The 44,764-nt window shown below is 58.7% G+C and carries 44 protein-coding genes, 1 tRNA gene and 2 pseudogenes; 4 read left to right on the forward strand and 43 right to left on the reverse strand.

Annotated features, from left to right (window positions below; genetic code table 11):
* Window positions 1-118: 118 nt before the first annotated feature.
* From ENGE1_RS21785 to sdhC, 20 genes are all read right to left on the reverse strand, one after another.
* Window positions 119-194: transfer RNA gene (locus ENGE1_RS21785), tRNA-Lys, on the reverse strand.
* A gap of 165 nt (window positions 195-359) precedes the next feature.
* Entirely contained in the window at window positions 360-1,145 is a 786-nt protein-coding gene (cpoB, locus tag ENGE1_RS21790; protein WP_043085120.1) for a cell division protein CpoB, read from the reverse strand.
* 9 nt (window positions 1,146-1,154) lie between these two features.
* Window positions 1,155-1,676 carry a peptidoglycan-associated lipoprotein Pal gene (gene pal, locus ENGE1_RS21795; protein WP_043085121.1) on the reverse strand — a complete coding sequence of 174 codons (522 nt, stop codon included), beginning with the start codon at window positions 1,674-1,676 and terminating at the stop codon, window positions 1,155-1,157.
* 34 nt (window positions 1,677-1,710) lie between these two features.
* The gene (gene tolB, locus ENGE1_RS21800) at window positions 1,711-3,003 is read right to left on the reverse strand and encodes a Tol-Pal system beta propeller repeat protein TolB (protein ID WP_048253060.1); all 1,293 of its coding nucleotides are present in this window, start codon (window positions 3,001-3,003) and stop codon (window positions 1,711-1,713) included.
* A gap of 130 nt (window positions 3,004-3,133) precedes the next feature.
* Window positions 3,134-4,519 (reverse strand): cell envelope integrity protein TolA, encoded by a 1,386-nt coding sequence (gene tolA / locus ENGE1_RS21805; RefSeq protein WP_048253059.1) that lies wholly within the window; start codon window positions 4,517-4,519, stop codon window positions 3,134-3,136.
* A 36-nt stretch (window positions 4,520-4,555) separates the two neighbouring features.
* Window positions 4,556-4,984 carry a colicin uptake protein TolR gene (tolR, locus tag ENGE1_RS21810; RefSeq protein WP_043085127.1) on the reverse strand — a complete coding sequence of 143 codons (429 nt, stop codon included), beginning with the start codon at window positions 4,982-4,984 and terminating at the stop codon, window positions 4,556-4,558.
* Window positions 4,985-4,987: 3 nt separating this feature from the next.
* Complete coding sequence (tolQ, locus tag ENGE1_RS21815; RefSeq protein WP_086499427.1) at window positions 4,988-5,680, reverse strand: Tol-Pal system protein TolQ; 693 nt, start codon at window positions 5,678-5,680, stop codon at window positions 4,988-4,990.
* Window positions 5,677-6,081, reverse strand: coding sequence for a tol-pal system-associated acyl-CoA thioesterase (gene ybgC / locus ENGE1_RS21820; RefSeq protein ID WP_043085131.1), 405 nt, complete (start codon window positions 6,079-6,081; stop codon window positions 5,677-5,679). The genes tolQ and ybgC overlap by 4 nt, the downstream gene beginning before the upstream one ends.
* Window positions 6,082-6,230: 149 nt before the next feature.
* Window positions 6,231-6,524: a cyd operon protein YbgE gene (gene ybgE, locus ENGE1_RS21825; protein WP_043085133.1), complete on the reverse strand. Its 294-nt coding sequence runs from the start codon at window positions 6,522-6,524 to the stop codon at window positions 6,231-6,233.
* Entirely contained in the window at window positions 6,524-6,631 is a 108-nt protein-coding gene (gene cydX, locus ENGE1_RS21830) for a cytochrome bd-I oxidase subunit CydX (protein ID WP_064360761.1), read from the reverse strand. Before cydX ends, ybgE begins: the two co-directional genes overlap by 1 nt.
* Window positions 6,632-6,645: 14 nt before the next feature.
* Window positions 6,646-7,785, reverse strand: coding sequence for a cytochrome d ubiquinol oxidase subunit II (gene cydB, locus ENGE1_RS21835; RefSeq protein ID WP_043085135.1), 1,140 nt, complete (start codon window positions 7,783-7,785; stop codon window positions 6,646-6,648).
* Between the two features lie 15 nt (window positions 7,786-7,800).
* Window positions 7,801-9,366, reverse strand: coding sequence for a cytochrome ubiquinol oxidase subunit I (gene cydA / locus ENGE1_RS21840; RefSeq protein WP_043085137.1), 1,566 nt, complete (start codon window positions 9,364-9,366; stop codon window positions 7,801-7,803).
* A 764-nt stretch (window positions 9,367-10,130) separates the two neighbouring features.
* Entirely contained in the window at window positions 10,131-11,000 is an 870-nt protein-coding gene (gene sucD, locus ENGE1_RS21845) for a succinate--CoA ligase subunit alpha (RefSeq protein WP_014169173.1), read from the reverse strand.
* A complete protein-coding gene (gene sucC / locus ENGE1_RS21850) occupies window positions 11,000-12,166 on the reverse strand; it encodes an ADP-forming succinate--CoA ligase subunit beta (protein WP_043085139.1) in 1,167 nt (388 codons plus the stop codon). Before sucC ends, sucD begins: the two co-directional genes overlap by 1 nt.
* A gap of 82 nt (window positions 12,167-12,248) precedes the next feature.
* On the reverse strand, window positions 12,249-13,463 hold the full coding sequence (odhB, locus tag ENGE1_RS21855; protein WP_043085140.1) for a 2-oxoglutarate dehydrogenase complex dihydrolipoyllysine-residue succinyltransferase: 1,215 nt from the start codon (window positions 13,461-13,463) through the stop codon (window positions 12,249-12,251).
* A 14-nt stretch (window positions 13,464-13,477) separates the two neighbouring features.
* Complete coding sequence (sucA, locus tag ENGE1_RS21860) at window positions 13,478-16,285, reverse strand: 2-oxoglutarate dehydrogenase E1 component (RefSeq protein WP_043085141.1); 2,808 nt, start codon at window positions 16,283-16,285, stop codon at window positions 13,478-13,480.
* A gap of 277 nt (window positions 16,286-16,562) precedes the next feature.
* Window positions 16,563-17,279, reverse strand: a complete 717-nt coding sequence (gene sdhB / locus ENGE1_RS21865; RefSeq protein WP_043085142.1) for a succinate dehydrogenase iron-sulfur subunit SdhB — start codon at window positions 17,277-17,279, stop codon at window positions 16,563-16,565.
* Between the two features lie 16 nt (window positions 17,280-17,295).
* Window positions 17,296-19,062: a succinate dehydrogenase flavoprotein subunit gene (sdhA, locus tag ENGE1_RS21870; RefSeq protein ID WP_043085143.1), complete on the reverse strand. Its 1,767-nt coding sequence runs from the start codon at window positions 19,060-19,062 to the stop codon at window positions 17,296-17,298.
* Complete coding sequence (gene sdhD / locus ENGE1_RS21875; RefSeq protein ID WP_043085144.1) at window positions 19,062-19,409, reverse strand: succinate dehydrogenase membrane anchor subunit; 348 nt, start codon at window positions 19,407-19,409, stop codon at window positions 19,062-19,064. The genes sdhA and sdhD overlap by 1 nt, the downstream gene beginning before the upstream one ends.
* Window positions 19,403-19,807, reverse strand: a complete 405-nt coding sequence (sdhC, locus tag ENGE1_RS21880; protein ID WP_045288638.1) for a succinate dehydrogenase cytochrome b556 subunit — start codon at window positions 19,805-19,807, stop codon at window positions 19,403-19,405. The genes sdhD and sdhC overlap by 7 nt, the downstream gene beginning before the upstream one ends.
* A gap of 326 nt (window positions 19,808-20,133) precedes the next feature.
* Here sdhC and ENGE1_RS29580 point away from each other — a divergent pair, with 326 nt between their 5' ends.
* Both ENGE1_RS29580 and ENGE1_RS21885 read left to right on the forward strand, forming a co-directional pair.
* Window positions 20,134-20,241, forward strand: a complete 108-nt coding sequence (locus tag ENGE1_RS29580; protein ID WP_420030081.1) for a hypothetical protein — start codon at window positions 20,134-20,136, stop codon at window positions 20,239-20,241.
* Between the two features lie 205 nt (window positions 20,242-20,446).
* Window positions 20,447-21,730 (forward strand): citrate synthase, encoded by a 1,284-nt coding sequence (locus tag ENGE1_RS21885; protein ID WP_043085146.1) that lies wholly within the window; start codon window positions 20,447-20,449, stop codon window positions 21,728-21,730.
* A gap of 667 nt (window positions 21,731-22,397) precedes the next feature.
* Here ENGE1_RS21885 and nei read toward each other — a convergent pair.
* From nei to ENGE1_RS21950, 13 genes are all read right to left on the reverse strand, one after another.
* Window positions 22,398-23,189 carry an endonuclease VIII gene (nei, locus tag ENGE1_RS21890; RefSeq protein ID WP_048253057.1) on the reverse strand — a complete coding sequence of 264 codons (792 nt, stop codon included), beginning with the start codon at window positions 23,187-23,189 and terminating at the stop codon, window positions 22,398-22,400.
* 9 nt (window positions 23,190-23,198) lie between these two features.
* On the reverse strand, window positions 23,199-24,131 hold the full coding sequence (gene pxpC / locus ENGE1_RS21895) for a 5-oxoprolinase subunit PxpC (RefSeq protein ID WP_048253056.1): 933 nt from the start codon (window positions 24,129-24,131) through the stop codon (window positions 23,199-23,201).
* On the reverse strand, window positions 24,125-24,781 hold the full coding sequence (pxpB, locus tag ENGE1_RS21900; protein ID WP_048253055.1) for a 5-oxoprolinase subunit PxpB: 657 nt from the start codon (window positions 24,779-24,781) through the stop codon (window positions 24,125-24,127). The genes pxpC and pxpB overlap by 7 nt, the downstream gene beginning before the upstream one ends.
* 15 nt (window positions 24,782-24,796) lie before the next feature.
* Window positions 24,797-25,540, reverse strand: a complete 744-nt coding sequence (locus tag ENGE1_RS21905) for a type 2 GTP cyclohydrolase I (protein ID WP_043085154.1) — start codon at window positions 25,538-25,540, stop codon at window positions 24,797-24,799.
* A 78-nt stretch (window positions 25,541-25,618) separates the two neighbouring features.
* Window positions 25,619-27,037 carry a deoxyribodipyrimidine photo-lyase gene (gene phrB, locus ENGE1_RS21910; RefSeq protein WP_048253054.1) on the reverse strand — a complete coding sequence of 473 codons (1,419 nt, stop codon included), beginning with the start codon at window positions 27,035-27,037 and terminating at the stop codon, window positions 25,619-25,621.
* Between the two features lie 20 nt (window positions 27,038-27,057).
* Window positions 27,058-28,014, reverse strand: coding sequence for a YbgA family protein (locus ENGE1_RS21915; RefSeq protein ID WP_043085158.1), 957 nt, complete (start codon window positions 28,012-28,014; stop codon window positions 27,058-27,060).
* Between the two features lie 94 nt (window positions 28,015-28,108).
* Entirely contained in the window at window positions 28,109-29,482 is a 1,374-nt protein-coding gene (locus tag ENGE1_RS21920; RefSeq protein ID WP_043085160.1) for an aspartate aminotransferase family protein, read from the reverse strand.
* A gap of 35 nt (window positions 29,483-29,517) precedes the next feature.
* Window positions 29,518-30,942, reverse strand: a complete 1,425-nt coding sequence (locus tag ENGE1_RS21925) for an APC family permease (protein WP_048253138.1) — start codon at window positions 30,940-30,942, stop codon at window positions 29,518-29,520.
* Between the two features lie 352 nt (window positions 30,943-31,294).
* Entirely contained in the window at window positions 31,295-32,443 is a 1,149-nt protein-coding gene (gene argE, locus ENGE1_RS21930; protein ID WP_048253053.1) for an acetylornithine deacetylase, read from the reverse strand.
* Window positions 32,436-33,110: a DUF1028 domain-containing protein gene (locus ENGE1_RS21935; RefSeq protein ID WP_048253052.1), complete on the reverse strand. Its 675-nt coding sequence runs from the start codon at window positions 33,108-33,110 to the stop codon at window positions 32,436-32,438. Before ENGE1_RS21935 ends, argE begins: the two co-directional genes overlap by 8 nt.
* 13 nt (window positions 33,111-33,123) lie before the next feature.
* Complete coding sequence (locus ENGE1_RS21940; RefSeq protein ID WP_043085167.1) at window positions 33,124-33,546, reverse strand: RidA family protein; 423 nt, start codon at window positions 33,544-33,546, stop codon at window positions 33,124-33,126.
* 31 nt (window positions 33,547-33,577) lie between these two features.
* Entirely contained in the window at window positions 33,578-34,852 is a 1,275-nt protein-coding gene (locus tag ENGE1_RS21945; RefSeq protein WP_048253051.1) for a flavin-containing monooxygenase, read from the reverse strand.
* A gap of 206 nt (window positions 34,853-35,058) precedes the next feature.
* The gene (locus tag ENGE1_RS21950; protein WP_045288649.1) at window positions 35,059-35,976 is read right to left on the reverse strand and encodes a LysR substrate-binding domain-containing protein; all 918 of its coding nucleotides are present in this window, start codon (window positions 35,974-35,976) and stop codon (window positions 35,059-35,061) included.
* 346 nt (window positions 35,977-36,322) lie between these two features.
* On the opposite strand from ENGE1_RS21950, the gene ENGE1_RS21955 reads away from it, so the two are divergent.
* Window positions 36,323-37,813 carry an aldehyde dehydrogenase gene (locus ENGE1_RS21955; RefSeq protein ID WP_048253050.1) on the forward strand — a complete coding sequence of 497 codons (1,491 nt, stop codon included), beginning with the start codon at window positions 36,323-36,325 and terminating at the stop codon, window positions 37,811-37,813.
* 38 nt (window positions 37,814-37,851) lie between these two features.
* Here the strand turns inward: ENGE1_RS21955 and ENGE1_RS21960 are convergent, their stop codons facing one another.
* The 7 genes and pseudogenes from ENGE1_RS21960 to ENGE1_RS29520 all read right to left on the reverse strand — a co-directional run bounded on the left by ENGE1_RS21960 (window position 37,852) and on the right by ENGE1_RS29520 (window position 40,895).
* Complete coding sequence (locus ENGE1_RS21960) at window positions 37,852-38,139, reverse strand: DUF2623 family protein (protein ID WP_043085174.1); 288 nt, start codon at window positions 38,137-38,139, stop codon at window positions 37,852-37,854.
* A 63-nt stretch (window positions 38,140-38,202) separates the two neighbouring features.
* Window positions 38,203-38,877 carry an MOSC domain-containing protein gene (locus tag ENGE1_RS21965; protein WP_048253049.1) on the reverse strand — a complete coding sequence of 225 codons (675 nt, stop codon included), beginning with the start codon at window positions 38,875-38,877 and terminating at the stop codon, window positions 38,203-38,205.
* Between the two features lie 34 nt (window positions 38,878-38,911).
* Window positions 38,912-39,154 (reverse strand): annotated as a pseudogene (locus ENGE1_RS27270) (hypothetical protein); the annotation flags it as partial.
* 13 nt (window positions 39,155-39,167) lie between these two features.
* Window positions 39,168-39,344 (reverse strand): annotated as a pseudogene (locus tag ENGE1_RS27275) (ModD protein); the annotation flags it as partial.
* Complete coding sequence (locus tag ENGE1_RS21970) at window positions 39,341-40,138, reverse strand: class I SAM-dependent methyltransferase (RefSeq protein WP_048253048.1); 798 nt, start codon at window positions 40,136-40,138, stop codon at window positions 39,341-39,343. The gene ENGE1_RS21970 and the pseudogene ENGE1_RS27275, both read right to left, overlap by 4 nt.
* 8 nt (window positions 40,139-40,146) lie before the next feature.
* Window positions 40,147-40,452 carry an ATP-binding cassette domain-containing protein gene (locus ENGE1_RS21975; RefSeq protein ID WP_048253047.1) on the reverse strand — a complete coding sequence of 102 codons (306 nt, stop codon included), beginning with the start codon at window positions 40,450-40,452 and terminating at the stop codon, window positions 40,147-40,149.
* Complete coding sequence (locus tag ENGE1_RS29520; RefSeq protein ID WP_080964495.1) at window positions 40,449-40,895, reverse strand: iron chelate uptake ABC transporter family permease subunit; 447 nt, start codon at window positions 40,893-40,895, stop codon at window positions 40,449-40,451. Before ENGE1_RS29520 ends, ENGE1_RS21975 begins: the two co-directional genes overlap by 4 nt.
* Window positions 40,896-41,060: 165 nt before the next feature.
* On the opposite strand from ENGE1_RS29520, the gene ENGE1_RS21985 reads away from it, so the two are divergent.
* Window positions 41,061-41,564 (forward strand): DUF1543 domain-containing protein, encoded by a 504-nt coding sequence (locus tag ENGE1_RS21985; RefSeq protein ID WP_048253046.1) that lies wholly within the window; start codon window positions 41,061-41,063, stop codon window positions 41,562-41,564.
* Window positions 41,565-41,606: 42 nt separating this feature from the next.
* On the opposite strand, the gene ENGE1_RS21990 is transcribed toward ENGE1_RS21985, so the two are convergent.
* From ENGE1_RS21990 to ENGE1_RS22000, 3 genes are all read right to left on the reverse strand, one after another.
* A complete protein-coding gene (locus ENGE1_RS21990; RefSeq protein ID WP_048253045.1) occupies window positions 41,607-43,700 on the reverse strand; it encodes a TonB-dependent receptor domain-containing protein in 2,094 nt (697 codons plus the stop codon).
* Between the two features lie 91 nt (window positions 43,701-43,791).
* Complete coding sequence (locus ENGE1_RS27280; protein ID WP_043085184.1) at window positions 43,792-44,238, reverse strand: DUF2946 domain-containing protein; 447 nt, start codon at window positions 44,236-44,238, stop codon at window positions 43,792-43,794.
* Window positions 44,239-44,356: 118 nt separating this feature from the next.
* Window positions 44,357-44,557, reverse strand: coding sequence for a YbfA family protein (locus ENGE1_RS22000; protein WP_043085186.1), 201 nt, complete (start codon window positions 44,555-44,557; stop codon window positions 44,357-44,359).
* Window positions 44,558-44,764: the final 207 nt, after the last annotated feature.

Raw genomic sequence — 44,764 nt, forward strand, 5'->3', positions numbered from 1 at the left:
GATACTGCGCTGGTTAGTGGTGGGTCGTGCAGGATGACTTGGCTTCGCCTCGCCCTACGGGCCGTTGCTTACGCAACGTTATCCTTCACGTTTTTACAATCGCCACACACTTTGCGATTGGTGGGTCGTGCAGGATTCGAACCTGCGACCAATTGATTAAAAGTCAACTGCTCTACCAACTGAGCTAACGACCCACTATTTTCGCCGCTTTCAGGATGTTTGATATCCCTTGGCAACGGCGGCATATATTACTGATTTCAGATTTCAGCGCAACACATATTTTTGCAAAGAGAGTTCAACTGCTTAGGAATCATGCGGCATGACCAGAATTAATGCGATTTCGGGTCATGCCGTAAGCATCAGAGGCCATTCAGGCGTTTTTGTGCCTGTTTTGCACCGTCGGTGCCGGGATATTTACTGACAACCTGCTGATAAACCGCTTTGGCTTTCGCAGTATCGCCCTTCTCCTGCATGATAACGCCGACTTTAAACATCGCATCGGCCGCTTTAGGCGATTTCGGGTAGTTTTTTACTACTGAAGCGAAATAGTAGGCCGCATCATCTTTTTTACCCTTATTGTAATTCAGCTGCCCGAGCCAGTAGTTGGCGTTCGGCAGGTAGGTTGAATCAGGGTAGCGTTTGATGAAGCTCTGGAACGCCGCAATAGCATCGTCCTGACGCGAACTGTCCTTCACCAGCGCGATAGCGGCATTATAGTCGGTATTGGCGTCTCCGCTCTGTACCGGCGCGCCAGAAGAGGCCGCGGCGCTGGCAGCCGGCGCTGAGGCAGTGCTCTGATCGCCGGCACCGCTCTGGGCCTGCGCTGCGCTGCTGCCGCTGCTCATACCGTCAAGCTGGGACTGGATCTGCTTCTGGCGCTCTACCGCCTGATTGAGCTGATACTGATTTTCCTGGATTTGACCGCGCAGCGAGTCAATATCGGTCTGGTTATCCTGGAGCTGCTGCTGAAGCTGGGTTAAAAGCTGGCTGTGCGCGTTGGAGATGCGCTCGAGTTGAGTGACGCGGTCTTCGACCGAGCCTGAGCCTACACTACTGATTGGCGCCTGAGCAAAAGCGGCCCAGGGGGCCGCTATGCCAACCAGTAACGACAGACTCAACAGATGATGTCTGAAGTTACTGCTCATGCAATTCTCTTAGTATACCAGTACGGCGCGACGGTTCTTGGCGTAAGCCGCTTCGTCGTGGCCCAGTACTGCAGGTTTTTCTTTACCGTAGGAAACGATGGAGATCTGGTCAGCAGATACGCCTTTACCCTGCAGGTACATTTTAACGGCGTTGGCACGACGCTCGCCCAGGGCGATGTTGTACTCCGGCGTACCGCGTTCGTCAGCGTGACCTTCTACGGTGACTTTGTAGGACGGGTTGCTGCGCAGGAAGTTTGCGTGCGCGTCCAGCATCGCGGCGAATTCGGAGCTTACATCGTACTTGTCGAGACCGAAGTAAACGATGTTGTTCTGCTGCAGCTGCTGCATCTGCAGACGCGCCTGCTCTTCAGAAGAGGCGTTGCCGCTGCCGTTAGCATCCATACCGGTGCCGGCACCCATCATTCCTTCACCGCTCTGGTCGTTGCTGGCGTTCTTGTTGGAAGAACACGCGGCGATGGCCATAACCGGCAGAACGATCATCAGTCCTTTCAGCACTTTGTTCAGTTGCATTTCTTTGATTCCTATAATATTCGATTATTTATTATCACAGATACGGTGACCAGGCAGGCGATTTAACCTGTCCATCAGTCGCCGGAAGACGCGCTTTGAAACGCCCATCTGTAGAAACCAGATTCAGCACGGATCCCATCCCCTGAGAAGAGCTGTAGATTACCATGGTGCCGTTAGGTGCCAGACTTGGCGTTTCATCCAGGAACGTTGACGACAGAACCTGTACGCCACCCGCTGCCAGATCTTGTTTGGCAATGTGCTGCTGGCCGTTCGCCGAGCTGACCATTACCATTATTTTACCGTCGGAGCTCACATCAGCATCCTGGTTCTGAGAGCCTTCCCAGGTGATGCGCTGCGGCGTACCGCCGTTGATGTTGACTTTGTATACCTGCGGACGACCAGCCTGATCGGAAGTAAAGGCCAGGTTCTGGCTGTCCGGGAACCAGCTCGGTTCAGTGTTGTTGCTGCGGCCATCGGTCACCTGACGAATCTGGCCGGAAGCGAGATCCATCACGTACAGGTTGAGGCTGCCGGTTTTCGACAGGGCAAATGCCAGCTTAGTACCGTCAGGTGAGAACGACGGTGCGCCGTTGTGGCGCGGGAAAGAGGCAATCTGACGCACCGCGCCGTTAGCCAGCGTCTGCACCACCAGCGCAGAACGACCGCTTTCGAAGCTGACGTAGGCAAGCTTGGAGCCATCCGGCGACCAGGCCGGAGACATTAGCGGCTGCGCCGAGCGGTGGACAACGAACTGGTTGTAGCCGTCGTAGTCAGAGACGCGCAGCTCGTACGGGAACTGGCCGCCGTTGGTCTGGACCACGTAGGCGATGCGGGTACGGAAAGCGCCCTTGATGCCGGTCAGCTTCTGGAACACTTCGTCGCTGGCGGTGTGGCCGGCATAGCGCAGCCACTGCTTGTTCACCTTATAGGAGTTCTGCGCCAGCACGGTGCCCGGCGCCCCGCCGGTATCGACCAGCTGATAGGCGACGGTGTAAGAGCCGTCCGGGTTCGGCGTGACCTGGCCTACGACGACAGCATCAATACCGAGCGCCGACCAGGCCGCAGGCTGAACTTCCTGCGCAGTGGAAGGCTGCTGCGGCAGGCGAGAGGCGTCCAGCGGGTTAAACTTGCCGCTGTTGCGCAGGTCGGCAGCAACGATGCCGCCAATCTCCGCAGGCGCAGCGCCCTGCCCGGCCCACTTAAAGGGAACCACGCCAATCGGGCGCGCCGAGTCCACGCCCTGGGTGATTTCAATACGAACTTCTGCGTGCAGCGCCGCCGCCCACAGGATGAAAAAACCTAAAAATACGCGTAATGCCTGCTTCATCTTATCTCCCTTATCCAGGCAGTAAACCTGCGATAATTTAGCAGAATATTAACAAACTCAACTATAGACGACTATCTAACTCTACGGCCTGACTGGTGCGCCACTCTCCTTTATCCGTTAAGAAGATAACTTACGGCTTGAAATCAAGCGGTGCGTTTTTAAACACCTCATACACGGCCTGTGAAGGCGGCTTCGGAAAACGCGCCTGTCTTGCCGCAGCCAGCGCAGCAGTACAAAGAGCCGGATCGCCGCCTTCAGACTGAATATTAGCCAGCGTGCCGTCCGGATTCAGTTTAATGCGTAAGGTGCATACTTTCCCGGTGTACGACGACGCATCGTAAAAGCGGCTTTCGATGGCTGACTTAATCTGTCCTGCATAGTTACTGATATCAGCGCCAGAAGCACCGTTGTTTTTAGTGTTACCGCTTCCGGCAGCAGATGCATTGTTTCCTTTTGCTCCGCCTCCGGATTTCGGCGCATTCTTACCGGAACTGAGATCGCCCAACAGATCATCCACCCCGGCGGCATCTTTCGCTTCGGCAGCCTTTTTAGCGGCAGCGGCCTTCGCGGCGGCGGCTTTCTCAGCGGCAGCCTTTTTGGCAGCCGCTTTTGCCGCAGCGGCCTTCTCGGCGGCGGCGGCTTTTTCTGCCGCCGCTTTCTCTGCCGCAGCCTTTTCAGCGGCCGCTTTTTTAGCTGCGGCTTTTTCGGCGGCCGCCTTTTCGGCTGCCTCGGCGGCAGCGGCTTTCTTCGCGGCGTCAGCGGCGGCCTTCTTCTCGGCCTCCTGCTGGGCCTTCTTCGCGGCTACGGCCTCGGCTTTTTTCTCGGCCTCAGCGGCAGCCTTCGCCGCCTCGGCTTCCGCTTTCTTCTTCGCATCAGCGGCGGCTTTCGCGGCCTCGGCCTGCGCTTTTTTCTGCGCATCTGCCGCGGCTTTTGCGGCATCCGCCTGGGCCTTTTTCTGCGCGTCGGCGGCGGCTTTCTTCGCCGCCTCTGCCGCAGCCTCGGCTTTGGCATCGGCTTCGGCTTTCGCTTTCGCCTCAGCTTTTGCTTCTGCCTGCGCCTGCGCTTTAGCATCGGCCTCTGCTTTCGCCTTTGCTTCGGCGGCCTCTTTCGCCGCGGCTTCCTGCGCCTGCTTCTGCTGCTCCTGCGCTTCTTTTGCCGCTTCTTTCGCCTCTTCCTGCGCCTTAAGCCGCTCCTGCTCCATCTGCTTCAGGCGCTCCTGCTCGGCGGCCTGCTTCTCACGCATCTCTTTCGCCTGCTGCTGGGCCTGCTTTTCACGCTGCTCTTCGGCGCGCTTCGCGCTGGCCTGCTGATTCTGCTGGCGATTATAATTTTCGACAACGGCGCCGGGATCGACCATCACGGCGTCGATGGATGAACCACCGCCGCCGCCGGCCGATGCATCAATGTGCTCGTCAAACGAACTCCAGATCAGTAGCACAATCAGAATGATGTGCAGTACGACTGAAATGATGATCGCGCGTTTCAGCTTGTCGTTTTGTTCGGTTGCCTTTGACACTCTCGGTTCCCAAAAACTGGTTGCCTGTCAGCCGGGTTAGATCGGTTTGGTCATCAGACCAACGGATTTCACGCCCGCGCTGTGTAACAGGTTCAGCGCTTTAATGATTTCATCGTAAGGCACGTCTTTCGCGCCGCCGATCAAAAAGACCGCTTTCGGATTGGCCTGCAGGCGGCGCTGGGCCTCAGCGACCACCTGCTCAGGCGGCAGCTGCGGCATCTTTTCCTGACCCACGTTGACGCTGTACTGCCCTACTCCCGATACCTCAACGATAACGGGTGGGTCGTCGTTAGTGCTGACGGCCTGGGTTTCGTTGGCGTCAGGCAGATCCACTTCCACGCTCTGGGTAATAATCGGCGCCGTCGCCATAAAAATCAGCAGCAGCACCAGCAACACATCCAGCAGCGGAACGATGTTGATTTCGGACTTCAGCTCGCGCCGTCCGCGTCCACGTGCTCTGGCCATGGCTTACCCCTTGTTGCTCTCGCTGATGGTAAACGCCTGACGGTGCAGAATGGCGGTGAACTCTTCCATAAAGTTGTCGTAGTTCAGCTCCAGCTTGTTCACCCGCTGGTTGAGGCGGTTATAGGCCATGACAGCAGGAATGGCGGCAAACAGGCCAATAGCGGTGGCGATCAGCGCTTCGGCGATCCCCGGTGCAACCATCTGCAGAGTCGCCTGCTTCACTGCGCCCAGCGCGATAAAGGCGTGCATGATCCCCCACACCGTGCCGAACAGGCCGATATACGGGCTGATGGAGCCAACGGTGCCGAGAAACGGAATATGGGTCTCGAGCGTTTCCAGCTCGCGATTCATTGAGATACGCATAGCGCGGGACGCCCCTTCAACGATGGCCTCCGGCGCGTGGCTGTTGGCGCGGTGCAGACGGGCAAACTCTTTAAAACCGCTGTAGAAGATCTGCTCAGAGCCTGCGAGGCTGTCGCGGCGTCCCTGGCTCTCCTGATAGAGGCGGGAAAGCTCAATGCCGGACCAGAATTTGTCCTCAAAGGCCTCGGCTTCGCGGCCAGCGGCGTTAAGAATACGCGTTCTCTGGATGATGATGGCCCAGGACGCAATGGAGAAACCAATTAAAATCAGCATGATAAGTTTAACCAGAAGGCTTGCCTTCAGGAACAAATCAAGGATATTCATGTCAGTCACTGCTTGAACTCCGCGACAATAGACTTGGGAAGCGCACGAGGCTTCATTAAGAGTGGATCAACGCACACGATCAGCACTTCTGCCTGGTTAAGCACCGCGTTATCGGCGTTGACGATGCGCTGCGTGAAGACCAGAGACGTCCCGCGCATGGCCGTAATTTCGGTCTGTACTTCCAGCATGTCGTCCAGTCGGGCGGGGGCAAGATAGTCCAGCGTCATTTTACGCACCACAAACGCAACCCGTTCAGCCAACAGAACCTGCTGGCTAAAGTGATGGTGGCGCAGCATCTCAGTGCGTGCTCTTTCATAGAAAGCGACATAGCTGGCGTGGTAAACCACGCCACCGGCGTCGGTGTCTTCGTAGTAGACCCGAACCGGCCATCGAAACAGCGTTGTATTCACTTTACATCCCGGTAATGCAACAAAATTGAGTGCTTTTAAACTTCGCTACTATACGCGCGGCAAAGTTGCTTTGGAATGGGTGAAAGTAAAGGGAGAGTAAAATATTTATGGGTCCGGAAGGACCCATTAGATTAAAGGAGCATTCTTAGTCAAAACCAGAAGAAAATCAGCCCACAAAGCAGCACCAGGTCTGCCAGAAGCGGGCAAAATAGCCCCTGCCAAAGCAGTGATTTCGGACGAAAGCCGACGCCGTGGATCACCCCGGCGCAGACCGCCCACATGATAAGAAAGCCGTGCCAGATCTCCAGGCTGCTGGTTTTCGCCGCAAAGCGGGAGGGGTCCCAGAAAATGCAGCCCGCCAGCACCAGCGCCATCAGCAAGGAAAGGGCCCTGAGCGGGCCCTTATCCATTACCGCATAAACGTAAGCGATAATTTTATTCATCAATGATCTTCTGGCTGCCCGGCTTCAACGTGCTCCAGCGCCAGCGCGGTGATCACTCCAAAGGCACAGGCAAGAAGCGTTCCCAGGATCCATGCGAAATACCACATATGTAGCTCCTTACTTAGTACAGAGAGGTCGAGTTGCTTTCAATGTGCTCTTTGGTGAGGCGCCCGAACATCTTCCAGTAACACCAGGTGGTGTAAATCAGAATGATCGGCACAAACACCGCGGCCACATAGGTCATCACGTTCAGCGTCAGCTGGCTGGAGGTCGCGTCCCACATGGTCAGGCTGGCGTTCAGCATGGTGCTGGACGGCATAACGAACGGGAACATCGCGATACCGGCAGTCAGGATGATGCAGGCCAGCGTCAGGGAAGAGAACACAAACGCCCAGGCGCCTTTATTGGCACGCGACATCACGATAGTGAACAGCGGCAGCACCACGCCCAGCAGAGGGATAACCCACAGCGCCGGCATGTTGTTGAAGTTCACCATCCACGCGCCGGCTTCACGCGTGACCTCTTTGGTCAGCGGGTTTGAGGCCGCGCCGTGGTCGATAACCGATTTCACCACGTAACCGTCGATACCGTAGTAGACCCAGACGCCCGCCAGGGCGAAGCAGACCAGCGTCACCAGGGCAGCAATCTGCGAGGTGGCGCGGGTGCGCAGGTGCAGATCGCCCACAGTACGCATCTGCAGATAGGTCGCGCCCTGGGTCAGAATCATCCCGACGCTGACAATCCCCGCCAGCAGACCAAACGGATTGAGCAGCTGGAAGAAGTTGCCGGTGTAGTACAGGCGCAGATACTCATCAATATGGAACGGTACGCCCTGCAGCAGGTTGCCGAATGCCACTCCGATAACCAGCGGCGGCACGAAGCTGCCGATGAAAATGCCCCAGTCCCACATATTACGCCAGCGGGTGTCGGCAATCTTCGAACGGTAGTCAAAGCCGACCGGACGGAAGAACAGGGATGCCAGCACCAGGATCATCGCCACGTAGAAGCCGGAGAAGGCCGCTGCGTAAACCATCGGCCAGGCGGCAAACAGCGCGCCGCCGGCGGTGATGAGCCACACCTGGTTACCGTCCCAGTGCGGGGCGATGGAGTTAATCATAATTCGACGCTCGGTGTCGGTGCGACCGAGCACGCGGGTGAGCATGCCCACCCCCATGTCGAAACCGTCGGCGACCGCAAAGCCAATCAGCAGAATGCCTATCAGCAGCCACCAGATAAAACGCAATACTTCATAATCGATCATTTGACGACTCCTGTCTTAGCGTGCCGGCTGAGCCACGGTGGATTGCTCATAGTGATAGCGACCCGTTTTCAGGCTGCTCGGCCCCAGACGCGCGAACTTGAACATCAGGAACAGTTCAGCGACCAGGAACAACGTATACAGGCCGCAAATCAGCACCAGAGAGAAGATCAGGTCACCGGCGGTCAACGTAGAGTTAGCCACGGCCGTTGGCAGCACTTCACCAATCGCCCAAGGCTGACGGCCGTATTCAGCCACAAACCAGCCGGCCTCAACGGCAAGCCACGGCAGCGGGATACCGTACAGGCAGGCGCGCAGCAGCCATTTCTTCGAACCCACGCGGTTGCGAATCACGGTCCAGAAGGAGAGCGCAATAATAAGCAGCATCAGGAAGCCACAGGCCACCATGATACGGAAGGCAAAGTAGAGCGGCAGGACGCGAGGGATCGAGTCTTTGGTTGCCTGCTTGATTTGCGCATCCGTAGCGTCAGACACGTTCGCGGTATAGCGCTTGAGCAGCAGGCCATAGCCGAGGTCTTTCTTCACGCTGTTGAACTCATCGCGTACCGAGGCGTCCGCCGTGCCGGCGCGCAGCTCTTCCAGCAGCTTGTAAGCGATCATCCCGTTGCGAATGCGCGCTTCGTGCTGGGACATCAGCTCTTTCAGGCCAGTCACCGGCTTATCCACGGAGCGCGTGGCGATAAGGCCGAGTACGTAAGGGATCTGAATCGACAGATGGTTCTCCTGCGCATCCTGGTCCGGAATACCAAACAGCGTAAATGCCGCCGGCGCCGGCTGGGTTTCCCATTCGGCTTCAATAGCAGCAAGTTTGGTTTTCTGTACGTCGCCCATTTCGTAGCCAGACTCATCACCCAGCACGATAACGGAAAGTACGGCAGCCATACCGAAGCTGGCGGCAATCGCGAAGGAGCGCTTGGCAAACGCGAAGTCGCGGTTACGCAGCATGTAGTAGGCGCTGATACCGAGGATGAACATCGCACCGGTGCAGTAACCGGAGGCGACGGTGTGCACGAATTTCACCTGAGCGACCGGGTTGAGTACCAGATCGGCGAAGCTCACCATCTCCATGCGCATGGTTTCGAAGTTGAAGTCAGATGCGATAGGGTTTTGCATCCAGCCGTTCGCCACCAGGATCCAGAGTGCCGAGAGGTTAGACCCTAGCGCTACCAGCCAGGTGACGGCCATGTGCTGAACTTTCCCCAGGCGATCCCAACCGAAGAAGAACAGACCCACAAAGGTGGATTCGAGGAAGAAGGCCATCAGCCCTTCGATGGCCAGCGGCGCACCGAAGATATCCCCCACGTAGTGAGAGTAGTAAGACCAGTTTGTCCCGAACTGGAACTCCATGGTCAGACCGGTAGCCACACCCAGGGCAAAGTTGATACCAAACAACTTGCCCCAGAACTTGGTCATATCTTTGTAAATCTGTTTGCCGGAGAGAACGTAGACCGTTTCCATGATGGCCAGCAGGAACGCCATACCGAGCGTTAGCGGCACAAACATGAAGTGGTACATCGCAGTCAAGGCAAACTGTAAGCGCGACAGTTCGACTATATCTAACATCATGACTCCTTGCTCATCGCATGAAGACTCCGAGAGTGAAACCGGTTAAGGAATCACACGCATGCCCCAATACCAAAATTATTTACTTCCCTGCTCATGACTGTTTGAACAAAAGCAAACAGCCCTGAGCAAAGGTTGCAAATACGTTAATAAAAAACCTGAATTGATCCCTCGAATATATTACGCCGTAAAGACCTTACAATAAACAGGTTTTTGTTGAATCTGTTTTACGTTTTACGACAGCGATCAATATATAGCGAATATACTGACTTTCGGCCAGTTTGATCTACAACAATTTACCGCCTTTCAGTAGTAGACGCCATAAGTTAGATATTGTTTTAAATCAATTTTTTCGCTCTTTTGTTAATTATGTGTTCCATTGAGTTGGATAGTGAACGTAATGTTAAAAACATGTTCTTAACAGTATATTGATAGTTATCAAATAAGAGTGATTTAGTCAGAAAGGGAATTTATTTTTTACCGGCAATATGAAAGGCCGGGCGGAGGGGCAGGATGTCAGAGAATCGTCCACATCCCGTTAGGTATCGGCGATCGAAAAAGTATAGCTCATTCCAATCACATTTCATTTACGTGAATTAAATAAAAAAACAACTCGCAGATTGACGATGCTCCCGCTCAGAAGCGGCAGCGGGGTACAGAACACGGCTGCGGGAGCGCGGCGAGAATAAAAAAGGCCGCTTTTCAGCGGCCAACCATGTCGAAATCGGACATATAATGCTCCCCAGGCGGGGAGCAGAGAGGATTTACTTAATGATGGATTTCAGCGCCTCGCCGATATCGGCCAGGCTGCGTACGGTTTTCACACCGGCCGCTTCAAGCGCAGCGAACTTCTCGTCCGCCGTGCCCTTCCCGCCTGCGATAATGGCGCCCGCGTGGCCCATACGCTTGCCTTTCGGCGCCGTCACGCCCGCGATGTAGCCCACAACCGGCTTGGTCACGTGCTCTTTAATGTAGGCCGCAGCTTCTTCTTCCGCGCTACCGCCGATCTCACCGATCATGACAATCGCTTCGGTCTGCGGATCTTCCTGGAACATCTTCAGGATATCGATGAAGTTAGAGCCCGGGATCGGGTCGCCGCCGATGCCCACGCAGGTAGACTGGCCGAAACCGTAGTCGGTGGTCTGCTTAACGGCTTCATAGGTCAGGGTCCCGGAACGGGAAACGATACCCACTTTGCCCGGCTTGTGAATGTGGCCCGGCATGATACCGATTTTACATTCGCCCGGGGTGATAACGCCCGGACAGTTCGGGCCAATCATGCGCACGCCGGCTTCGTCCAGTTTCACCTTCACGGTCAGCATATCCAGCGTCGGGATGCCTTCAGTGATGGTGATAATCAGCTTAATGCCTGCATCGATAGCTTCCAGGATGGAGTCTTTGCAGAACGGTGCCGGCACGTAGATAACGGTGGCGGTAGCGCCCGTTGCTTCTACCGCTTCGCGCACGGTGTTGAACACCGGCAGGCCGAGATGCGTGGTGCCGCCTTTGCCCGGCGTAACGCCGCCAACCATCTGCGTACCGTAGGCAATCGCCTGCTCGGAGTGGAATGTCCCCTGGCTACCGGTGAAGCCCTGGCAGATAACCTTGGTGTCTTTATTGATTAAAACTGACATTATTTCCCCTCCACTGCGGCAACAACCTGCTGAGCTGCATCCGTCAGACTTTTCGCTGCAATAATATTCAGGCCGCTGTCAGCCAGTTTCTTGGCGCCGAGTTCGGCGTTGTTACCTTCCAGACGTACAACGACCGGCACGCTAACGCCCACTTCCGCTACTGCGCCAATGATGCCGTCGGCAATCAGGTCGCAGCGCACGATGCCGCCGAAGATGTTGACCAGTACGGCTTTAACGTTGTCGTCAGACAGGATGATTTTGAACGCTTCGGTCACGCGCTCTTTGGTCGCGCCGCCGCCTACGTCGAGGAAGTTTGCCGGCTCGCCGCCGTGCAGCTTAACGATGTCCATGGTGCCCATCGCCAGGCCGGCGCCGTTAACCATGCAGCCGATGTTGCCGTCGAGGGCGACATAGTTCAGCTCCCACTGCGCCGCCTGGGCTTCGCGGGCATCTTCCTGCGACTGATCGCGCATTTCGCGCAGATCGGCCTGGCGGAACAGCGCGTTGCCGTCAGCGCCCAGCTTGCCGTCGAGGCAGATAAGATCGCCCTGCTTGGTGATCACCAGCGGGTTAATTTCGATCAGCGCCAGATCGCGCTCCAGGAAGATGGTCGCCAGGCCCATGAAGATCTTGGTGAACTGCTGTACCAGCTTGCCTTCCAGACCGAGTTTGAACGCCAGCTCGCGCCCCTGATAAGGCATCGGGCCGGCCAGCGGATCCAGCGCGACTTTGTGGATCAGGTGCGGCGTCTCTTCAGCCACTTTTTCGATTTCCACGCCGCCTTCGGTAGAGGCCATGAAAACCACGCGGCGGGAGCTGCGGTCAACCACGGCGCCCAGATAGAGTTCTTTCGCGATGTCGGTGGCGGCTTCGACCAGAATCTGGTTTACCGGCTGACCGTTGGCATCCGTTTGATAGGTGACCAGACGTTTACCCAGCCAGTTTTCAGCAAAAGCGCGGATCTCTTCTTTGCTGTTCACCACTTTTACGCCGCCCGCTTTACCGCGGCCGCCGGCGTGTACCTGGCACTTCACAACCCACGGGCCGGCGCCAATTTTCGAGGCGGCTTCTTCGGCTTCGCGCGGGGTCGAGCAGGCATAGCCTACCGGCGCAGGTAAACCATAACGGGCAAATAGCTGTTTGGCCTGGTATTCATGTAAGTTCATGCGTTCTATCCACTTTTCAGGTAATCGTTATCATTTACCCGCGGGCCTCAGCGGGCCCGCGGGACAGGTGATACGGAAAAAACTAAACGTCCAGCAGCAGGCGAGTCGGATCTTCCAGCAGCTCTTTAATGGCCACCAGATAGCCCACGGACTCGCGGCCATCGATCAGGCGATGATCGTAGGAGAGCGCCAGGTACATCATCGGCAGGATCTCGACCTTGCCATTGACCGCCATCGGGCGATCCTTAATGGCGTGCATGCCGAGGATCGCGCTCTGCGGCGGGTTGATGATCGGCGTTGACATCAGGGAGCCAAATACGCCGCCGTTGGTAATGGTGAAGTTACCGCCGGTCAGATCGTCAACGGTCAGCTTGCCGTCGCGGCCCTTGATCGCCAGCTCTTTGATTTTCTTCTCGATGTCCGCCATACCCAGCGCATCAACGTCGCGCAGAACCGGGGTCACCAGGCCGCGCGGCGTGGAGACCGCCATGCTGACGTCGAAGTAGTTGTGGTACACCACATCTTCGCCGTCGATAGAGGCGTTCACTTCCGGGTAGCGCTTCAGCGCTTCCACGACAGCCTTCACGTAGAAGGACATAAAGCCCAGGCGGATACCGTGGCGTTTTTCAAACGCCTCGCCGTACTGCTTGCGCAGATCCATGATCGGCTTCATGTTGACTTCGTTAAAGGTGGTCAGCATCGCGGTGGAGTTTTTCGCCTCCAGCAGACGCTCGGCCACGCGCTTGCGCAGGCGGGTCATCGGCACGCGTTTTTCGGAGCGACCGGCCAGCGGCGCCGGCGCGGCTTCAGGGGCGGCTTTCGCCTCCTCTTTCGCCGGCGCCTTCGCCAGATGCTTCTCAACGTCTTCGCGCGTCAGGCGGCCGCCGACGCCGGTGCCTTTAATGGCGCTGGCATCGAGATTGTGCTCGGCCAGCAGGCGACGGATCGCCGGGCTGAGCGCATCGTTGTTCTGCTCTTCCAGGGAAGCCTGCTGACGCTGAGCCGGCGTGGACTCTTTGCTTTCAGCTTTGGCATCGGTGGCTTTACCCGCGCTGTTGCCTTCGCGCAGACGGCCAAGGATCTGGCGGGAAGTCACGGTCGTGCCTTCATCTTCCAGAACAGCATCGAGAATGCCGTCAGCCGACGCCGGTACTTCCAGTACCACTTTGTCAGTTTCGATTTCTACCAGCACTTCATCGCGAACAACCGCGTCGCCCGGTTTCTTGTGCCAGGTGGCAACAGTGGCATCGGCTACGGATTCAGGCAGGTCGGGAACCAGAATATCTACGCTACTCATTGTGTATCCTTTATTTAATCGACGTTCAGCGCGTCATTGACCAGATCTTGTTGCTGTTTCTGGTGAACGGACATGTAACCTACCGCCGGCGAGGCGGAGGCCGGGCGACCCGCATATTTGAGGGCTGCCCCAAACGGAATCACATCGCGCAGATGATGCTGGCTGCAGTACCATGCGCCCTGGTTGAGCGGCTCTTCCTGGCACCAGACAAAATCGTGCACGTGTGCATAAGGCTTCAGCGCTTCCTGTACCGCCTGGTGCGGGAACGGGTAGAGCTGTTCGATGCGCACAATGGCGACATCTTTTTGTTCGTTTTTGCGGCGCTGCTCCAGCAGGTCGTAGTAAACCTTACCGGCACACATCACGACGCGCTTCACGGCTTTCGGATCCAGCTCGTCGATTTCACCGATCGCCGGCTGGAAGGTGCCGTTGGCCAGTTCGTCAAGCGAGGAGACCGCCAGCGGATGGCGCAGCAGCGATTTCGGCGACATCACCACCAGCGGACGACGCATCCCACGCAGCGCCTGGCGACGCAGCATGTGGTATACCTGCGCGGGCGTGGACGGTACGCAAACCTGCATATTCTGCTCGGCGCAGAGCTGCAGATAGCGCTCGAGGCGCGCGGAGGAGTGCTCCGGGCCCTGCCCTTCGTAGCCGTGCGGCAGCAGCATCACCAGACCGCACATGCGGCCCCACTTCTGCTCGCCGGAGCTGATGAACTGGTCGATAACCACCTGCGCGCCGTTGGCGAAGTCGCCGAACTGCGCTTCCCAGATGGTCAGGGTGCGCGGCTCCGCCGTTGCGTAGCCGTATTCAAAGGCCAGTACCGCCTCTTCCGACAGCACGGAGTCCCAGACGCGGAAGGAGCCCTGGCCGTTGTGCACGTGCTGCAGCGGCGTATAGCTTGAGCCGTTGGTCTGGTTGTGGATCACCGCGTGGCGGTGGAAGAAGGTGCCGCGACCGGAGTCTTCGCCGGACAGGCGGATAGGAATCCCCTCATCGACCAGCGTGGCGTAGGCCAGGTTTTCCGCGCCGCCCCAGTCGAACAGCTTCTCGCCTGCGGCCATCGCCTGGCGATCGCCGTAGATTTTGGCAACGCGGGACTGCATCTCAACCGATTCCGGCACGGTGCTGATGCGCTTGGCCAGCTCCTGCAGGCGCTTCATCTCGACCTTGTTCGGGTAGCTCTCATCCCACTCGTGGTTGAGGTACGGCGACCAGGTAAAGGAGTGCATATTCATCGGGCGCCACTCTTTCACCACGCACTCGCCGGCATCCAGCGCGTCGCGGTAAAGGTTGACCATCTCGGTGGCGTCTTCCAGAGTAGCGACCTTGTTCTGCTCCAGACGGTCGGCGTAAATTTTACGCGGCGTCGGGTGTTTTTTGATCTTCTGGTACATCAGCGGCTGGGTCGCGCTCGGCTCATCGGCTTCGTTATGGCCGTGGCGGCGGTAGCAGACCAGATCGATAAACACGTCGCGCTTGAAGGTGTTGCGGAAATCGAGCGCCAGGCGGGTAACAAAAGCGACCGCTTCCGGATCGTCGGCATTGACGTGGAAAATCGGCGCCATCACCATCTTGCCGATGTCGGTGCAGTACGGTGAAGAGCGCGCATCCAGCGGATTAGAGGTGGTGAAGCCCACCTGGTTGTTAATCACAATGCGCACGGTGCCGCCCACTTCGTAGCCGCGGGCTTTCGACATGTTCAGGGTTTCCTGCACCACGCCCTGCCCGGTCACCGCGGCGTCGCCGTGAATGGTGATCGGCAGCACTTTATTGCTGCTCGGTTCGTCGAGACGGTCGAGACGCGCGCGCACGGAGCCGATAACCACCGGGCTGACGATTTCAAGGTGCGACGGGTTAAACGCCAGCGCGAGGTGAACCAGGCCACCTTCGGTTTCGATATCGGACGAGAAGCCCATGTGGTACTTCACGTCGCCGGTGCCGAGGTGCTCTTTGTGCTTGCCCGCGAACTCGTCAAACAGGTCCTGCGGTTTTTTACCCAGCACGTTGACCAGCACGTTGAGGCGGCCGCGGTGCGCCATGCCGAGCACCACTTCGCGGGTGCCGTTGTTGCCGGCGTGGCGGATAAGTTCTTTAAGCATCGGTACCAGCGCATCGCCGCCTTCCAGCGAGAAGCGTTTAGCGCCCGGGAATTTCGCCCCGAGATAGCGCTCCAGGCCTTCAGCCGCCGTCAGCTCGCTGAGAAAACGCTTTTTCTCATCGGCCGAGAAGCTGGCGTGACCCACGACGGATTCAAGACGCTGCTGGATCCAGCGCTTCTCTTCGGTCGAGGTAATATGCATGTATTCCGCACCGATGGAGCCGCAGTAAGTCTGCTTGAGGGCATCAATCAGCTCGCCCAGCTTCATCGTATCTTTACCGATGGCAAAAGAACCTACGTTAAAGCTTTCCTGGAAATCGGCTTCTGTCAGATCGTGAAAAGCAGGATCCAGGTCAGCAACGCGATCCTGTTTCCACAGCCCCAGCGGATCGAGATTCGCATTCTGGTGGCCGCGGAAGCGGTAGGCGTTGATCATCTGCAGGACTTTGACCTGCTTGATGTTAGTGTCAGGATCGGAAATCGCGGAAGTATAACGTGAGGCATCCTTCGCCAGACGACGGAAATAATCACGCGTTTTGGAGTGAAATTGATCGGGTTTGACTCCGGTTCCAGGCAGTTGCTGGAACATTGAGCGCCAGTTAGCGTCAACAGAGTCCGGATCGGTTAAGAAGTCTTCATAGAGCTGTTCGATCCAGCTCTGGTTGGAGCCAGAGAGGAAGGAAGAGTCCAGCCAGGCTTTCATTGCGCCGTTCTGCATCGTGATCCCTTAAGCACTTTGTGTGCTTATTTCGCCGTAGAAACAACCACGCACATCAAGCGTGCGTGCCGGGGTTCACCTGCGAGCTCTTCTGTAGTATTGGGCTCGCGAAGGAACCTTTAAAAACTGTCTGATAATCGTCGTCGTTCAGGCTGCTACTGCGTTGCGACCTTTACCCGCGCTGAACGCCTTGATTATTCCGTCATGCTGTATGGCAGTTTTTAGAGGTTTCCTGCAGTTCCGCGCCCTCTCACGCAGGGAGAGGGCGCGGGCCTTATTACGCGCTGCGGTTAAGCAGCATCGACTTGATATGGCCGATAGCCCGCGTCGGGTTCAGCCCTTTCGGACAAACGCTAACGCAGTTCATGATGCTGTGGCAGCGGAATACGCTGAATGCATCGCTCAGACCGTCAAGACGACTGTCGGTTTCGGTATCGCGGCTGTCAATCAGGAAGCGGTATGCCGCCAGCAGACCGGCCGGGCCGATAAACTTATCCGGATTCCACCAGAACGACGGGCAGGAGGTTGAACAACATGCGCAGAGAATACACTCATACAATCCGTCGATCTTCTCACGCTGCTCCGGCGACTGTAAGTGCTCGCGAGCGGGTGGATTTTGTCCATTATTCAATAAGTAAGGCTTAATCTTCTCATACTGGGCATAGAACTGTCCCATGTCTACCACCAAATCGCGGATCACCGGCAGACCGGGCAGCGGACGAATCACGATTTTCTTACCGGGCTGGTTCAGCGCGGAGATTGGGGTAATACAGGCCAGACCGTTTTTGCCGTTCATGTTCAGGCCATCGGAGCCGCAGACGCCTTCACGGCAGGAGCGACGGAACGCCAGGGTCGGGTCTTTCTCTTTTAGCTGGATCAGCGCATCCAGCAGCATCATGTCCCGGCCCTCTTCCGCCTCCAGGGTATAATCCTGCATGCGCGGCGCGTCATCGACATCCGGGTTGTAACGATATACTGAAAACTCGAGTCTCATTTTCCTGTCTCCGCAATTAGTAGGTACGCACTTTCGGCGGGAATGCCGGACGCAGCTTCGGTTCCATATTGACGGTTCGACGCGTCATGGATTCCGTTTGCGGCTGGTACAGGGAGTGACAGAGCCAGTTTGCGTCATCGCGGTCCGGGAAGTCGAAGCGGCTGTGGGCGCCGCGGCTTTCGGTACGGAAATTCGCAGAAACGGCCGTGGCGTAAGCGGTTTCCATCAGGTTATCCAGCTCCAGGCACTCAACGCGCTGGGTATTAAACTCGCTGGAGGTGTCGTCCAGACGGGCATTTTTCAGACGCTCGCGGATCGTTTTCAGCTGCTCAAGGCCCTTCGCCATCGCGTCGCCTTCGCGGAACACCGAGAAGTTGTGCTGCATGCACTCCTGCAGCGCCTTGCGGATAGCTACCGGATCTTCACCGCTGCGGGTGTTGTTCCAGCGATTGAGGCGGTCCAGCGAACCTTCGATGTCAGACTCGCTGGCGTCGCGCAGCGCGCCCTGCTCAGCGATAGACTCCTGAAGATGCAGACCGGCCGCGCGGCCGAAGACCACCAGGTCGAGCAGCGAGTTGCCGCCGAGGCGGTTCGCGCCGTGGACCGATACGCAGGCGATTTCGCCGACCGCAAACAGGCCCGGGATCACCACGTCTTCGCCCTTCTCGTTGACGGTCAGCGCCTGGCCGGTCACTTTGGTCGGAATACCGCCCATCATATAATGGCAGGTCGGGATAACCGGGATCGGCTCTTTCACCGGATCGACGTGGGCGAAGGTACGGGAGAGTTCAAGGATGCCCGGCAGGCGGGATTCCAGAACTTCTTTACCCAGATGGTCAAGCTTCAGCTTCGCGTGCGGGCCCCACGGGCCGTCGCAGCCGCGGCCTTCACGGATCTCAATCATGATCGAGCGCGCCACTACGTCGCGGCCCGCCAGGTCTTTGGCGTTCGGCGCGTAGCGCTCCATGAAGCGTTCGCCGTGCTTGTTCAGCAGATAGCCGCCTTCACCGCGGCAGCCTTCGGTGACCAGGACGCCCGCGCCGGCGATGCCGGTCGGGTGGAATTGCCACATCTCCATATCCTGCACCGGGACGCCAGCGCGGATAGCCATGCCGACGCCGTCGCCGGTGTTAATGTGGGCGTTGGTGGTGGACTGATAGATACGGCCAGCGCCGCCGGTCGCCAGCACGGTAGCGTTGGCTTTGAAGTAAACCACTTCACCGGTTTCGATGCACAGCGCGGTGCAGCCGACAACCGCGCCATCCTGGTTTTTCACCAGGTCCAGCGCATACCACTCGGAGAAAATCGTGGTGTGGTTTTTCAGGTTCTGCTGATACAGCGTATGCAGCAGGGCGTGGCCGGTACGGTCAGCCGCGGCGGCGGTACGCGCCGCCTGCTCGCCGCCGAAGTTTTTCGACTGGCCGCCGAACGGGCGCTGGTAGATGCGGCCATCGTCAAGACGGGAAAACGGCAGCCCCATGTGCTCAAGCTCCAGAATGGCTTCCGGGCCGGTTTTGCACATATATTCAATCGCGTCCTGATCGCCAATGTAGTCTGACCCTTTTACGGTGTCATACATGTGCCATTCCCAGTTGTCCTCATGGGTGTTACCGAGCGCAACGGTAATACCACCCTGTGCGGAAACGGTGTGGGAACGGGTTGGAAACACTTTAGAGAGCAGCGCACAGGTCTGGCCGCTCTGGGAAATCTGCAGCGCCGCGCGCATACCTGCGCCCCCGGCACCAATAACAACAGCATCAAATTCTCTGACTGGCAGTTTCATTACACACCCCACACCACAACAAATCCATAAATGACGTAAACCAGCAGCGCGACAACAATCAGCAGCTGCAGCGGCAGGCGAATGGCCAGCGGTTTAACGTAGTCGGTCAACACCTGCCACATGCCGATCCAGGCATGAATCAAGATTGAAAACAGAGCCAGCAGGGTGAAAACTTTGGTGAAGGCGGAAGAGAAGAACCCTGTCCAGACTTCCCAGGTCAGCGTGCCGCTTGTGGCAAAGAAACCGACCATATAGATGATGTACAGAGTCAGAACGATAGCGGTGGCACGAACCAGGATGTAGTCATGTACGCCGTTGCGTCCCAGTGCTGAGGCGTTGCTTACCATACGAGGACTCCTGCGAGAAGTGAAAGCACGACAGTGATAACAAAAGAAATTTGGGCGGACCGTTTTCCGGCCTCTAATGTCTCTTCCAGATACCCGGTGTCCATCAGCATATGGCGAATACCGCCGACAGCATGATATGCCAGCGCGGTAAGGATGCCCCAGATAATGAACTTGGCGAAGAAGCTGCCCATGATCGAGCTAGCGGTGAGGAAGCCTTCAGGTGAGGAGAGACTGGTGCCCAGCAGCCAAAGCAGAATGCCGACTGCAACAAAAGTGATAACCCCGGATACGCGGTGAAGAATGGACGCTATCGCCGTGATCGGGAACCGGATCGTTCGAAGATCCAGATTAACAGGTCTTTGTTTTTTCACATTTTTTATCATGAATAACGCCCACATGCTGTTCTTATTGTTTCCTTCCTCCGGTCTGCATGCGGGTCAGACAGCGTCCTTTTCTATAACTGCGCGTCATGTAAAAACTCCATTTACAGAGCTAAAAACGACACATTAACAACGCTGGGTGGCTCGGGATGCAGGGTATTCCGGAGACCTGGCGGCATTATAGGGCGTTCACAAAATCATTACAATTAAACTACATATAGTTTGTTGGGTTTTCTGCGGAACAGTGATCGTCATCACGGTTACAACATTCTTTTAAAAATTAACCATCTGATTTGACAATTATTAAACATTACTGTTACAACCATCACCTAAAAAGGCATATAATGCGTAAAAGTTATGGGGTCACTATTTCACCTGACAATAAGTTATGCAACAGTGAGAAAGTGTTGACCGACATAACCCGGACAGTTAATAGTGATAGTCAGGTTTGAATAAACGGACTGCTAACTTCCTGATTTGCTGTATTTTCACTGTAGAATGAGTGTATACCTTCAGGCGCCCCTTGCTCTGTACCCTGGTTTACCCTCTTCAACGGAGCTGTGAGCCAAATAACAAACTGGTAACGCCACATTCCACAGTCTGAAAGCAAATCCGGCATCCGGCAGTCTTAAGCATAAGGCGCTAAGGAGACCGCAAATGGCTGATACAAAGGCAAAGCTCACTTTTGGTGATGCTGCTATTGAACTAAACGTGCTAAAAGGTACGCTTGGTCAGGACGTAATTGACATCCGTACGCTCGGCTCGAACAACGTATTCACGTTTGATCCCGGCTTTACCTCCACCGCATCCTGTGAATCCAAAATTACGTTTATCGACGGTGACGAAGGTATCCTGCTGCATCGTGGTTTCCCGATTGACCAGCTGGCAACGGACTCTAACTACCTCGAAGTATGCTACATCCTGCTGTACGGTGAAAAACCGACCCAGGCTGAGTTTGACGAGTTCAAAGTGACCGTCACTCGCCACACGATGATTCATGAACAGATCACCCGCCTGTTCCACGCGTTTCGCCGCGACTCGCATCCGATGGCCGTTATGTGCGGTATTACCGGCGCGCTGGCGGCGTTCTATCACGACTCCCTGGACGTGAATAACCCGCGCCACCGTGAAATTGCGGCCTTCCGCCTGCTGTCGAAAATGCCGACCATGGCGGCGATGTGCTACAAGTACTCAATCGGTCAGCCGTTCGTCTATCCGCGCAACGATCTCTCCTACGCGGGCAACTTCCTGAATATGATGTTCTCCACGCCGTGTGAAGAGTACAAGGTTAACCCGGTGCTTGAGCGCGCTATGGATCGCATCCTGATCCTGCACGCCGACCACGAGCAGAACGCCTCGACCTCCACCGTGCGCACCGCAGGCTCCTCCGGCGCTAACCCGTTCGCCTGTATCGCCGCCGGTATCGCCTCGCTGTGGGGACCGGCCCACGGCGGCGCCAACGAAGCGGCCCTGAAGATGCTGGAAGAGATCAGCACCGTCGAGCACATTCCTGAATTCGTGCGCCGCGCCAAGGATAAGAACGACTCGTTCCGCCTGATGGGCTTCGGCCACCGCGTGTACAAGAACTACGATCCGCGCGCCACCGTGATGCGCGAAACCTGCCACGAAGTGCTGAAAGAGCTGGGAACCAAAGATGAACTGCTGCAGGTAGCCATGGAGCTGGAGCACATCGCGCTCAACGACCCGTACTTCATCGAGCGCAAACTCTACCCGAACGTCGACTTCTACTCCGGCATCATTCTGAAGGCGATGGGTATTCCGTCCTCCATGTTCACCGTGATTTTTGCCATGGCGCGTACCGTTGGCTGGATCGCCCACTGGAACGAAATGCACGGCGAAGGCATGAAAATTGCCCGTCCGCGCCAGCTGTACACCGGCTACGAGAAGCGCGACTTCAAATCAGATTTGAAAAAGAGCTAAGTGGTAATGTCGTAAGCAAAACGCGCCTTCGGGCGCGTTTTTTTATCTGTGTGCAGCGTAGATTACAAAGTTAAAGGCCCCCGGGGGTGAGCCGGCGGCCTTAGTTACGTTTCCCGGCAGCTTACGGTAAACAGGCCAGGATCAGCTCAATAAAAGCCACGAGTGCTTTCAGAGCGATGACGGTGATTTCGAGGAATCCCTTCATCACGTTGCTCCGTGAGGAGCGTGCTATCTCTGTTACAGCCTTTCCGCGCCTGGCTAACAGGATCACACTGTTAACTGGTGTGAAACACGCTCTGGTTGAAGCTCTGAGCCGGCACCACCCGTACTCAGCCAGGACTTGAACACATTCCCGCATACTTTATGCAAGCGCAAAAATCCATTTCAACGGCACAGTGCATCAAGCTTGCACAGAGCGTATCACCACTAACGACAGGGATTATAAGAAGGCTCAAAAGTAAACTCAAAGTACTGAACCGGACTATAGGTACAAAAAAGCCCGACTGGTGAGGTCGGGCTTTCATGTTTAAAACGTTATTTTCTGGTTCAGGAGCCTCAACCAGAGCGTGCTTCACACCAGCTAACCTGAGTTAGTCTATTCCCGCCATCCAACTATGTCAAAAGCCCCGGCGTCCGGATCCGCACTTCACTTTGCCCTCTCAGCAGCCTACTTCTGACAGTGCGGGCACCAGTAAAACGGCCGCGAAGCCATCATCATGCGGTCAATGATTCCGCCGCAGCGTTCGCACTGCTTGCCCTCGCGGTGAAACACCTTAAAGCGAAACAGCGCCCCGTGATGCGGGCCCTCGTCCGGCCGACCGCGCGTGCTGTAGGAGAGCCTTGGCACCGCCAGCAGCGCCTGAGACAGCCGCGCAAGCTGCATTTCGTCGAGCTGGCTCGCCTTGCGGGTCGGGGCCAGCTCACACGCCCAGAGGATCTCCACCCGCAGGTAGTTGCCAAGCCCGGCCAGAAACGCCTGATCCAGGAGCAGGCCAGAGAACTGGCGGTTGCGAAAGCGCGGGGACAAAAGCCGCTCAGCCACCTGCTCCGCCGTCAGGGTCATATCCAGCACGTCCGGTCCGACGCGATTGAGGAAGGGATGCGCCGCCAGTTCATCGGCATTCAGCATCGCAATCTCCGAGGCGCTGTAGAGCAAAATCGCCTTCTCCGCCGTTTCCAGCCTCACGCGCAGCGTGCGGCTCGTTTCCGGCGTTTCACCGCTATCCACGACCCGCCACACGCCGTAAAGCTGATTGTGGCTGTACAGGGTCAGGCCGCCCGAAAAATGGGTCAGCAGCGCCTTGCCGCGGGTTTCAATCGCAGTCACCGTCTGCCCGACCAGCTGCGCTTCAAACGGCTTCAGGGCATCAAACGCAAACCAGGCGCCGGTCAGCGGCCTGCCTTTTACCGCGGCTTCAAGGCTGTCCGCCGCGCGGCGGATCTCCGGGCCTTCCGGCATCAGAACTCCTTACTCTTGCTGAGATAATCGCCAGGCAAGCTGCTGCAGATAGCGCTGCCGATCATGCCTGGCCTCCAGCGCCTCCTCCAGCGTGCAGGGCACAAAGTGGATCGGCTGGCCCAGCGGCACCTGCGCCATCTGATAGAGGTCGGCCTCGATCACGCAGGCGATGCGCGGATAGCCGCCGGTGGTCTGGGCATCGCTCATTAGCACGATGGGCTGGCCGCCGTGGGGCACCTGCACCACGCCCGGCAGCAGGCCGTGAGAGCGCATCTCCCGGTCAGTGGTGCGGCTCAGCGTCTGGCCGTGCAGCCGGTAGCCCATGCGGTTGCTCTGCGGGCTGAGCTGCCAGGGCGCGCTCCAGAACATGCGCTGCGAGCGGGTATCAAATTCGTGATATTCCGGTCCGGGCAGGGCGCGAATGCGGTTACCGGGCAGCAGTTGTTTTACCCCCAGCGGCCGCGAAAATTGCCGGGTTGCAGGCAACAGCGCGAGCCGGTCGCCGTCCTGCAGGCGCCGCCCCTCCAGGCCGCCGATACCGGTATTGAGATCGGTACTGCGGGAGCCGAGCACCACCGGGACATCAATGCCGCCCGCCACCGCCAGATAGCTGCGAATGCCGAGCTGTGGACGACCCAGGGTCAGCGTCTGCCCCGCCCTCGCCTGCAGCCGCCAGCTGATCCACACCGGCTTATCGTCGAGCATCGCCTCGCAGGCGGCGCCGCTAAGCGCAAACCAGCAGTCGCGCTCAAACTGAATCACCGCCTGCCCCAGGGTGATCTCCAGAGCCGCTGCGCCGGGATCATTGCCCACCAGCAGATTCGCAATCGCCAGCGAAGGCGCGTCCATAGCGCCGCAGCGGCTGATGCCGGACTGGCGGTAGCCTTCGCGACCGGCGTCCTGCACCGACGTGTAGAGTCCGGCGCGGATGATGTTCAGCATACGCCCTCCCTCTGCGGGACAAAGCGCACCACGTCCCCGGCGCGCAGCAGGGCGGGCTCGGCGCGGGCGGGATCGAACAGCGTCAGGGCCGTGCGGCCAATCAGCTGCCAGCCGCCGGGCGTACTCAGCGGATAGATGCCGGTCTGCTCGCCGCCAATGCCGATACTGCCGGCGGGCACCTGCACCCGCGGCTCCGCCCTGCGCGGCGTATGCAGCGGCTCGGGCAGTCCGCCGAGATAGGGAAAACCGGGCTGAAAGCCGATAAACCACACCAGATAGTCCACGGAGGCGTGCAGCTCAACCACCTGCTTCTGACTCAGGCCGCTGTGCTCCGCCACCCGCGGCAGATCGGGCCCCTCCGCGCCGCCGTAAACCACCGGAATAACGATATGCCGGCACTCAGGCTCCAGCGCCTCGCACTCCTCCCACCAGCGCTGCAGATGCTCGATAGCATCCAGCGCCAGGGCCTGCGGCTCCTGCAAAATAACCGTGACGTTATTGGCGCCGGGGATCACCTCGCGCACCTCGGGATAGCCCGGCAGACGCTGGGCCAGGCGCCAGATCCGCTTCTGGCCCTCCAGCGTCACGGGCGGCTCAAGATCGAGCACCACCGCCGTTTCGCCTAACAGATAACAACGCGCTCGCTGCACTTTACGCTCTCTTCATCAGGCCGGATTGGGAATATCAATAAAGGTAACGTCAAGGTCAGTGGTTTCCGTCAGCCACTCGCCCAGCGCCCGGATACCGCCCCGCTCGGTAGCGTGATGCCCGGCGGCGTAGAAGTGCAGCCCCTGCTCCCGCGCCGAGTGGATCGTCTGCTCCGAGACTTCGCCGGTGATAAACGCATCCACGCCGAAGCGCGCGGCGGCGTCGATAAAGCCCTGGCCGCCGCCGGTGCACCACGCCACGCGCGACACCTTATCCGCGCCGGTATCGCCGCACCACAGCGGCTTGCGGCCCAGGCGCGCCTCGATCCAAGACGCCAACTCCAGGCCGGAGACCGGCATCGACAGCTCGCCCCAGGGCACCAGCGGCTCTATTTCGCCCCGGATATTAATGCCCAGCAGCGCCGCCAGCTGGGCGTTATTGCCAAGCTCGGGGTGGGCGTCCAGCGGCAGGTGCCAGCCGTAAAGATTGATATCATTGGCCAGCAGTGTTTTCAGGCGATGGCGCTTCATGCCGCGGATCGCCGGCGATTCGCCCTTCCAGAAGTAGCCGTGGTGAACGATAACGGCGTCCGCCTGCAGACGCACCGCTTCGTCCAGCAGCGCCTGGCTGGCGGTAACGCCGGTAACGATTTTTTTGATCTCTTCCCGGCCCTCGACCTGCAGGCCGTTTGGCGCATAGTCGCTGAAGGTGGCGCTGCTGAGTTTGTCGTTAATCAGCTGTTCCAGTTCACTGTTTTTCATCGTCGCTCCTGGCGTCTCCGTGTATCTGCCGGATACGATAGCGTCCGCGCGCGCCGTCGTCGACTGCTACCTTCGCCGCTACGCTTTTCTGGCCGCTTCATAAGCGGCAAGCGTCGCTTTTCGCGCTTCGCCGTGATCGACTATCGGACGCGGGTAATCAAGCCTGACGCCCGCCTTGTCGGCCCACGCCCAGGGCGCGTGAATCGCCTTTTCCGGCACCTCCTCAAGCGCAGGCAGCCAGCGGCGAATGAAGGTTCCCGCTTTGTCAAAACGCTCGCCCTGGGTGGTGGGATTGAAGATGCGGAAATAGGGCGCGGCATCGGTGCCGGTGGAGGCCGCCCACTGCCAGCCGCCGTTGTTGGCGGCCAGATCGCCGTCAATCAACTGCGACATAAACCAGCGCTCCCCTTCCCGCCAGTCGATCAGCAGATCCTTGACCAGAAAGCTGGCGACGATCATCCGCAGGCGATTGTGCATCCAGCCGGTCTCCGCCAGCTGGCGCATGGCGGCGTCGACGATGGGATAGCCGGTCCGGCCCTGCTGCCAGGCCTCAAGGTGCGATTTGTTATCCGACCATTTGACGCCGTCAGTCCAGCCGATAAAAGGACGATGTTTACAAAGCTCCGGATGGTAAGTCATCAGGTGGCGGTAAAACTCACGCCAGATCAGTTCGCTGAGCCAGACGGCGCCCGCGCCGCCGGTCAGAGCATCGGGGTGCTCCGCCAGCAGACGGTGCAGGCACTGGCGCGGCGACAGCGCGCCGATGGCCAGACAGGCAGAGAGCCGGCTGGTGCCCTCCACCGCCGGAAAATCCCGCTGCTCGTCATAGCGGGCCACCGGCTCGCCGCAGAAGCGGCGCAGGCGGGCCAGGGCCGCATTTTCATCGCCGGGAAACGCCTGCGGATCGAAATCCTCCGCAGGATAGTTCAGCGCTATCTCGCCGTCCTTTTCGACGCTTGCCGGGCGTTCGCGCTTTTCCGGCGCGCGGACGCACTCGGGAAGATCCTCCTGCAGGCGCTTGAGGAAGGCGGTCTTAAACGGCGTGAACACCTTATACATCTGATGATTGCCGGTCATCACGCTGCCGGGAGGCAGCAGCAGGCTGTCGTCAAAGCCCTGACAGGCAACGTCCTTCAGCCGCTTTTCTACCTGCGCGTCGCGCTGGCGCTCGTTCACTTCGTACTGATAGTTATAGAAAAGGTTGTCGACGTTAAGTTCGCTGCAGACCTGCTCCAGCAACTCCACCGAGGCGCTAAAATCATCCGCCTCGCGAAAAAGTAGCGGGATACCTCTCTCTTTCAGACTGCGGCGAAGTGCCGTCAGGTGGCTCTGGATGAGCGCCGCCTGGCGGGGCGACATGCTGTGGCGCTGCCACTGTCCGGGCGTGGCAATATAAAGGGCGATCACCTTCGCCTGCCGATCCCGGCAGGCGGCGGCGAGGGCCAGATTATCGTGAAGGCGCAGATCGGCGCGGAACCAGACCAGATGGGTGGTCATAACTCTCCTGTTAATTTTTATTAGTGTCCGTAGCGCAGGCGCAGCGTCTCCGGCCAGGGGTCAAAGTAGCGCTGACCGGCAAGATAAGCATCGGGAAATTCGGCCATATAGTGCTTTAACAGCGTCACCGGCGCCAGCAGCGGCTGCGTACCCTGGCGGTAGCGGTCGATAAGGCTCGCCAGCTCCTGGCGCTGGCGGCCGTTAAGCTGTTTGCGGAAGTAGCCCTGCACGTGCATCAGCACGTTGGTGTGGTTGCGCCGGGTCGCCGGATGGGACATCAGCGCCATCAGGCGCAGGCGATACTCGCAGAAAAAATCTTCCAGCGACGACCAGTCGTTGATGGCGGCAACGAAGCGCCCCAGCTCGCGGTAAAGCGGCTGCGAGTGGGCCAGCAGCAGGAGTTTATAGCGGCTGTGGAAGGCGATCAGGCCACCGCGCGTTAATCCGCCGTCGCGCAGAGCGTGCAGCTCGTGCAGGGCGTAGATGCGTTCCACGAAGTTTTCCCGCAGGTGCGGATCGTGCAGGCGCCCGTCCTCCTCCACCGGCAGCCAGGGAAAGGTCTCCATCAGCAGCCGGGTGTAGATCCCGCGCCCGGCCTTGCGGTTGTTTTTTCCCTCCGGTTCGTAGACCCGCACCCGCTCCATGCCGCAGCTGGGGGACTTCGCGCAGACGATATAGCCGCAAAGCTGCTCAAAGCGGGCGATGCGCTGGCGGGTGAAGTCGCGCATTGCGTCCGTTAAATCGCCTTCCCGCCCGTCGCTGAAGCGCAGCTGCAGCTCATCATCTTCTACCTTTACCAGCCGCAGGGCGGGCCTGGGCGTCGGCAGGCCGATCGCCATCTCCGGACACACCGGCTCAAAGCGTACCCACGGCGCCAGCTCATCAGCGGCAAACGCCAGCCGCTTATGGCCGCCGTCAAAGCGGACCGCGTCGCCTAACAGACAGGCGCTGATGCCAACCGGAATTTTGTCGTTCATAGTCACTCCTTTACAGATCATAAAGAAGTGTAGCCGCTGACGGGGCAGAAAAGTCGGATAATGCGGCCGCTTGAGGAAAAGCGGCCGCGAGGAATTACAGCAGGCCGATCTCTTTGGCCGTGCGGTCAACGGCGCGTTTGGTTTTCTCCACCAGCTCGTCCAGCTCGGCGTGGGTGGCGATCAGCGCCGGGGCCATAATCATCCGGCCGAGCGTGGAGCGGATGATGACGCCCTCTTCGAAGCCGATGGTGCGGCAGCGCCAGGCCAGTTCATTTTCATTGGCGTAGCGCCTGCGGGTCGCCTTGTCCTCGGCAAACTGCAGCGCCGCCACCAGCCCGCCGCCCTGGATTTCGCCGATCAGCGGATGGTTGCCGAAGACTTCGCGCAGCGCTTTTTGCAGATAAGGGCCGGTATCGTCGCGCACGGTGGTAATAATGTTCTCGTCGCGCAGCGCCTTCAGGTTAGCGATAGCCACCGCCGCCGCCACCGGGTGGCCGGAGTAGGTCAGACCGTGGGCGAAGACGCCGCCTTCATTCACCAGCGCGTCGGCGATACGCTTGCTGAGGATCACGCCGCCCATCGGCACGTAGCCGGAGGTCAGCCCCTTGGCGATAGAGAGCGTGTCCGGCTCGAAGCCAAAATATTCGTGGGCAAACCATTCGCCGGTGCGGCCAAAGCCGCCGATCACTTCATCCGCGCAGAGCAGCACGTCGTATTGCCGGCAAATGCGCTGAATTTCCGGCCAGTAGCTTTCCGGCGGGAAGATCATGCCGCCGGCGCCCTGGAACGGCTCGGCGATAAAGCCGGCGACGTTATCGGCGCCCAGTTCAAGGATCTTCTCCTCCAGCTGGCGGGCGCACTGCAGGCCGAACTCGTGCGGGGTCAGGTCGCCGCCCTTGACGTACCAGTACGGCTCTTCAATATGCGCCACGTCGGGGATCATGCCGCCCATCTCGTGCATCGGCTTCATCCCGCCCAGCGCCGCGGCAGCAAGCGTCGAACCGTGATAGCCGTTCCAGCGGCCAATCATGATTTTTTTGTCCGGCTTGCCTACCACCTGCCAGTAGCGGCGCACGGTGCGGATCAGCGCCTCGTTGGACTCGGAGCCGGAGTTAGTGTAAATCGCGTGGCTGTAGTGCTTCGGCAGCAGGCTAAACAGCAGCTCAGACAGCTCAATAACCGCCGGATGCGTGGTGTGGAAGAACATGTTGTAGTACGGCAGCTGGGCGAACTGCGCCGCCGCCGCGTCGGCCAGGTCCTGGCGGCCGTAGCCCAGCTGGGTGCACCACAGCCCGGACATGCCGTCGAGATAGCGTTTGCCGTCGTTATCCCACAGGTTCAGGCGATCGCCTTTCACCATCACGCGCGCCCCTTCCGCATTCAGCGCCTTCTGATCGAGAAAGGCGTGGATGTGGTGGCTGGCGTCGCTGTTCTGATAATCGCGGGTCTCACGCTTGGTCATACTCATTTCTTATCTCCTTTCACAGATGTCTACGCTGGCGGTTATTTATCGCGGGATGTCTGCCCGGAGAGCAGTACCGATGCCAGAGGTTCAGGTTTAAAAAGCGGCTTACGCATAACACATTTGATCCACACAATAGCCACGATGGCCACCGTGCCCAGCACCATGCCGGCAACTTCATAGATCCGGCGGGACTGCTCCGCCGAGGGTGAAATATTCCACAGGGCATAGAGCATACCGACAATACCGATTATCTGCGGCAGCGGATAGAACGGCGTGCGGAACGGGCGGGCCTGGTCCGGATAGCGCTTACGCAGCACCAGCACATTGATGTGGGTGATGATATAGGCCAGCAGCCACGCCAGGGCGGCGGCGCTCAGCAGTAAGTTGATAGAACCCAAATCCATCAACCACAGCGGCAGGCCGGTAATCGCCGCGATAAACAGCACCGATACCCACGGCGAACCGGTTCTGTCGCTCTGCCGCTTAAAGCAGGGAAACGCCTGTCCGTTCTGCGCCATGCCGCTCAGCATCCGGGGAATGGTTGCCAGCGAAGAGTTGAGGGTGCTGCAGGTGGCCGTCACCGCCGCCGTTGCGAGGAAAAGCTGTCCCGTTTTGCCAAATACGGTGGTTGCAAACAGGTAGTGCGGCAGGCCGTTGGTCGCCAGGTCCTCGCGGGGGATCAGCAGCAGCGCGCCCAGGCAATAGATAGCGATGGTGACGAAAATAGCGGTCAGCCCAAAGAACATAGAGCGCGGAATATCGCGCGCCGGGCGCTCGGATTCCTCAACCAGCGGACAAACAAATTCGGCCCCGACGAAGCCCCAGATGGCCATTGCCGCCAGCGCCAGCACGCCCCACCCCATCGGATTACCCGCGCCCTGGGTGATAATTTCGCTCACGCTATGCGCCTGCTCGTGCTCAATCGCCGTCAGGCCGAGCAGCAGCAAAACGATCATCATCACCACCGCCAGCGCGGTTTGCAGGCGGGCAAAGATATCGATATTCAACAGGTTGAGTACCGTGAACAGCGCCAGAATGCCTAAAGCGACGCTCATCGGCGGCAGTACCAGCGCTGGAAAGACTTTTGCGATGATCTCATCCAGCAGCAGCAGCTCTGCAGAGAGCGCGAACATAGCCACGACGATATACCCTGAAAAGGTGGCCAGAATCGCCGGAAAATGCCCGATAGCTACTTCGGTATAGGTACTGAGGCTGCCGGCTCGCGGGATCATCAGTGACAGTTCAGAAAACGACATTGCGTAGCTGATAGCCAGCACGTAAGCCAGAATCAGCGGCACAATAAAACCAATACCGGCGATACCGGCACCCTGTAACATCAGTACCATCACGCCCTGAGAAACCACGAGGCCGATAGCAACGGAGAGCAGCGCTCCGAGCCCCAGTTTTTTATAACGCGCTCCTGCGGTATCACTTCCTGAAGAGATATTGTTCACATCAGTCATTAAATTACCCTCAACGTTATTGGGGGGCAGCATGAACACGCCAGCGCAGCTAAATTCAGGCCATTTAAGCTGCGAACTTATTTTATGTAATCAGTATGTTTGCTCGATGTTAAATTACAGTTTGATGCTAGCGAGAGTGGAACATCAGGAAAAGCAGTAAAAATATGGCAGGTGGCGATAAAAAAACGTGGAATGGGCGCCGGTGCAGCCCTGGCGGGCGTTCCGGCATAAATGACTAAAAGAAAGAGTCAAACCAGAGATAAAAAGTGTGATCGCTTTCGAATAATATTGCGGAATTCTGCGCTGCGGAGAGAGTAAATAATAAACGCGCCCCGGAGGCGCGTTTATTATTTCAGGCTTTCAGCCACTGACAGAGGTGATCCAGCATTGCCATACATCGGCCTAGCTGTTCCTCACTGACAAATTCGTCCGGCTTGTGGCCCTGATCCATGCTGCCGGGGCCGCAGATGAGCGTCGCCACGCCCACGGCATCGAACAGACCGCCCTCGGTACCGAAGGCAACGGTGCTGAAGTCGTCGCTGCCGGACCACTGCGCCAGCCAGCGGGCAAACTCAGACTGCGGATCGGTCAGCAGGCCGGGATAGCGGCTGAGCTCCTGAAAGGTGATATTACTGCCGCCAGCAACCTGGCGCATCTCCGCCAGCAGTTCCTCACTGGCGTACTGCCTGAGCGCCTCCACGGTCTCGTCGGCGCTGGCCTCCGGCAGGTGGCGAATTTCGAAGTCAAACTGGCAGGACTGCGGCACGATATTCAGCGCGCTGCCGCCCTGAATAATGCCCGCCTGCGCGGTGCTGAACGGCGGGTCGAAGCGCGGGTCCTGCCGCCGGGCCAGGTCCTCCCCCAGCGACGAGAGCCGGTTTATCAGCTTCGCGGCATAGGTAATGGCGTTAACACCCTGCGGGGCGTAGGCGGAGTGGCACGCGTGCCCCTCAACCGCGCAGCGCACCGCCAGCTTGCCCTTGTGGCCGTAGACCGGCTTCATCTCCGTCGGTTCGCCGATGATGCACATCGCCGGCTTTTCCGGCGAGGCGCGCAGATGCTCCACCAGGCTGCGTACCCCGAGACAGCCCACCTCCTCATCGTAGGAGAAGGCCAGCCACAGGGGCATACGCAGCGGCGCGGCGAGAAAGTCCGGCACGGCGGCGAGCACGCAGGCCAGAAACCCTTTCATGTCGGCGCTGCCGCGGCCGTAGATGCGCCCGTCCCGGCGGGTGGCGCAAAACGGCGGCACCGTCCAGGCCTGACCGTCTACCGGCACCACGTCGGTGTGGCCGGAGAGCATCACGCCGCCGTCGCCGGCGGGCCCGAGGCGCGCCAGCAGGTTGGCCTTGCCGCGCGTTTCGTCGTAAAAGCGCTTGGTGGCGATCCCGGCCGAGCCCAGATAGTCATCAATAAAATCGATCAGCGCCAGGTTCGACTCGCGGCTGGTGGTATCAAAGGCCAGCAGCCGCTCAAGCAGCGCGGCGGGCGCGTTACTCATCGCCCGGCACGCCGTAGCCTGGCGCCTCTCTGGGATCGAGGGCGCGGGTGACGTAGGCCTGCATCTGCGGCTCATAGGCCTGCCACAGCGCCGCCAGCTCGCCAATCGGATCCTCATCGCGCCAGTCCACCCGCAGATCGACAATCGGCCAGGCGCACCGATCCGCGACCTTAACGGCGGCAGAGTGCACCGGCCCCGCCTCGCCGCCCGCCGCTAACCCGGCCTGCAGCGCGGTAATCAGCCTGCCGGCCAGCGCCCCGCGCGAGCCCTCAAAGGCGCGGACCATGGCATCGACGACCGCTTTATCGGCCAGCATGTTGCCGCCCGCCACGCAGTCAACGCCGTGAGCGACGTGGTACGTGCCGAGGGTATGCTCCCCGCTCCAGGCGGCAGTGCCGCCGGCGGCGTCGATAACAGTGACCTGGCGATACGCGCTGAATGTATCCTGGGCCAGCGCCTGGCTGAGGGCCGCCTCGGCCCCCGCGCCCTTCTCCAGCCCGGCAAGCGTCAGGGGACCCAGCAGCGGCAGGGTGATGTTCTGACTCGATACCGCGCCGACGCCCGCCTGCAGCCACGGGCAGCGCGCGCCGACCGCAATGCTGGAAGAGCTGATGGCTATGCCCAGCTGCCCGGTTTCAGCGCAGCGGGCTGTGACGGAAAATGTCATAAAACCTCCTGAGTTAGCCCTGCCAGTCGTCGGGAATGACCGCGATGACGTCGATCTCCATCAGCCACTGCGGCTGCGCGAGGGCGGAAACCACCAGCCCGGTAGAGATGGGGAAAACGCCCTTCAGCCACTTGCCCACTTCGCGGTAGACCGGCTCGCGGTAGCGCGGGTCGATAATGTAGGTGGTGGTTTTGACGATATGGGAGAGATCGCTCCCCGCCTCTTCCAGCAGCTGCTTGACGTTTTTCATCGCCTGCTCGGCCTGCGCCTGCGGGTCGCCAAGCCCCACCAGATTGCCCTCAAAGTCGGTGCCCACCTGGCCGCGCACGTAGACGGTATTCCCGGCGCGAACCGCCTGGCACAGGTCATTATCCAGGGTCTGGTTCGGGTAGGTCTCTTTAGTGTTAAACATGCGAATACGGGTATGTGTCGGCATTGTCCTGTGTCCTGAATAAACGTGGTTCGAATCACGCGCCGCTGCGGTCGGACGGCGAGCGGTAGGCGCTGTATTTACGCTGTATAGCAATCTGTTCGGCAATATGCTTAGCATCGTGCCAGACGCCCCAGATAAAGGTGGAGCCCCGGCGCGAAAGCCACGGCAGGCCGAGGAAATAGACTCCGGGCTCGCTGGAGACGCCGCGCTGATGCTGCGGACGGCCGTTGGCGTCAAAGGCATTGACCTTCAGCCAGCCGTAGTCCACGCCGTAGCCGGTCGCCCAGATAATAGCGGTGACGCCGGCCTCCTTCAGATTAAGCGATGCCAGCGGATGCGTCATGCACGCCGGATCGGGCAGGAAGCGGCGCGCCTCTTCTTCCAGCGGCAAATCGAGTCCGTTGCGCGCGATATAGGCATCGGCGGCGTCCAGCAGCGCAAGGTAGTTCTCATCCCCGCGGCGGATATTGTCGGCCAGATCCTGGCGAAAGGTCACCGTGCCCTGGTCAAACGCCTGGGTCACGCCCACCAGCTGGATACCCTGATGCGCCAGGGCGCGAAAATCGACGGTATGGCCGCCGCGGGCGCCGCTCACCGCAATGGTCACGTGTTCTTTACCCGGCTCGCTGGCCGCCGCATCCCACATGCCCAGCACGCCGAGCCACCAGCAAAAATCGCGGTTGCGATAGGCGCGCGGCGGGCGGTCGTGCGCCCCGACGGAGAGGTAAACCTTTTTTCCCGCCCGGTTCAGCTCATCGGCGATCTGCACCCCGGATGAACCCGCGCCGACGACCAGCACCGCGCCTTCCGGCAGCTGCTGCGGATTAAAATATTTTGCGGAGTGGATCTGATAGAGATCGTCATCCTGCGGGGCGATAGCCGGGATAACCGGCTTCTGAAACGGTCCGGTGGCCGCCACAATGCGCTGGGCTTCAATGATCCCCTCGGAGGTTTCCACCGTGAAGCCGGGGCGGCCTTCGTTGCGCACCACCCGCTTCACTTCAACCCCGGTACGCACCGGCGCTTCAAATTTCTGCGCATAGGCCTCAAAGTAGGCGGCAATATCCTCTTTCGCCACAAAGCTGTCCGGATCGGCGCCGGGAAACTCCATACCCGGAAAGCGGTCGTGCCATGCCGGGCCATTGGCCACCAGGGAATCCCAGCGGCCGCTGCGCCAGGCTTCGGCAATGCGATTTTTCTCCAGCACCAGGTGCGGAATGCTGTGCTTCGTCAGATGTTCGCTCATGGCGACACCCGCCTGTCCGGCGCCCACGACGAGGGTATCAATTACGGTTTTTTCAACGGTCATTTTTGTGTCCTTCGACTGGCAGTTAAGCAGGTGTCAGAAACCACCTCGTTAAGGACGATGTTATTCAAAGGTTAAAAACAGATAAATTATTATAAAAATGGGACTTGAGAATAAATTTATGAGGGTAGGCGTTCCCCTCGTCTGTCGACCGGTTTTGACGACCGGCGGCAAACGCCGTCGGCCATCGGTAACCGCCGCGAGGGGGCTCAGCGCTCGCGCTGCGGACTTAAATCCACGCTGCGGCAGTAGTCCATAAACAGCCGGGTTGGCCGGGTCGGCTCGCTGTTGAACAGCCAGGCCATGGCCAGCTGGGACGCTTTCATCTCATCGAGGATCTCAACGCACGTCACGCTCTGCCCATCGTAGGTCACCGGCTGCACCGGCCGGGTCACCAGCACCGAGAAGCCAAGCCCCTGCCCGACCATACAGCGCACCATCTCTATCGACGGCGAACTGTAGGCAATCTGCGGCTGGTAGCCTTTAGCTTTGAAAAGATTGATAAAGTAGTTTTTGCTGGGCACAACGTCCAGCAGGATCATCGGCTCGCGGCTCAGCTCTGCCAGGGTGACGGTTCCCCGCGCGGCCAGCGGATGGCCGGTGGGCAGCAGCGCATAGGGTTTCTCCGGTGCGTTGAGATACTCTTTATTGATAGTGCCGTCCAGCTCCAGATCGTAGAGAAAAGCCAGATCAAAACGCCCGCGCTGCAGACCGTGCGCAATCTCATGCTGCTCGCCGTCGTAAATATTGATGGTAATTTCCGGATAAAGTTTCTTAAAACCGGCAATCAGCCTCGGCATATACAGCGGCGCGGCGGTTTCAAAACAGCCTACCGAGACCGTACCGGAGACCATATCGTTATCCGCCCGGGAGTTTTGTTCAAACTGCCAGGCCAGCTGCAGCAGCTCTTTGGCTTTTTCATAGAAGCGCTGGCCGCTCGGCGTAATAGAGACGCCCTGGGCATGGTGGCGAATGAAGAACTGCTGATCGAACATCTCCTCGAGCGTTTTAATGGCGATAGAGATAGAGGGTTGGGCAATATGCTGCTGGCGAGAGGCTTCGGCGATGCTCTGGCACTCCACCACGGCGATGAAATATTTGAGCTGTTTGAGCGTAAAATGGGGCATGGTTGACCTTACTTTTTTATTTTATTGCATAGCACCTGAACACATTTAGCCGGGGGTTAGCCGCTGCGCAAGCGGCCTGTATCGGCTTTGCGAAGCCCGTTCGTTAAATATTTGTAAACAAAAGAAACATATCCCCGCTAATCTGTACCGGGTCAAATTACATTTTTTGTTGCTTGTGCGACAAATAAGGAATACCTATCTCCCGGCCCCGCTGCCGCCATTTTTTATTGAGCATTCCTATAATTTTCGTCCTTTCCCATTCGCGCACTCTGCTGCACCATGAGATGAAATTAACAATCACACAACATCATGCTTACGCGTCCGAAAAATAAGAAGGAAGAAGATGATGACCGACAGACTGTTCTGGGAAAAAAAGCTGCAGAATCAGCGCTTCATCAGCTACGCAATCGTTGACGGTGCGCCGCGCTTTTCCGCTGCGGGTAATACCTTCGCCGTCGTCAATCCGGCCAGCGGCCGGGTACTGGCCGAAGTGACCGCCTGTCAGGCCGACGATATCGACGCGGCGGTGACATCGGCCCGCGCCGCCTTCCGTTCGGGGGCGTGGCGCGGCCTGCCGCCCGGCGAGCGTAAGGCGGCCCTGCTGCGCCTGTCGCAGCTGATTCTGGATAACCGGGAGGAGCTTGCCCTGCTGGAAAGCGCCAGCATGGGCAAGCCGGTCAATGATGCGCTCAATATTGATATTCCCGGCGCGGCGGCGGTCTTCGCGTGGTACGCCGAGAGCATCGATAAGCTGTACGACCAGGTGGCGCCGACCGCCTCCGGCGCCCTGGCCACCATTACCCGCGCGCCGGTTGGCGTGGTTGCCGCCATCGTGCCGTGGAACTTCCCGCTGGATATCACGGCCTGGAAACTGGGTCCCGCGCTAGCGGCGGGCAACAGCGTGATCCTCAAGCCCTCGGAAAACTCACCCTTCACCGCCCTGCGGCTCGCCGAGCTGGCCCTTGATGCGGGTATTCCGCCGGGCGTGCTCAACGTTGTGCCGGGCCTGGGTACCGAAGCGGGCACTGCCCTGGGGCTGCATGACGACATCGACGTCATCACCTTCACCGGTTCCACGGCGGTGGGCAAAGCATTTATGCACTATTCGGCCCAGTCCAACCTCAAGCAGGTGTGGCTGGAGTGCGGCGGCAAAAGCGCCAATCTCATTTTCGCCGACTGCGCCGATCTGGATGCCGCCGCGGAAAAGGCGGCCTTCGGCATCTGCTTCAACCAGGGCGAAGTCTGCTCGGCCAACTCGCGCCTGCTGGTGGAGCGGGCTATCTATAACCGCTTTATCGATAAGCTTATCGAAAAGCTGAGCGCCTGGGCGCCGAAGCATCCGCTCGATCCCGATGCGCGGATGGGCGCCATGGTCAGCGAGGCCCACCGGCAAAAGTTGATGGGCTATATCGCGCGGGCGCAGGAAGAGGGGGCGACGCTGCTGGCGGGCGGCGATGCCGTCGCCATCGACGGCGTAAACTGCTACGTACAGCCGACGGTGCTCGGCGGCGTAACGGAAGAGATGCGCATCTGGCAGGAGGAAGTTTTCGGTCCGGTGCTGGCGGTGCGGGCGTTTGATGACGAGGATGAGGCGGTGGCGCTGGCCAATAACCACATCTACGCTCTGGCCGCCTCCGTCTGGACCGACGATCTGCGCCGCGCCCACCGCGTTTCGGCTCGCCTGGAGGCGGGCACCGTCTCGGTGAATACCGTGGATGCGCTTGACGTCAGCGTGCCCTTTGGGGGAAATAAGCAGTCCGGCTTCGGGCGCGATCTCTCCCTGCACGCGTTCGATAAGTTCACCACCCTGAAGACCACCTGGTTCCAGCTGGGCTAAGTCAATAGCGCCGGGACACCCCGGCGCTTTAAAACCGCCTATCCGCGCGAACCGTAGCCAAGATTAAAATAGTGCACCGCCCGGTCTGACTTAAACTCGGTAAAGAACTCAACCATGATGTCACGGTCGAGCCGGTACTGCCTGGTCAGCCTGCCCGCCTCAAGCGCGCCAACGCTTTTCTCACCCGTCTGCTTCCACAGGCGATAACAGTAGCCCAGCACAAATCCCCGGGTATATTCATTACAAAACCGCGCCTGCTCACCGCACGGATGAGGTGAGGCAGTGTTGAGCCCGGCTAACAGCCCCTTTCCAAAATGATTATGCATACTCAGCTCCCAATAGTTATATAAATAATTATATTACGATTGAGAGACGACGGGAAACCACACTTAATGGTTAGGTCCGCCGCCGCCTTCCCCGCGTCCAATGTGCTCCAGCCGCATCAGAGCCTGCATACGCCATACGGAGGCCAGAAACGGCATGGAAGAGAGCGCTATCAGCGCCTCCCGGGAGCCACCCTCGTTGAAAATAATCTGCTGTACACGGCTGAGTGGCCACCCCGGAGCCGGGCGCTCAATCAGCCTGAATACGTCGCCGCAGGCGGTCTCGCCGGGTGTCAGCACCCGATAAAACCAGCCGTTGCGCGACTGCTGGTGCATCAGTTCGGGCGCATTGGGATCCTGCAGACGGGTCGCCATTGTCTGGCAAGCGACACGCCCCCAGGAAACCTGAATCTCCGCACCGCCAAGTCGAAAAACATCTCCCGGACAGACGCTCTCCTCGGTCATTCCCAGGGTTGAAAAGTTTTCACCAAAAATTCCGGTTTGCAGCGGTAGCCCGCAGCGCGCAGGATAGCGCTCGCGCCAGAAGTCATAATGTTCCCGGGCGTAGTGCATCAGGGCACAATCCGTATCGGAAAAATGCTCTTTAATGCCGCTTTCGGTTTCAAGGCCGTGAGTGCCCAGATACACCCTCCCGGTTAACGCAACTTTCTGTTGCGAACCGTCGGCCTGAGGCACGTTTCCAAGGATAGTTTGCAATATTACCGGCTCATCGCTGCCCATTGTTCTCTCCTTTACTCCAACGCGTGGAGCATAATTAAAATGTGTATTCCACGCCCGTCCAGACATTGCGCCCTTCTTCAATAAACCCTTCGCTGTAGTAGTAGCGGGTATCAAACAGGTTATTAACCGAGGCGTTGACGCTGAAGCCGTGACCCACTTCATAGTCCGCACGCAGGCGGATAATGGCAAAGCCCCGATTTTTTACCGTACCATCAGTGTCGCTATAGCTTGACCTGCATGGCCTCGTCGGGGGTAAATTTGTCCAGCTGCAGAATGTCGGGCTGCGCCTGCAGCGCAGCCAGCATCTGCACCGCGGGCGCGATGCCGCTGATACAGCCGCCCTGGCGGTGGCGAAAGGTCATCACCCCCGGTCGTGAACCAATATCCAACGCGCGAGAGGTCAGGTCTCCTCCGTGGATATCCTCCATTAGCCAGGCGTCGGTGAGCGCCCTTGGGATATAGATCATTGCTGAACCGTCCACGCCAGCAGCGCCCAGTCTCGGGTTGGGGAAGCAATCGCAGCCGGTTCCTGAGACTGATACCAGTGCTGCAGGCGATCCTGCTCCTCCTCGCTGAGCGCTCCGAGCGTCCAGGTGACGTTTTCCAGAAAGCGGGCAAAGGTGCTATTGTCCTGCTGGCAGTTGGGGCCGCGAATAAAATCAACGCTGGCCCGGATGCCCATCTGATACAGCACGTTAAGCGCGTAAATGTAGTTGGGTAGCTCAATCACTTCGCGCCCCGCCGCACGCTGAATAGCCGGTGACATAAACCAGGGGCTGACGATGTGGGTGGTGTAGACCCGCAGCCGGGCCTGACGATTCAGCTTTGCCATCGCCTGCTGCATATCCCCCACCAGCGTCGAGCGGGACGCAACGGCAATATCGCAGACGGGAAGGTCGTCCCACGTTTCTTCCCATGCGCGGCGGTGCCAGCACGCGTTGTCAACGCCCTGCTCTTCTGCCCGACGGGCCGCCACATTCAGCATCCCCGGGCTGTAGTCGATTCCGTGCACCTCACCCAGCCTGTCGGCCAGCGCCAGTGAAACGGTGCCGGGCCCGCAGCCCATATCAAACAGGCTCTGCGCGCCGCTCAAATCGATTTTTTCCAGCAGCTGAGTCAGGTAGCCGTCCGTAGGGCGGGCTCTGCTGTCGGCCATTTTTTCCGCCCTGGCATCCCAGTGGGCGGGCTGCTTTTCAGTTCGTCCGGCCAGGCTGAGCTGCTGTCGGTAAAGGCTGGCAAAATCAATATCGTCAATAAGCATAAGTCTCCTTAACAGCGTAAATTGCCGAGATGATGGCGGATCTGCTCCGGTGCAACGCCGTACATTTCAGCAAGGTGGTCGGGATGCAGCCGATCCCGCGGCGCCATAGTAAAGAGGGAGCGTCCCTCGGGCAGGATCTCGCCGTCCAGGGGCGGCAGCAGGCCGAGTAGCGTCCGCAGCAGGGTGGTTTTCTCCGAACCGTTCGCCCCTAACTGGCAGCACACGGCCCCCTGCTCAAGGGTAAACGAGACATCGTTCAGCACCTGTCGTCCGGGATAACCCGTCGAGAGGCGATCCACCACCAGCAGCATCATGCCCGCCCTCCGCGCAGCAGCGCCAGAAAGAAAAGCGCACCGATAAATGCGGTGATAATCCCCTGTGGGATCTCGGTAGCACTGAGGCCTCTTGCCAGAGTATCGGTCAGCAACAGCAGAATCGCCCCCAGCACCATTGCCAGCGGCAGCATTCGCTGATGGTTACTGCCGGTTAGCAGGCGCGCCATGTGGGGCACAATCAGGCCTACCCAGCCGACGACACCTGCGAGGGCCACCGCGCTGGCGGTGGCAAGCGTGGCGCAGACCACCACCGCCAGCAGCATATCTGCCGGAGCCCCCGCGCTGATGATGCGACGCTCGTCGTCCGAAGTGGGCAGTGCTCCAACGTGAAATGGCCGGAGTGAAGAAGCGAAACTGCACAAACCGGGAAAGCAAAGCGTGAAGCCCAGAGCCTGGAGCAGCGCGCGGCGGGAGAGCGGCATCGGTTTTCATCCTGAAGACAGAGGGTTAAATTCGATATATATTTTCATATATAGCGATATTGAAAATGCCTGAGATCAAAAAACGACCACTCATTTCGGGCACCAGCTGCGTAAATGTGATGGGGTTGAATAAAAAAGCGATGTCATTATCTGAAGGAGAGAAGCGTGCAATTATTTATGTTTTATCTGGGCGGCAACGCGGGCAAATCCAATATCGAAGTGCATGATATTCAGTTCGTTGCAGCCGAGACGCCGGAACAGGCCCATCCCGCCCTGCGCGCGGCATGGTTTGGCGATCCGGATAAAATTCATATCGACGGCTACGCCAGAATTGTCTGGGCCGACGGATACCACGTCAGTCTGAAGGATACCCCGCCAGACGGAGACGCGCGGCTGTGGTTTGTTAATGCAGGCGCTTACGATGCATCATCCCTGGCGGAGCTGCACGCTTTCGATCTTTTTGTGGCATCCGACAGCCGGGAGGCCAAAGCCCGGGGCCTTGCCGCACTGCTGCCCGGCGCCCTGCACCAGCACAAAGATAACCTTAAGGATGTCGATGACTGCCTGCTGTTGGAGCAGGTTAGCGGAAAGTATATCCACCTTACGCCCTCCGACGAGGGCGAGCATTTCCTGCCTGAATGGCAGGGATATCAGCCTATTGGAAAGTAGGCGTTTTTCACCCCGGCGCAGCGGCGCCGGGGTGAAAGGACATCAGAAGGTGACGTTCAGTTTCCCCCAGAAGGTGCGTCCGGGCTCATTTACCGCCGTATTGGCCGAGTAGCCAAAGCTGCTGTTGCCCGCGAGGTTAAGGTGCTCGCTGTAGGTTTTATCAAACAGGTTATCGACCCCCGCGCTGAGCTTGACGACCTTATTCACCTGATACGCCGCATTGGCGGAAAAGACGGCAAATCCCGCGCTGCTGCCAAAATCTTTTCCCACCACGTTCCCCTCATTTCTGGCAATCCTGTGCTGGCTGCTCACCAGCCGCAGCAGGCCGGTGCTGCTCCAGTCTCCTCGCTCCCACGTCAGCCCCAGCCGGGCTTCAAGAGGCGGGATCTGGGGCAGCGGCTTACCGTCATCGGTATTTCTCGCCCACGAGTAGGCCAGGCTGGCATCCGTTTTCCAGCTGTCGGTCAGCTGATAGCTGGCCCCCGCTTCGCCGCCCATGATGGTCGCATTCACGTTATCCACCTGGCTAATGTAGGCATTATGCGGATCGTAGCGAAACAGGATAAAGTCATTCACCCGCCCAAGATAGGCAGAGATCCAGCCGCTGAAGCGCCGGTCTTTATACTGCGCGCCGATATCAAGCTGGGTGGTTTTTTCGGTTTTAACCTGGCTGAAGGCATCCGCGGCGCCATCCGGCCCGTAGGTCGGAGAGAAGAGCTCCCAGTAGTCGGGGAAGCGCTCGGTATAGCCCACGCCGGCATAGAACATCAGCGGCGTCTGCGCCAGCGTGTGCTCCAGGCGCATAAATCCGGCGGGCAGAACATCATTGCGCCCCGATGAGCCTTTGCCGCTGAAATTATCTACCAGCACTCTGTCGAGACGCGCGCCGGTGACCACTTTGCTCTGCTCCGTGGCGTGCCAGGTCAGTTCGCTGAACAGGCCATAGTCGTGGAAGCGGGCATCTTTGCGCCAGCCGCCATCGCCTTTACTGCGGTGGGTATTAAACTGCGCATCGGCGCCGCCGCGCAGCTCAACGTCAGACCAGATCCACGTTCCCATCGTGCGCCCGCCGACGGTGCGCCTGTCCAGCTCCATGGCCATTGGCATACGCATACTCATTGCGGGTGCGGCCGCCATGCCGTCTCCCGACATTGCTGCCATACCGTGGTCCATACCGCTTCCCGACATACCGGACATTCCCGGCATGGCTCCCATACCGCTATCGGGGGAGCGCAGGGAGTAGTTGTCCATAATGTGATCGGCGTAGTTGTAGTAAATATTGGCCTCTAACTTATCGAACACCTCGCCAATGTTAGATTTCTCAAAGCGGGCTCCCAGGCTCTCGCGCTTGAACTGCGAGCCATCCATGCTGCGCCCGGCGTAGCGGGCCTCGCCGTCCCCTTTTCCGGCGCCGATCTCCAGCAGCGTATCCTTATCAGGCGTCCAGCCCAGCGCCACGTCGGCGTTCCACTTATCCCACTTTGACGCCACCCGATTGCCTCTGCCGTCCTTATAGTCATCGGCCCGGGATTTATTCCCGGTCAGGCGCAGATAGCCCACATCGCTGCCGAGGCTGAGGTCGGCATTGCGATCCCAGCGGTGATTCGAGCCCACCAGCAGACTGGCGGTCCCCTGCGCGCCGGGCTTATCAAAGCGCGGCTGTTCGCGATCGAAGCGCAGGGTCCCGGCGGAGTTTCCCGGTCCCCAGAGCACCGTTTCCGGCCCCTTAGTCAGGGTAAGCAGATCAAAACTTTCCGGGGAGATGTAGGAGCTGGGCGCATCCATGCGCGCCGGGCAGGCGCCGAGCATTTCACCGTTGTTAGTGAGAATACGCAGGCGAGAGCCGAACATGCCCCGAAATACCGGGTCGCCGTTGGTGCCGCCGTTGCGGATTTGCGAGAATCCGGGGATGGTCTTGAGGTAGTCCGATCCATCGCTGGCGGGCACCGGCTGGCGCGGAATTTTCGGCGAAGTCACAATCTCCAGCGGCGATCGCACCGGCGCGGTAACAATCATCACGCCGCCATCGGGCATCTCATCATGAGCGAGTTTCTCTTCTGCCGCCCCGGCGCCGGTCGCCAGGGACATGAGGATCAGCGACGCCAGAGGCGTGCGCGCAAAACTACGGTCGTACATAAACGCTCCTGCTGTTTTTCAGGCGTAACAATGCGCTGCACGCGGTGGCGCGCGCAGTTATTACGCAAAATCAATCATCTGTTTTTTTTAATCAGAGAATGAACACAGCAGGCGGCGCGCGGGCGCGCTGAGGGAACCATGGTCGGAATAGAGGCGCACAGGCAAGCGGAGGGAGCGAGGTGCGAAGGATAAAGCGCAGCAGCAGCCAGAGCAGCACCGCCAGCAACAATTCAATAAACGGGAAATGCGCCAGCAGCTGGCAGTATCCGCAGACGATCTCTTCCATCGGCGACATCCCCTTGCCCGACATCATACGCTGCATCATCGGCGAGGGAGGTTCGCAGCGGGCGGTCATGGCCATACCAGGGTGCATGTCCGCCATTGACGGCGACATGGCCATGGTGTCGTGATGGCACGCGGCGCGGTGGGCAAGAGTGCGGGAGACGGCGGGTGCAACGAACAGCATGGCGATGGCGAAAAGTGCCAGCCAGGCTGCGAAAAACGTTGTCCGGTTGCGCCCCTGCAAAATTGTTATCATCCGTCAGTTAATTTGACGTCATTGTATCTCATAAGAATTTTGAATGTTACAAAAAAGGTAGGCTTGCGTCTGAATGCAAAATGCCGACCCGGGGGTCGGCATCAGGGTGTGGTTCCGATCAGTAAAAATCGCAGGTGACTTTTTCGGCCTGATCCATCCACACCGGCTTGTCGCTGGTTTTTGACCAGACGCGGTGCAGGTAGCTGTAGAAGCGGCTGCGGTCTTTCCAGAACAGCATCAGCGGCAGGGCCGCAACGCCGACCGCGATGGCGAATGCGCGGCGCATAAACACAACATGTGCTGGATACTCTTTATACATAGTTTTGCCCTCTCGCTGGCCGGCAGCGTTCGCCGGTAAATATTGTCTGTCTAAAAGAGTAACGCTCTGTTTGTAATTTTACTACTCATCCGACCACTTATTTTGGGTCTTTTTGTGCTTATTTACGCCAGTTCAGGTAACTCAGTTACATAAAAGTTAAAATAATACTAACCATTAGTTAATTAATGGCCTTACGCCATTTTTATA

It is taken from the genome of Pluralibacter gergoviae ATCC 33028 = NBRC 105706 (genome assembly GCF_001598855.1).
Classification (GTDB): Bacteria; Pseudomonadota; Gammaproteobacteria; order Enterobacterales; family Enterobacteriaceae; genus Pluralibacter; species Pluralibacter gergoviae.

Bases quoted from the DNA above. Each gene is read 5' to 3' on its own strand.
- cpoB (WP_043085120.1), bottom strand. From the start codon at position 1,145: ATGAGCAGTAACTTCAGACATCATCTGTTGAGTCTGTCGTTACTGGTT.
- pal (WP_043085121.1), bottom strand. From the start codon at position 1,676: ATGCAACTGAACAAAGTGCTGAAAGGACTGATGATCGTTCTGCCGGTT.
- tolB (WP_048253060.1), bottom strand. From the start codon at position 3,003: ATGAAGCAGGCATTACGCGTATTTTTAGGTTTTTTCATCCTGTGGGCG.
- tolR (WP_043085127.1), bottom strand. From the start codon at position 4,984: ATGGCCAGAGCACGTGGACGCGGACGGCGCGAGCTGAAGTCCGAAATC.
- ybgE (WP_043085133.1), bottom strand. From the start codon at position 6,524: ATGAATAAAATTATCGCTTACGTTTATGCGGTAATGGATAAGGGCCCG.
- cydX (WP_064360761.1), bottom strand. From the start codon at position 6,631: ATGTGGTATTTCGCATGGATCCTGGGAACGCTTCTTGCCTGTGCCTTT.
- cydB (WP_043085135.1), bottom strand. From the start codon at position 7,785: ATGATCGATTATGAAGTATTGCGTTTTATCTGGTGGCTGCTGATAGGC.
- cydA (WP_043085137.1), bottom strand. From the start codon at position 9,366: ATGTTAGATATAGTCGAACTGTCGCGCTTACAGTTTGCCTTGACTGCG.
- sucD (WP_014169173.1), bottom strand. From the start codon at position 11,000: ATGTCAGTTTTAATCAATAAAGACACCAAGGTTATCTGCCAGGGCTTC.
- sucC (WP_043085139.1), bottom strand. From the start codon at position 12,166: ATGAACTTACATGAATACCAGGCCAAACAGCTATTTGCCCGTTATGGT.
- odhB (WP_043085140.1), bottom strand. From the start codon at position 13,463: ATGAGTAGCGTAGATATTCTGGTTCCCGACCTGCCTGAATCCGTAGCC.
- sucA (WP_043085141.1), bottom strand. From the start codon at position 16,285: ATGCAGAACGGCGCAATGAAAGCCTGGCTGGACTCTTCCTTCCTCTCT.
- sdhB (WP_043085142.1), bottom strand. From the start codon at position 17,279: ATGAGACTCGAGTTTTCAGTATATCGTTACAACCCGGATGTCGATGAC.
- sdhA (WP_043085143.1), bottom strand. From the start codon at position 19,062: ATGAAACTGCCAGTCAGAGAATTTGATGCTGTTGTTATTGGTGCCGGG.
- sdhD (WP_043085144.1), bottom strand. From the start codon at position 19,409: ATGGTAAGCAACGCCTCAGCACTGGGACGCAACGGCGTACATGACTAC.
- sdhC (WP_045288638.1), bottom strand. From the start codon at position 19,807: ATGTGGGCGTTATTCATGATAAAAAATGTGAAAAAACAAAGACCTGTT.
- ENGE1_RS29580 (WP_420030081.1), top strand. From the start codon at position 20,134: ATGCGTAAAAGTTATGGGGTCACTATTTCACCTGACAATAAGTTATGC.
- ENGE1_RS21885 (WP_043085146.1), top strand. From the start codon at position 20,447: ATGGCTGATACAAAGGCAAAGCTCACTTTTGGTGATGCTGCTATTGAA.
- nei (WP_048253057.1), bottom strand. From the start codon at position 23,189: ATGCCGGAAGGCCCGGAGATCCGCCGCGCGGCGGACAGCCTTGAAGCC.
- pxpC (WP_048253056.1), bottom strand. From the start codon at position 24,131: ATGCTGAACATCATCCGCGCCGGACTCTACACGTCGGTGCAGGACGCC.
- ENGE1_RS21905 (WP_043085154.1), bottom strand. From the start codon at position 25,540: ATGAAAAACAGTGAACTGGAACAGCTGATTAACGACAAACTCAGCAGC.
- phrB (WP_048253054.1), bottom strand. From the start codon at position 27,037: ATGACCACCCATCTGGTCTGGTTCCGCGCCGATCTGCGCCTTCACGAT.
- ENGE1_RS21915 (WP_043085158.1), bottom strand. From the start codon at position 28,014: ATGAACGACAAAATTCCGGTTGGCATCAGCGCCTGTCTGTTAGGCGAC.
- ENGE1_RS21920 (WP_043085160.1), bottom strand. From the start codon at position 29,482: ATGAGTATGACCAAGCGTGAGACCCGCGATTATCAGAACAGCGACGCC.
- ENGE1_RS21925 (WP_048253138.1), bottom strand. From the start codon at position 30,942: ATGACTGATGTGAACAATATCTCTTCAGGAAGTGATACCGCAGGAGCG.
- argE (WP_048253053.1), bottom strand. From the start codon at position 32,443: ATGAGTAACGCGCCCGCCGCGCTGCTTGAGCGGCTGCTGGCCTTTGAT.
- ENGE1_RS21935 (WP_048253052.1), bottom strand. From the start codon at position 33,110: ATGACATTTTCCGTCACAGCCCGCTGCGCTGAAACCGGGCAGCTGGGC.
- ENGE1_RS21940 (WP_043085167.1), bottom strand. From the start codon at position 33,546: ATGCCGACACATACCCGTATTCGCATGTTTAACACTAAAGAGACCTAC.
- ENGE1_RS21945 (WP_048253051.1), bottom strand. From the start codon at position 34,852: ATGACCGTTGAAAAAACCGTAATTGATACCCTCGTCGTGGGCGCCGGA.
- ENGE1_RS21950 (WP_045288649.1), bottom strand. From the start codon at position 35,976: ATGCCCCATTTTACGCTCAAACAGCTCAAATATTTCATCGCCGTGGTG.
- ENGE1_RS21955 (WP_048253050.1), top strand. From the start codon at position 36,323: ATGACCGACAGACTGTTCTGGGAAAAAAAGCTGCAGAATCAGCGCTTC.
- ENGE1_RS21960 (WP_043085174.1), bottom strand. From the start codon at position 38,139: ATGCATAATCATTTTGGAAAGGGGCTGTTAGCCGGGCTCAACACTGCC.
- ENGE1_RS21965 (WP_048253049.1), bottom strand. From the start codon at position 38,877: ATGGGCAGCGATGAGCCGGTAATATTGCAAACTATCCTTGGAAACGTG.
- ENGE1_RS21970 (WP_048253048.1), bottom strand. From the start codon at position 40,138: ATGCTTATTGACGATATTGATTTTGCCAGCCTTTACCGACAGCAGCTC.
- ENGE1_RS21975 (WP_048253047.1), bottom strand. From the start codon at position 40,452: ATGATGCTGCTGGTGGTGGATCGCCTCTCGACGGGTTATCCCGGACGA.
- ENGE1_RS29520 (WP_080964495.1), bottom strand. From the start codon at position 40,895: ATGCCGCTCTCCCGCCGCGCGCTGCTCCAGGCTCTGGGCTTCACGCTT.
- ENGE1_RS21990 (WP_048253045.1), bottom strand. From the start codon at position 43,700: ATGTACGACCGTAGTTTTGCGCGCACGCCTCTGGCGTCGCTGATCCTC.
- ENGE1_RS27280 (WP_043085184.1), bottom strand. From the start codon at position 44,238: ATGATAACAATTTTGCAGGGGCGCAACCGGACAACGTTTTTCGCAGCC.
- ENGE1_RS22000 (WP_043085186.1), bottom strand. From the start codon at position 44,557: ATGTATAAAGAGTATCCAGCACATGTTGTGTTTATGCGCCGCGCATTC.